This is a genomic window from Microtetraspora malaysiensis (assembly GCF_001528665.1).
Lineage (GTDB): Bacteria > Actinomycetota > Actinomycetes > Streptosporangiales > Streptosporangiaceae > Microtetraspora_A > Microtetraspora_A malaysiensis.
Genome location: NZ_BBYJ01000030.1, coordinates 1 through 53,776, shown reverse-complemented (window position 1 = coordinate 53,776; position 53,776 = coordinate 1). Strand labels below are relative to the sequence as shown.

General features: G+C 70.5%; 62 protein-coding genes, 1 tRNA gene and 1 pseudogene (1 of these 64 cut by a window edge). 33 read left to right on the top strand and 31 right to left on the bottom strand.

Going from position 1 to position 53,776, the window contains the following annotated elements; translation table 11 throughout:
• The 3 genes from AWQ71_RS32905 to AWQ71_RS32895 form a co-directional block, all read left to right on the top strand.
• A protein-coding gene (locus AWQ71_RS32905) for a D-alanyl-D-alanine carboxypeptidase family protein (protein ID WP_067140858.1) crosses the window boundary here: on the top strand, positions 1-366 show its 3' end. 702 nt of this gene lie to the left of the window's left edge; 366 of the gene's 1,068 nt are visible here — the last part of the coding sequence; its start codon lies off the left edge, out of view; the stop codon is at positions 364-366.
• Positions 367-1,131: 765 nt separating this feature from the next.
• Positions 1,132-1,641, top strand: coding sequence for a DUF2243 domain-containing protein (locus AWQ71_RS32900; protein WP_067140855.1), 510 nt, complete (start codon positions 1,132-1,134; stop codon positions 1,639-1,641).
• Complete coding sequence (locus AWQ71_RS32895) at positions 1,638-2,441, top strand: cytochrome c oxidase assembly protein (RefSeq protein ID WP_174550778.1); 804 nt, start codon at positions 1,638-1,640, stop codon at positions 2,439-2,441. Before AWQ71_RS32900 ends, AWQ71_RS32895 begins: the two co-directional genes overlap by 4 nt.
• Positions 2,442-2,607: 166 nt before the next feature.
• On the opposite strand, the gene AWQ71_RS32890 is transcribed toward AWQ71_RS32895, so the two are convergent.
• Together AWQ71_RS32890 and AWQ71_RS32885 are read right to left on the bottom strand one after the other, a co-directional pair.
• Positions 2,608-3,198, bottom strand: a complete 591-nt coding sequence (locus AWQ71_RS32890; protein ID WP_084259547.1) for an SAF domain-containing protein — start codon at positions 3,196-3,198, stop codon at positions 2,608-2,610.
• A 5-nt stretch (positions 3,199-3,203) separates the two neighbouring features.
• Positions 3,204-4,007 (bottom strand): S-methyl-5'-thioadenosine phosphorylase, encoded by an 804-nt coding sequence (locus tag AWQ71_RS32885; RefSeq protein ID WP_067140849.1) that lies wholly within the window; start codon positions 4,005-4,007, stop codon positions 3,204-3,206.
• Positions 4,008-4,207: 200 nt separating this feature from the next.
• On the opposite strand from AWQ71_RS32885, the gene AWQ71_RS44740 reads away from it, so the two are divergent.
• On the top strand, positions 4,208-4,360 hold the full coding sequence (locus AWQ71_RS44740; protein ID WP_369407231.1) for a hypothetical protein: 153 nt from the start codon (positions 4,208-4,210) through the stop codon (positions 4,358-4,360).
• 62 nt (positions 4,361-4,422) lie between these two features.
• Here AWQ71_RS44740 and AWQ71_RS44735 read toward each other — a convergent pair.
• The 3 genes and pseudogenes from AWQ71_RS44735 to AWQ71_RS32870 form a co-directional block, all read right to left on the bottom strand.
• Positions 4,423-4,515 (bottom strand): annotated as a pseudogene (locus tag AWQ71_RS44735) (FmdB family zinc ribbon protein); the annotation flags it as partial.
• Positions 4,516-4,777: 262 nt separating this feature from the next.
• Positions 4,778-6,286 carry a potassium/proton antiporter gene (locus tag AWQ71_RS32875; protein ID WP_067140843.1) on the bottom strand — a complete coding sequence of 503 codons (1,509 nt, stop codon included), beginning with the start codon at positions 6,284-6,286 and terminating at the stop codon, positions 4,778-4,780.
• A gap of 33 nt (positions 6,287-6,319) precedes the next feature.
• Positions 6,320-6,895, bottom strand: coding sequence for a 5-formyltetrahydrofolate cyclo-ligase (locus AWQ71_RS32870; RefSeq protein ID WP_084259562.1), 576 nt, complete (start codon positions 6,893-6,895; stop codon positions 6,320-6,322).
• A 24-nt stretch (positions 6,896-6,919) separates the two neighbouring features.
• On the opposite strand from AWQ71_RS32870, the gene galU reads away from it, so the two are divergent.
• From galU to AWQ71_RS32835, 7 genes are all read left to right on the top strand, one after another.
• Positions 6,920-7,825: a UTP--glucose-1-phosphate uridylyltransferase GalU gene (gene galU / locus AWQ71_RS32865; protein ID WP_067140837.1), complete on the top strand. Its 906-nt coding sequence runs from the start codon at positions 6,920-6,922 to the stop codon at positions 7,823-7,825.
• A gap of 15 nt (positions 7,826-7,840) precedes the next feature.
• Complete coding sequence (gene glp / locus AWQ71_RS32860; protein ID WP_067140832.1) at positions 7,841-9,037, top strand: molybdotransferase-like divisome protein Glp; 1,197 nt, start codon at positions 7,841-7,843, stop codon at positions 9,035-9,037.
• Positions 9,038-9,089: 52 nt separating this feature from the next.
• A complete protein-coding gene (gene moaC / locus AWQ71_RS32855) occupies positions 9,090-9,596 on the top strand; it encodes a cyclic pyranopterin monophosphate synthase MoaC (protein ID WP_067140830.1) in 507 nt (168 codons plus the stop codon).
• Positions 9,593-10,069: a MogA/MoaB family molybdenum cofactor biosynthesis protein gene (locus AWQ71_RS32850; protein WP_084259546.1), complete on the top strand. Its 477-nt coding sequence runs from the start codon at positions 9,593-9,595 to the stop codon at positions 10,067-10,069. Before moaC ends, AWQ71_RS32850 begins: the two co-directional genes overlap by 4 nt.
• 54 nt (positions 10,070-10,123) lie before the next feature.
• Entirely contained in the window at positions 10,124-10,771 is a 648-nt protein-coding gene (locus AWQ71_RS32845; RefSeq protein ID WP_067140826.1) for a GNAT family N-acetyltransferase, read from the top strand.
• 175 nt (positions 10,772-10,946) lie between these two features.
• Positions 10,947-11,738: a divisome protein SepX/GlpR gene (sepX, locus tag AWQ71_RS32840; RefSeq protein WP_067140824.1), complete on the top strand. Its 792-nt coding sequence runs from the start codon at positions 10,947-10,949 to the stop codon at positions 11,736-11,738.
• A gap of 60 nt (positions 11,739-11,798) precedes the next feature.
• Positions 11,799-11,875, top strand: a tRNA-Ala gene (locus AWQ71_RS32835).
• Positions 11,876-12,362: 487 nt separating this feature from the next.
• Here AWQ71_RS32835 and AWQ71_RS32830 read toward each other — a convergent pair.
• Positions 12,363-12,728 carry an SgcJ/EcaC family oxidoreductase gene (locus tag AWQ71_RS32830; RefSeq protein WP_067140821.1) on the bottom strand — a complete coding sequence of 122 codons (366 nt, stop codon included), beginning with the start codon at positions 12,726-12,728 and terminating at the stop codon, positions 12,363-12,365.
• An 89-nt stretch (positions 12,729-12,817) separates the two neighbouring features.
• Between AWQ71_RS32830 and AWQ71_RS32825 the strand changes: the two genes are divergently transcribed.
• Positions 12,818-13,456, top strand: coding sequence for a TetR/AcrR family transcriptional regulator (locus tag AWQ71_RS32825; RefSeq protein ID WP_067140985.1), 639 nt, complete (start codon positions 12,818-12,820; stop codon positions 13,454-13,456).
• A 188-nt stretch (positions 13,457-13,644) separates the two neighbouring features.
• On the opposite strand, the gene AWQ71_RS32820 is transcribed toward AWQ71_RS32825, so the two are convergent.
• Positions 13,645-14,064 carry a hypothetical protein gene (locus tag AWQ71_RS32820; protein WP_067140818.1) on the bottom strand — a complete coding sequence of 140 codons (420 nt, stop codon included), beginning with the start codon at positions 14,062-14,064 and terminating at the stop codon, positions 13,645-13,647.
• Positions 14,065-14,175: 111 nt separating this feature from the next.
• Between AWQ71_RS32820 and AWQ71_RS32815 the strand changes: the two genes are divergently transcribed.
• A complete protein-coding gene (locus AWQ71_RS32815; RefSeq protein WP_067140816.1) occupies positions 14,176-15,225 on the top strand; it encodes an NAD-dependent epimerase/dehydratase family protein in 1,050 nt (349 codons plus the stop codon).
• A gap of 63 nt (positions 15,226-15,288) precedes the next feature.
• Here AWQ71_RS32815 and AWQ71_RS32810 read toward each other — a convergent pair whose 3' ends face one another.
• Entirely contained in the window at positions 15,289-15,651 is a 363-nt protein-coding gene (locus tag AWQ71_RS32810) for an MmcQ/YjbR family DNA-binding protein (protein WP_067140813.1), read from the bottom strand.
• 139 nt (positions 15,652-15,790) lie between these two features.
• On the opposite strand from AWQ71_RS32810, the gene AWQ71_RS32805 reads away from it, so the two are divergent.
• Positions 15,791-16,663 carry an aldo/keto reductase gene (locus AWQ71_RS32805; protein ID WP_067140811.1) on the top strand — a complete coding sequence of 291 codons (873 nt, stop codon included), beginning with the start codon at positions 15,791-15,793 and terminating at the stop codon, positions 16,661-16,663.
• A gap of 78 nt (positions 16,664-16,741) precedes the next feature.
• On the opposite strand, the gene AWQ71_RS32800 is transcribed toward AWQ71_RS32805, so the two are convergent.
• Positions 16,742-17,416: a DsbA family protein gene (locus tag AWQ71_RS32800; protein ID WP_157570720.1), complete on the bottom strand. Its 675-nt coding sequence runs from the start codon at positions 17,414-17,416 to the stop codon at positions 16,742-16,744.
• A 323-nt stretch (positions 17,417-17,739) separates the two neighbouring features.
• Between AWQ71_RS32800 and AWQ71_RS32795 the strand changes: the two genes are divergently transcribed.
• Positions 17,740-19,134 (top strand): MFS transporter, encoded by a 1,395-nt coding sequence (locus tag AWQ71_RS32795; RefSeq protein WP_245658712.1) that lies wholly within the window; start codon positions 17,740-17,742, stop codon positions 19,132-19,134.
• Between the two features lie 11 nt (positions 19,135-19,145).
• On the opposite strand, the gene AWQ71_RS42870 is transcribed toward AWQ71_RS32795, so the two are convergent.
• Positions 19,146-19,595 carry a hypothetical protein gene (locus tag AWQ71_RS42870; RefSeq protein WP_067140808.1) on the bottom strand — a complete coding sequence of 150 codons (450 nt, stop codon included), beginning with the start codon at positions 19,593-19,595 and terminating at the stop codon, positions 19,146-19,148.
• Between the two features lie 95 nt (positions 19,596-19,690).
• Between AWQ71_RS42870 and AWQ71_RS42865 the strand changes: the two genes are divergently transcribed.
• The 4 genes from AWQ71_RS42865 (at position 19,691) to AWQ71_RS32770 (ending at position 21,146) form a co-directional block, all read left to right on the top strand.
• Positions 19,691-19,942, top strand: a complete 252-nt coding sequence (locus AWQ71_RS42865; RefSeq protein WP_067140806.1) for a cell division protein SepF — start codon at positions 19,691-19,693, stop codon at positions 19,940-19,942.
• A 170-nt stretch (positions 19,943-20,112) separates the two neighbouring features.
• A complete protein-coding gene (locus AWQ71_RS32780) occupies positions 20,113-20,349 on the top strand; it encodes a dsRBD fold-containing protein (RefSeq protein WP_067140795.1) in 237 nt (78 codons plus the stop codon).
• A gap of 29 nt (positions 20,350-20,378) precedes the next feature.
• A complete protein-coding gene (locus AWQ71_RS32775) occupies positions 20,379-20,657 on the top strand; it encodes a dsRBD fold-containing protein (protein WP_067140791.1) in 279 nt (92 codons plus the stop codon).
• Positions 20,658-20,861: 204 nt separating this feature from the next.
• Positions 20,862-21,146, top strand: a complete 285-nt coding sequence (locus tag AWQ71_RS32770) for a DUF1540 domain-containing protein (RefSeq protein ID WP_067140788.1) — start codon at positions 20,862-20,864, stop codon at positions 21,144-21,146.
• On the opposite strand, the gene AWQ71_RS32765 is transcribed toward AWQ71_RS32770, so the two are convergent.
• Positions 21,131-23,662 carry a DUF4118 domain-containing protein gene (locus AWQ71_RS32765; protein WP_067140783.1) on the bottom strand — a complete coding sequence of 844 codons (2,532 nt, stop codon included), beginning with the start codon at positions 23,660-23,662 and terminating at the stop codon, positions 21,131-21,133. The genes AWQ71_RS32770 and AWQ71_RS32765 overlap by 16 nt on opposite strands.
• A gap of 109 nt (positions 23,663-23,771) precedes the next feature.
• Positions 23,772-24,035: a hypothetical protein gene (locus AWQ71_RS32760; protein WP_067140781.1), complete on the bottom strand. Its 264-nt coding sequence runs from the start codon at positions 24,033-24,035 to the stop codon at positions 23,772-23,774.
• 351 nt (positions 24,036-24,386) lie between these two features.
• Between AWQ71_RS32760 and AWQ71_RS32755 the strand changes: the two genes are divergently transcribed.
• The gene (locus AWQ71_RS32755; protein ID WP_067140778.1) at positions 24,387-25,190 is read left to right on the top strand and encodes an SDR family NAD(P)-dependent oxidoreductase; all 804 of its coding nucleotides are present in this window, start codon (positions 24,387-24,389) and stop codon (positions 25,188-25,190) included.
• Between the two features lie 107 nt (positions 25,191-25,297).
• Here AWQ71_RS32755 and AWQ71_RS32750 read toward each other — a convergent pair whose 3' ends face one another.
• The 6 genes from AWQ71_RS32750 to AWQ71_RS32730 all read right to left on the bottom strand — a co-directional run bounded on the left by AWQ71_RS32750 (position 25,298) and on the right by AWQ71_RS32730 (position 30,310).
• Positions 25,298-26,242, bottom strand: coding sequence for a ribose-phosphate diphosphokinase (locus AWQ71_RS32750; protein ID WP_067140772.1), 945 nt, complete (start codon positions 26,240-26,242; stop codon positions 25,298-25,300).
• 267 nt (positions 26,243-26,509) lie between these two features.
• Positions 26,510-26,815, bottom strand: a complete 306-nt coding sequence (locus AWQ71_RS42155) for a hypothetical protein (RefSeq protein WP_157570719.1) — start codon at positions 26,813-26,815, stop codon at positions 26,510-26,512.
• Between the two features lie 147 nt (positions 26,816-26,962).
• Positions 26,963-27,571, bottom strand: a complete 609-nt coding sequence (locus tag AWQ71_RS32745; protein ID WP_067140769.1) for a response regulator transcription factor — start codon at positions 27,569-27,571, stop codon at positions 26,963-26,965.
• On the bottom strand, positions 27,568-28,701 hold the full coding sequence (locus tag AWQ71_RS32740; RefSeq protein WP_157570718.1) for a sensor histidine kinase: 1,134 nt from the start codon (positions 28,699-28,701) through the stop codon (positions 27,568-27,570). Before AWQ71_RS32740 ends, AWQ71_RS32745 begins: the two co-directional genes overlap by 4 nt.
• Positions 28,698-29,405 (bottom strand): ABC transporter permease, encoded by a 708-nt coding sequence (locus tag AWQ71_RS32735; RefSeq protein WP_169806688.1) that lies wholly within the window; start codon positions 29,403-29,405, stop codon positions 28,698-28,700. The genes AWQ71_RS32740 and AWQ71_RS32735 overlap by 4 nt, the downstream gene beginning before the upstream one ends.
• An 8-nt stretch (positions 29,406-29,413) precedes the next feature.
• Positions 29,414-30,310, bottom strand: a complete 897-nt coding sequence (locus AWQ71_RS32730; protein WP_067140760.1) for an ABC transporter ATP-binding protein — start codon at positions 30,308-30,310, stop codon at positions 29,414-29,416.
• 200 nt (positions 30,311-30,510) lie between these two features.
• Here AWQ71_RS32730 and AWQ71_RS32725 point away from each other — a divergent pair, with 200 nt between their 5' ends.
• Together AWQ71_RS32725 and AWQ71_RS32720 are read left to right on the top strand one after the other, a co-directional pair.
• On the top strand, positions 30,511-31,029 hold the full coding sequence (locus tag AWQ71_RS32725; RefSeq protein ID WP_067140758.1) for a hypothetical protein: 519 nt from the start codon (positions 30,511-30,513) through the stop codon (positions 31,027-31,029).
• 126 nt (positions 31,030-31,155) lie between these two features.
• Positions 31,156-32,106, top strand: coding sequence for an RNA ligase family protein (locus AWQ71_RS32720; RefSeq protein WP_157570717.1), 951 nt, complete (start codon positions 31,156-31,158; stop codon positions 32,104-32,106).
• Positions 32,107-32,148: 42 nt separating this feature from the next.
• On the opposite strand, the gene AWQ71_RS32715 is transcribed toward AWQ71_RS32720, so the two are convergent.
• Together AWQ71_RS32715 and AWQ71_RS32710 are read right to left on the bottom strand one after the other, a co-directional pair.
• Positions 32,149-32,598, bottom strand: coding sequence for an archease (locus AWQ71_RS32715; protein ID WP_067140753.1), 450 nt, complete (start codon positions 32,596-32,598; stop codon positions 32,149-32,151).
• Positions 32,599-32,602: 4 nt separating this feature from the next.
• Positions 32,603-34,000: an RtcB family protein gene (locus AWQ71_RS32710; protein ID WP_218002056.1), complete on the bottom strand. Its 1,398-nt coding sequence runs from the start codon at positions 33,998-34,000 to the stop codon at positions 32,603-32,605.
• A 345-nt stretch (positions 34,001-34,345) separates the two neighbouring features.
• On the opposite strand from AWQ71_RS32710, the gene AWQ71_RS32705 reads away from it, so the two are divergent.
• Complete coding sequence (locus tag AWQ71_RS32705; RefSeq protein WP_067140747.1) at positions 34,346-35,293, top strand: phosphotransferase family protein; 948 nt, start codon at positions 34,346-34,348, stop codon at positions 35,291-35,293.
• Positions 35,294-35,330: 37 nt separating this feature from the next.
• On the opposite strand, the gene AWQ71_RS32700 is transcribed toward AWQ71_RS32705, so the two are convergent.
• The 5 genes from AWQ71_RS32700 to exaC form a co-directional block, all read right to left on the bottom strand.
• Positions 35,331-35,927, bottom strand: coding sequence for a maltokinase N-terminal cap-like domain-containing protein (locus AWQ71_RS32700; RefSeq protein ID WP_157570716.1), 597 nt, complete (start codon positions 35,925-35,927; stop codon positions 35,331-35,333).
• Positions 35,928-36,089: 162 nt separating this feature from the next.
• On the bottom strand, positions 36,090-37,967 hold the full coding sequence (locus AWQ71_RS32695) for a propionyl-CoA synthetase (protein ID WP_067140740.1): 1,878 nt from the start codon (positions 37,965-37,967) through the stop codon (positions 36,090-36,092).
• Positions 37,960-38,241, bottom strand: a complete 282-nt coding sequence (locus AWQ71_RS32690; protein WP_067140738.1) for a hypothetical protein — start codon at positions 38,239-38,241, stop codon at positions 37,960-37,962. The genes AWQ71_RS32695 and AWQ71_RS32690 overlap by 8 nt, the downstream gene beginning before the upstream one ends.
• Before the next feature lie 2 nt (positions 38,242-38,243).
• Positions 38,244-38,654, bottom strand: a complete 411-nt coding sequence (locus AWQ71_RS32685; protein ID WP_067140736.1) for a DUF779 domain-containing protein — start codon at positions 38,652-38,654, stop codon at positions 38,244-38,246.
• A gap of 86 nt (positions 38,655-38,740) precedes the next feature.
• The gene (exaC, locus tag AWQ71_RS32680; protein ID WP_067140733.1) at positions 38,741-40,264 is read right to left on the bottom strand and encodes an acetaldehyde dehydrogenase ExaC; all 1,524 of its coding nucleotides are present in this window, start codon (positions 40,262-40,264) and stop codon (positions 38,741-38,743) included.
• A 168-nt stretch (positions 40,265-40,432) separates the two neighbouring features.
• On the opposite strand from exaC, the gene AWQ71_RS32675 reads away from it, so the two are divergent.
• Both AWQ71_RS32675 and AWQ71_RS32670 read left to right on the top strand, forming a co-directional pair.
• Positions 40,433-42,028, top strand: a complete 1,596-nt coding sequence (locus AWQ71_RS32675; protein ID WP_218002055.1) for a GAF domain-containing protein — start codon at positions 40,433-40,435, stop codon at positions 42,026-42,028.
• Positions 42,029-42,053: 25 nt separating this feature from the next.
• The gene (locus AWQ71_RS32670) at positions 42,054-42,902 is read left to right on the top strand and encodes a metallophosphoesterase family protein (RefSeq protein WP_067140730.1); all 849 of its coding nucleotides are present in this window, start codon (positions 42,054-42,056) and stop codon (positions 42,900-42,902) included.
• A gap of 80 nt (positions 42,903-42,982) precedes the next feature.
• On the opposite strand, the gene AWQ71_RS32665 is transcribed toward AWQ71_RS32670, so the two are convergent.
• A complete protein-coding gene (locus tag AWQ71_RS32665; RefSeq protein ID WP_067140726.1) occupies positions 42,983-43,444 on the bottom strand; it encodes an Lrp/AsnC family transcriptional regulator in 462 nt (153 codons plus the stop codon).
• 110 nt (positions 43,445-43,554) lie between these two features.
• Between AWQ71_RS32665 and AWQ71_RS32660 the strand changes: the two genes are divergently transcribed.
• Positions 43,555-44,211 (top strand): LysE family translocator, encoded by a 657-nt coding sequence (locus AWQ71_RS32660; protein WP_067140724.1) that lies wholly within the window; start codon positions 43,555-43,557, stop codon positions 44,209-44,211.
• A 67-nt stretch (positions 44,212-44,278) separates the two neighbouring features.
• On the opposite strand, the gene AWQ71_RS32655 is transcribed toward AWQ71_RS32660, so the two are convergent.
• From AWQ71_RS32655 to AWQ71_RS32635, 5 genes are all read right to left on the bottom strand, one after another.
• On the bottom strand, positions 44,279-44,809 hold the full coding sequence (locus AWQ71_RS32655) for a hypothetical protein (protein WP_218002054.1): 531 nt from the start codon (positions 44,807-44,809) through the stop codon (positions 44,279-44,281).
• Positions 44,810-44,887: 78 nt separating this feature from the next.
• Entirely contained in the window at positions 44,888-45,184 is a 297-nt protein-coding gene (locus tag AWQ71_RS32650; RefSeq protein WP_084259560.1) for a response regulator transcription factor, read from the bottom strand.
• Positions 45,184-45,621, bottom strand: coding sequence for a hypothetical protein (locus AWQ71_RS42150; RefSeq protein ID WP_157570715.1), 438 nt, complete (start codon positions 45,619-45,621; stop codon positions 45,184-45,186). Before AWQ71_RS42150 ends, AWQ71_RS32650 begins: the two co-directional genes overlap by 1 nt.
• A 31-nt stretch (positions 45,622-45,652) precedes the next feature.
• The gene (locus tag AWQ71_RS32640; RefSeq protein ID WP_084259543.1) at positions 45,653-46,204 is read right to left on the bottom strand and encodes an MFS transporter; all 552 of its coding nucleotides are present in this window, start codon (positions 46,202-46,204) and stop codon (positions 45,653-45,655) included.
• Between the two features lie 92 nt (positions 46,205-46,296).
• Positions 46,297-46,506, bottom strand: coding sequence for a heavy-metal-associated domain-containing protein (locus AWQ71_RS32635; protein ID WP_067140720.1), 210 nt, complete (start codon positions 46,504-46,506; stop codon positions 46,297-46,299).
• Between the two features lie 156 nt (positions 46,507-46,662).
• Here AWQ71_RS32635 and AWQ71_RS32630 point away from each other — a divergent pair, with 156 nt between their 5' ends.
• From AWQ71_RS32630 to AWQ71_RS32600, 7 genes are all read left to right on the top strand, one after another.
• Positions 46,663-47,871, top strand: coding sequence for an NAD(P)/FAD-dependent oxidoreductase (locus AWQ71_RS32630; RefSeq protein WP_067140719.1), 1,209 nt, complete (start codon positions 46,663-46,665; stop codon positions 47,869-47,871).
• Between the two features lie 89 nt (positions 47,872-47,960).
• Positions 47,961-48,236: a heavy-metal-associated domain-containing protein gene (locus AWQ71_RS32625; RefSeq protein ID WP_067140716.1), complete on the top strand. Its 276-nt coding sequence runs from the start codon at positions 47,961-47,963 to the stop codon at positions 48,234-48,236.
• Between the two features lie 199 nt (positions 48,237-48,435).
• Positions 48,436-49,863, top strand: a complete 1,428-nt coding sequence (locus AWQ71_RS32620; RefSeq protein WP_067140714.1) for an MFS transporter — start codon at positions 48,436-48,438, stop codon at positions 49,861-49,863.
• Between the two features lie 113 nt (positions 49,864-49,976).
• Positions 49,977-50,258: a metal-sensitive transcriptional regulator gene (locus AWQ71_RS32615; RefSeq protein WP_067140977.1), complete on the top strand. Its 282-nt coding sequence runs from the start codon at positions 49,977-49,979 to the stop codon at positions 50,256-50,258.
• Between the two features lie 37 nt (positions 50,259-50,295).
• A complete protein-coding gene (locus AWQ71_RS32610) occupies positions 50,296-50,505 on the top strand; it encodes a heavy-metal-associated domain-containing protein (RefSeq protein ID WP_067140711.1) in 210 nt (69 codons plus the stop codon).
• Entirely contained in the window at positions 50,505-51,482 is a 978-nt protein-coding gene (locus AWQ71_RS32605; RefSeq protein ID WP_067140708.1) for a DUF8832 domain-containing protein, read from the top strand. Before AWQ71_RS32610 ends, AWQ71_RS32605 begins: the two co-directional genes overlap by 1 nt.
• 29 nt (positions 51,483-51,511) lie before the next feature.
• Positions 51,512-53,776, top strand: a complete 2,265-nt coding sequence (locus AWQ71_RS32600; RefSeq protein WP_067140697.1) for a heavy metal translocating P-type ATPase — start codon at positions 51,512-51,514, stop codon at positions 53,774-53,776.

The window sequence follows — 53,776 nt, the reverse complement described above, 5'->3', positions numbered from 1 at the left end:
CCGCTTCCGCAGAAGGGCGAGGAGCTGCGCGCCGACGCGGCGATCGCCTTCGCCGATCTCAACGTGGCCTACCAGAATCGGTTCGGCGCGCCCATCTGCGTCTCCGACAGTTATCGCAGCCTCCCCGAACAGCAGGCCGTTTACTACCAGCGTCCCGGCTTGGCCGCCACGCCCGGCAAGAGCAACCATGGCCTGGGCATGGCCGTCGATCTCTGCGGTGGGGTGCAGATCTTCCGGTCTGTCCAGTTCAACTGGCTTGAGGCAAACTCGAAGCGTTTCGGCTTCATTCACCCCGATTGGTCGTATCGCAGCCCCTTCGAGCCGTGGCACTGGGAGTACGACCCCAAGGTGGGTTCCCTGCTCTGATCCGTTTCGCCCCGGTCGGTACTGCTCGGCCTGGCCGGGGACGTGTCCCCATCGAAGCCGGCCACCAGCGCCGCCACGGCGGTGGCGTCCTCTGCGTCGATCGCGGTGCGGACCTCATCTCAGGCGTTCGTCATGATCGCGACAATAGGGAGGCCCTCCGACAATCCGGCGAGATCGATCGGGCCGCCGCCCGCCCAGGCGGTGAAGCGGCGGCGGGCGGCCGATCAGACACCGTGGCCAACGGCGTTTCCTGCGCTCTGATCTGCGGTTTCCCCGCTTAGCATCGGGTCTGATCGGGTGTCGTCCTGATCCGCTGGTGCGCCGGCCGCCGTCCTCGATCCCTCGGTCCTATGGGGTGAGGGGACGGGAAAGGCGGGTCGGTCCAGGGTGCCAACCCACTGACGTGGCGAACTCTGGGGAAGCCGGATCCGGCCGGCCGCCGAGTGCCGAGGAACTGGACGGGGCCGGGCACCGGTGACCGGCCGAGCGCGGCAGGACCAGGGGGCCGAGCGAGCGGGGCGGGACCGGACGCATCGGATCCGTGTGGGCTCCTCCAGACGGCGTCGGTGTGACGGCAGGAGAGGGTTGATGATGGCGACCAGAGCGACGGGACCGGACGGACCTGATGGACCAGGCAGGCGGCGCGGACCAGGCGGGTCCGACGGGCCGCGTGGGTCCGACGGGCCGGGTGGGCCGACCGGACCTGGCGAGGCGGGGGGAACCGGCGGACCGAGGAGACGCGGCGGAGTCGGCGGGGCGGCCGACGTGACGCCGGACATCGCCCTGCCCGCAGTGATCCTCGGCGTGGGGCTCGGCGGATTCGTGGACGGCATCATGCTCCATCAGGTTCTGCAATGGCATCACATGCTCAGTGGCACCGACAGCGACAACATCGGGGTGCGCTACTACCCGGTGGACACCGTGCCCGGTCTGCGGATGAACACGATGTGGGACGGGTTCTTCCACGTGTTCACCTGGACGGCGGTGCTGGTGGGTCTGGCCATGCTGTACTCGCGAATGTCCCATCGCCGCAGGCGCATCTGGGCGTCGCGGGTGCTGTGGGGCTGGGCGCTGGTCGGCTGGGGCCTGTTCAACCTCGTCGAGGGCATCGTGGACCACCACATCCTCGCCATCCACCACGTACGCAGCGGGCCGTACCAGATGTGGTGGGACATCGGCTTCCTCGTGCTGGGCGCGCTGTTCGTCGCCGGAGGGTGGCTGCTGCAGCGGGGCGCCCGCCGTGTCGGCGCGACCGCAGCGGCCTCCGCCTGGTGACCGGGCACGCGCACGAGGGGCACGCCGGAACGACCGCGTGGCCGCTGATCGCGGTCATCGTGGTCGCCGTCGCCGGGTATCTGCTGCTCGCCCGCGGCCGACGGCGTGAGCCCAGAGGGTGGAGCGGCGGGCGGGTGGCGAGCGCCGTCATTGGTGCGGTGCTGCTCGCCGTCGCGCTGCTCCCGCCGGTCGCGACCTTCGCCGAACACGATTTCCGCGGCCACATGCTGCAACATCTCCTTCTCGGGATGTTGGCGCCGACGGCTCTCGTGCTGGGGGCTCCGCTGACGTTGCTGCTGCGGTCGCTCCCCGCGGTGGGCAGGCGTCGCGTGGCGCGACTGCTGCACAGCCGGCCCGCGCGGGTGCTCGCCGATCCATGGCTCGCGCTGGCGCTCAACCTGGGCGGCATGGCGGCGCTGTACTTCACCCCGCTGTACCGGCTGGTCATGGACGGCCAGGTGCCGCATCACCTCGTGCACCTCCATTTCGTGCTGGCCGGGTACCTGTTCGGGTGGGCCGTCGCGGGGCCGGACCCGGCACCCCGGCGACCATCCGTGCGGACGAGGCTGGTGGTCCTGGGTGTGGCGATCACCGTGCACGCCGCGCTGGCCCAGCTCATGTATGCCGGGCTCCTCGTCGACGTACGGGTGCCCGTGGCGGAACTGCGTGGCGCCGCCGAGATCATGTACTACGGCGGCGACATCGCGGAGTTGTTGCTGGCCATGGCCCTGTTGGTGACCTGGCGCCCGACCCCCCGAAAGGGGAGGCGTCGGACCCAAGCGACGGTCGTCGCCTCGTAGTCGTCCTGGGAGGGCGTCCGAAGACGGCGATCCTGGCTGTCCCGGGAGGGCGTCCGAAGACGGCGATCATGGCGATCCCGTGCTGTGCGCCTGCGCGCTGTCAGGGCGCTCAGCTCCCGTTCCTCGATCGCGCAGGCGCCCGTACTGTTTCTCATGATCTGCGGAGCTATCGCGGGTGGACGGTCACCGAGAGCCGGCTGGCCGACTGTGCCCGGGCGAGGGCGAGCGCCTGCTCGCTCGTGGTGGCGAGCACCAGGAGCGCGCCCTCGATCGTCCCGGTCACCGGCCGGGTCACGACGGCGACCTCCCGGGCGACGGTGACCGCCTGAGCGGTCTCCTGGCCGAAGGCCGCGAGGACGTCGACCACGTCGCCCGGCGAGAGCAGGGCGGCCGCGTCGGCGTCCGCGATCCGCACCGGCGTCGCGACCAGCCCGGAGCCCAGAGCCGCCAGGAAACCGCGCCCCAGCAGCCGGACGTCGGTCAGGAGCTCTCCCCGGCGCACCGGCCCGGACAGGACCCCGCCCACGACCGAGGCACGTTCGTCGAACGCTCCGTCGGGCACCGCCTCGGGCGGCAGTCGTACGACGGTGACGTCGGCCGCGGACAGCCGGCCACCGGGGAGGTCGCGGGCCGCGGTGACGACGGCGACGCCAGGTGGCGGCCGCACCGAGAGCAGCGCGCACGCCACGCAGATGGCGGCGAGCGACGCGGCGATGAGGCGGCGATGCCGGGCGAGCCGACGGCTCAGGGCACGCATCAGGATCAGGGGAGCGCGATCGGGAGCGGGATGCCGTCGAGGACGCTGCCGCAGGGACAGTCGCGCTCCTCCGGCAGCGCCGCTACGGCCCGTTCGATGAGCCCCCGCATCCGCTCGACGTTGGCGGCGAAGACGGCGAGGACCTCCTCGTGGGTGACGCCCTCGCCCGCCATCACCCCGGCGTCATGGTCGGTGACCAGGGAGATCGAGGTGTAGCACAGGGCGAGCTCGCGGGCGAGCACGGCCTCGGGCATCGTCGTCATGCCGATGATCGACCAGCCGGACCCGGCGTACGACTGGGACTCGGCTCTTGTGGAGAAGCGCGGCCCCTCGATCACCACGAGCGCGCCGCCGTCGACGGCGGGCCACCCGCTCTCGCGGGCGGCGCTCACGGCGACGCCGCGTCCGTTGGGGCAGTAGGGATCGGCGAACGACACATGGACGGCGCCGGCGTCGTAGTACGTCCGCTCACGGCTGATCGTCCGGTCCACGATCTGGTCGGGGACCACGAGGGTGCCCGGGCCGTATTCGGCGCGGAGCGAGCCGACGGCGCACGGCGCGAGGACCTGGCGGACGCCGAGCGACCGCAGCGCCCACATGTTGGCGCGGTAAGGGATGCGATGAGGCGGATGCACGTGTCCGCGACCGTGCCGGGGGAGGAACGCCACGGAGCGCCCGCCGATGCGCCCCAGCGTGATCGTGTCGCTGGGCGGCCCGTACGGAGTGGCGACCTGGATCTCTTCGGCGTCGTCGAGCAGGGAGTAGAACCCCGAACCGCCGATGACGCCGATGTCTGCGCGAGTGACCATGGGGCGACCCTAAGCGAAAGGGCGCCGGGGGCGATTCGGGCCTGTGGATAACTTCGCGCGCTGCTCGCCGCCGGCCATGCCGGGCACTCCACGCTGTCCGGTGTGGCGCCGCACCCCGCAGGGGACGCCTGCCGCCCGGCGAGGCCCGGCCGAGCCGGGCCTGGGGCCGTACCGGACTGTCCGGGGGTTAAGCCGCGGACGTGCTGCTCGACGCGGCGGCCGGAGCGGCCGACGAACCGGCGGACTCGGTCTTCGCGGCGGGGGCGGACTCCGTCTTCGACGAGTCGCCGGAGGCCGAGGAGGTCGACGTCGTGGACTTCGACGAGTTGGAGGACCGGTTGTCGGTGCGGTAGAAACCGGATCCCTTGAACACGATGCCGACGGCGGAGAACACCTTGCGCAGCTTGCCGGCGCATTGCGGACAGTCGGTGAGCGGGGCGTCCGAGAACTTCTGGACTGCCTCCAGCTGCTCACCGCAAGCGGTACAGGCGTACTGGTAGGTGGGCACGCGCTCCTCCTGAAACTAGCACTCAACCGGTGCGACTGCTAATGGTACGCAGCCGAGAAGCATAAACGCTACTCAGGGCCTGTTTATTGCCTACCGGCGACCGGGGAGCCCCTTGTGACCTGCCGGAACGCCGGTGCCGTACGCGGAACGGGCGGCGGCCGGGGCGTTCACGCCCGTTCGGGCGCGTTCCGGAGGTCGCACTTCAAGAGATGCCGCCATCACATGCCGGGACACCGGGCGTCCACATGGTGAGATGGCGGCTTCAAGTGGTGCCGCGTTCGCCGTACCAGCCGGCCAGCTTGCCCTTGCGGCTCACGGCGCGCAGGCGTCGCTCGACCTCCTCCCGCTGCGCGGCCGTGGTCACCACGAGGAGCTGGTCCCCAGCCTCCAACTGCGTGGTCGGCGTCGGGACGAAGGAGCGTCCCTCGCGTACGACCATCGTCACCGCCGCGTTCGTCGGAAGCCGCAGCTCGAAGATCTCCACGCCGTGCATCAGCGAGCCGACGGGTATTCGCACCTGCAGCAGGTCGGCCTTCAGTTCCTCCAGTGGCGCGGCCTCGACGTCGATGTCCCGGGCCTCCCCTTCGGCGCTGATGCCGAGCGCCTTGGCCAGGAGGGACAGGGTGGGCCCCTGCAGCAGCGTGAAAACGACCACGATGATGAAGACCTCGTTGAACACCCCCTTGGCCCCGATCATGCCGTCCGCCCAGGGAATCGTGGCCAGGACGATGGGGACCGCGCCGCGCAGCCCGGCCCAGGAGAGGAAGACCTGCTCCCTCCAGGAGATCCGGTCGATCCGGGCGAGACGTACGAGAAGGGCGCTGACGGCGACGGAGATCGGGCGGGCGAGCAGCACGAGGACCAAGCCCGCCAGCAGGCCGGGGACGATCGTCTGAGGCAGCTCGGCCGGGCTGGCGAGCATGCCCAGCATGACGAAGAGCCCGATCTGCGCCAGCCACGCCGAGCCCTCCGCGAAGCCCCTGGTGGCGGCCCGGTGCGGCAGCCGGCTGTTCCCGATGATCAGGGTCGCGAGATATACGGCGAGGAAACCGCTCGCGTGGAGCTGCACGGCCCCCGTGTACGTGAGGAACGCGACGGCCATGACGGCGATCGGATAGAGGCCGGAGGCGGGGAGCGCCACCCGGCGCAGCAGGTACGCCGCCAGGGGCCCGATCGCCAGCCCGAGCGCCGCGCCCGCCGCCAGCTCGTACGCCGCGTTGACCAGGATCTCCCACACGGACGGTAGGGGCTCGGAGGGCAGGCTGAGCATGGTCACGACGATCACGGTCGGCGCGTCGTTGAAACCCGACTCCGCCTCCAGCACGCCCGCGAGCCGCGGCGGCAGCGGAAGCCGCCGCAGCACGGAGAAGACGGCCGCCGCGTCGGTCGAGGCGAGCACCGCGCCGAGCAGCAGCGACATCCGCCAGCTCATGTCGAGCATGTTGTACACGGCCAGCGCGAACACCACGATGCTGACGGCGACGCCGACCGTGGCCAGGACCAGGGCCGAGGGCACCGCGCGGCGCACGCTCTGCCAGTGGGTGGTGAGGCCGCCCTCCGCGAGGATGACGGCGAGCGCGACGAGACCGAGTTGCTGGGAGAGGGCCGCGTTCTCGAAGTGGATGTGCGCGAAGCCCGCCTCACCCAGCAGCAGGCCGAGGCCGAGGTAGATCAGCAGGCTGGGGAGGCCGGTGCGATGGGCGAGGCGGACTGAGACGATTGCCGTGATCACGACGATGGCGGACAGGAGCAGCCATACGTTCAGCCCCACCTGCCCCCCTTTCGCGCTCCGACGGCGCTGGCGTCACATTTGTTGCATCCGAATAATACCGGTCGGTAAAGCCCCAAACATGACTCGCTGATCGTGCGATTCGGCGGGAATCCCCTCGATCAGCTCCCCTTCATGCAGCAGTGCCACGGTCGGGACGTTGGGTCCCACTCTGGCCAGCGCGCGGTCGTAGGACCCGCCGCCACGCCCGAGGCGGACGCCCGTCGCGGGATCCACCGCGAGCGCGGGCACGATGACCAGCGCCGCCGTCCTGATCGCGTCCACGCCGCGTCGCGTGTCCACCGGCTCCATGATCCCGTACGGCCCGGGGGCGAGGGAGTCGGGACCGTCGTACACGGCCCAGTCGAGATCGTTGTCCGGTTGGAGCACCGGCAGCATCACGGTCGTGCCGTGCTTCCACAGGGCGAGGACGAGGCCGTGCGTCGACGGCTCGGACCCGATCGACCAGTAACAGGCGACCAGTCCGGCCATCTGGACCCAGGGTTGCTGGAGCAGGTTCTCTCTGACCGCTGCGGACGAATCGCGCAAGGTTTTCTCATCGAGTCCTGACCGTGTGTTAAGAATCCGTCGCCGCAGGTTCATCTTGTCCATAGCCTGCTCCATTAGTGTTCCACCATGGCTGACTTTGAGAACGTAACGAAAGCTGTCGTGCCGGCGGCGGGTCTCGGCACCCGGTTCCTGCCCGCGACCAAGGCGACGCCCAAGGAGATGTTGCCGATTGTCGACAAGCCGGCCATTCAGTATGTCGTCGAGGAAGCGGTCTCCGCTGGTCTGCTCGATGTTCTGATGGTGACCGGCCGCCACAAGCGGTCGATCGAGGACCACTTCGACGTCGCGTACGAGCTGGAGGACGCGCTGCGGGCGAAGGGCGACGAGGAGCGCCTCTCGCAGGTCCAGGAGCTCGTCGACCTCGCCACCATGCATTACGTCCGCCAGGGAGAGCCCAAGGGCCTCGGCCACGCTGTGCTGTGCGCCAAGCAGCATGTCGGCGACGAGCCGTTCGCCTGCCTCCTCGGTGACGACCTGATCGACCCCCGTGACCCCCTGCTCAAGCGCATGATCGAGGTACGCGGCACCTACGGCGGCAGCGTCATCGCCCTGATGGAGGTGCCGCGCGAGCAGGTCTCCCTGTACGGCTGCGCCGCCATCGAGGCCACCGAGCAGGACGACGTGGTGCGCGTGACCGACCTGGTGGAGAAGCCGCCGGCCGACGAGGCGCCGTCCAACTGGGCGGTCATCGGTCGTTACGTGATCGACCCGGCCGTCTTCGAGGTGCTGGAGAACACCCCGCCCGGCCGCGGCGGCGAGATCCAGCTCACGGACGCCCTGCGCACGCTGGCCTCCCGCGGCTCCGACGAGGGCGGGCCCGTCCACGGCGTGCTGTTCCGCGGCCGCCGTTACGACACCGGCAACAAGCTCGACTATCTGCGGACCGTCGTCCAGTTCGCGGCCGGGCGCGACGACCTCGCGCCGGAGTTCATCCCGTGGCTGCGTGAGTTCCTCGACCAGGCGGGGTCCTAGCGGGATCCTAGAGGCATGAAATCCGTCGATCGGCACCTCGCCGACATCCTCGCGACCGTGCGGCCGCTGGCCCCGCTCGAGATCGATCTCGAACGCGCGCACGGCACCGTGCTCGCCGAGGACGTCGCTTCGCCCGTGGCGCTTCCTCCCTTCGACAACTCGGCCTTGGACGGCTACGCCGTACGCGCCGGCGACGTGGCCGGCACACCGGTCGTGCTCCCGGTGATCGAGGAGGTGGCGGCGGGAGACAGCGAACTGCGCGCGATGGGGCCGGGCATGGCCACGCGCATCATGACCGGCGCGCCCGTGCCCGCGGGTGCCGACGCCATCGTCCCCGTCGAATGGACCGACGGGGGCACGGCCCGCGTCACCGTCAACCGGCCGGTGCCTGAGGGCAACGCCGTCCGGCGCATGGGGGAGGACGTGCGCCCGGGCGACATCGTGCTGAGCGAAGGCACCGTGATCGGACCGGCGCAGCTCGGCATCCTCGCCGGGGTCGGCCGCCGCCGGGTCCTCGTACGGCCCCGCCCCCGCGTCGTGGTGATGTCCACCGGAGCCGAACTGGCCGAGCCGGGGACGCCGCTCGGCCACGGCCAGATCTGGGAGTCCAACAGCTTCATGCTGGCGGCCGCCGTACAGGAGGCCGGGGGAGAGGTCTTCCGCGCCGGGGCGGTCACCGACGACCCGAAGCGGTTCCTCGAATCGCTCGAGGCCCAGCTCGTCCGGGCCGACGCGGTGATCACCAGCGGCGGCGTCTCCATGGGCGCGTACGAGCCGGTCAAGGAGGCCCTGGCCCCGCTGGGCAAGGTCGTCTTCGACAAGGTCGCCATGCAGCCCGGGATGCCGCAGGGCTTCGGCGTGGTCGGCGACGACGAGGTGCCGATCTTCACGCTGCCCGGCAACCCGGTCTCGTCGTTCGTGTCGTTCGTGGTCTTCGTCGAGCCGGCCCTGCGCAAGATGCGCGGCCTGCCCGAGGGGCCTCCCGTGACGGTACGGGCGACCATGACGGCGTCCCTGCGCTCGCCCGCGCGGAAACGCTCCTACCTGCGGGCCGTGCTGACGCGGGACGCCCAGGGCAGCACGGTGGCCCCCGTCGTCGGGCAGGGCTCGCACCAGCTCGCCGCGCTGGCCTCCGCCAACGCCCTCGTCGTCGTGCCGGAGGACGTGACCGAGCTCCCCGAGGGAGCCGAAGTGGACGTGATCCCGCTGTGAGCGGGCACGGCCTGACCCGCGTACGCGCCGCCGTACCGGGCGAGGAGGAGAGATGAGCGACCCGACCCGCGAGTCGGCGGGCGAAACGACGCACGACCTGACGCACATCGACGAAACCGGCGCGGCACGCATGGTGGACGTCTCCGCCAAGGACGTCACGATCCGTACGGCGACCGCCACCGGGCGCGTCCTGCTCGCCGCGCCCGCCGTGGCCGCGCTCCGCGCCGGCGACGTCCCCAAGGGCGACGCGCTCGGCGTGGCCAGGATCGCCGGAATCATGGGCGCCAAGCGCACTCCCGACCTCATCCCGCTCTGCCACCCGATCGCCGTCCAAGGGGTCGAGGTCGTGCTCGACGTCGTCGACAGCGGCGTGGAGATCACCGCCAAGGTCAGGACGGCCGACCGCACCGGCGTCGAGATGGAGGCGCTGACCGCCGTCACCGTCGCGGCGCTCGCCCTGATCGACATGGTCAAGGCGGTCGATCCCGCCGCCGTCATCACCGGTGTGCGCGTCGAGGAGAAGACCGGCGGCAAGGCCGGCGTCTGGACGCGCCCGTGAAAGCACTCGTGATCACCGTCTCGAACCGCGCCTCCGCCGGGATCTACGAGGACACCTCGGGGCCGTTGCTGGCGAGGCTGCTCGCCGAGGCGGGCTGCGCCACCGTCGACGGCCCGGCCGTGGTCCCCGACGGGGAACCGGTCGAGGTGGCGCTCCGGAAAGGCCTCGCCGACGGCTACGACGTCATCGTGACGACCGGCGGCACCGGCCTCACGCCTCTCGATCTCACACCCGAGATGACGCGCCGCGTCCTCGACCGCGAGATCCCCGGCATCGCCGAGGCCGTACGGCAGGCCAACCGCGAGAAGGTGCCCGCCTCGGTCCTGTCCCGCGGTCTCTCCGGACAGGCGGGGTCCACACTGGTCGTCAACCTGCCCGGCTCCTCGGGCGGCGTACGCGACGGGATGGCGGTGCTCGCCCCGATCCTGGCCCACGCCGTGGACCAGATCCGGGGCGGCGACCACCGCCGGTGACCGGTTCCGGTACCAGCGTGGCGCCCTGGCCGTCTTCCGGGAGATGATTGACCCGTGGATCGACTTCGCGGCTGGCCGGCGGCCCTGACCGAGGGGCCCGTCGGGCTCCGCCCCCTGCGGCTGCGTGATGTCCGGGCCTGGCGGGAGACGCGGCTGCGTAATGCCGACTGGCTGCGCCCGTGGGAGCCGAGCAACCCCGAGACGCCGCTCTTCCGGACCGGCCTCGGGCCGTACGTGTCGATGGTGGGCACGCTGCGGCGCGAGGCGCGGCAGGGGCTCGCGCTGCCCTGGGTGGTCACCTACCAGGGGCAGTTCGCCGGGCAGCTCACCGTGGGCGCCGTCGTCTGGGGCTCCGCCCGCTCCGCCCAGGTCGGCTACTGGGTGGACGGCGCGCTCGCCGGGCGCGGCATCATCCCGACCGCGCTGGCCATGGCCGTCGACCACTGCTTCTTCACGACCGGGTTGCACCGCCTCGAAGCCAACATCCGGCCCGAGAACCACGCCAGCCGCAGAGTGGTGGAGAAGCTCGGCTTCCGGGAGGAGGGCGTCCGCAAGCGCCAGCTCCACATCGACGGCGCGTGGCGGGACCACATCTGCTACGCGCTGACGGTCGAGGACGTCCCGCGCGGGCTCCTCGTCCAGTGGCGGCGCGCCCGCGAGGCCGCCGCGTCCAGGCGCACGGAGACGACCCCGGGACAGTGAGCGTTTCCGGTGATCACTCACCGGGATCAAATTACATGAAGAGCTTTGACGATCTCGCGACACACCGCATCGAATGCTCGTCAATCAGTGACACGCAGTCTTACGGTGCGTGACGTGAGCACATCTCCGACGTCCAGAGTCCGCAGGTGTGCTCGGCATCTCCGGAGGTGGTCGCATGGGTAGCGTCCTCCTCTACCTCGCCATCGTCGTCATGTGGCTCGGGGTCCTGCTGCCGATGTGGTTGCGCAGGGACAAGCACGCCATCGACGACCTGTACGAGGACGAGCCCGCCGAGCCCGCGGCTGACGCGGACACGGTCATCGAGAGTCCGCAGCCGGAGTCCGTCCAGGAGGCCGACGCGGATGCGGGCTCCGCTCCGCTCACCGTTCCGCTACCCGCCCCCGTCGTGGAGGCGGCCAGGCAGGGCGCCCTGTCCGCTGATTCGGGGGCCTCGGGTGTCGGTGTCTCCCAGGAGGCGTCCTCTGCGGACGAGGCGGCCGGCGACGCCGGTGACAAGGCGGACCGCTCGGATGCGGCTCCGGCCGCCGACGGCGCGGACCGGCCCCGGGAGGATCGCGCGGCGCGCGCACGCCGGGCCGCTCGGCGGCATCGCGCGCTCATCATCGCCCGCCGCCGCAGGCGGATGCTCTGGAGCATCCTGCTCGTCATCGCCTCCACCGTCACCGCCGCCGTCAGGGTGATGCCGTGGTGGGCCGTGGCACCCTCAGGCGTCCTCCTCGTCGCGTACCTCGCCGTGCTGCGTGTCGCCGTACGCGTGGACGCGGAGCGGCGCGAGCTGGCCGCCAAGGCGCGCGCGGAGCGGCTCGCGAAGCAGCGTGAGCGCCGGCGCGCCATGGAGGCCATGGCCCGCGAGGCGGAAGTGATCATGTTGGAGGCGCGCAAGCGGGTCCCGGTCTTCGACCAGTACTCCGACCAGTACTCCGGCAGGCGTGCGGTCGGCGACTGACGGGGATCGACGGGGTTGGCGCGAACGACTCCGAATGTTTGCTAATCTAGTCGAGGCATTGGGGCTATAGCGCAGTCCGGTAGCGCACTTCGTTCGCATCGAAGGGGTCTGGGGTTCAAATCCCCATAGCTCCACCAGGCCAGAGGCCGGTTCCGATCTTCGGAACCGGCCTCTTTGATTTTCTGGGTGACTCGGCCGCTCCGCCGTGGCCGGCAACGCCACCGCCTGCTCCCGCCAGCCGCGCAAGACGCCTGGAAGATCCCTGCGAACGAGTCCCCGGGCCACCGGCCGAAGACCCAGCAGATGGCTCAGGCAGGGACGAGCTCCTGGTCGGCATCGTCAAAGGGGGGATAGCCCTCGTTGGCCACTCGTTCGGCCGCGTTCCTGAACGCCGGGCATCCCACAACCGTGTGGAATCGCACGGCCTCCAAGGCCAGCTGGTGGCAGAGGGCGCACGGCTGGCGCCAACGGTTGGCGACGCGCTCAAGGCAGGTTCCCTCACGATCATCTCGTCACCGATTACCAGGCCAGGCATGAGCTGCTCGGCGCGAGCGAGAGCGAGCTGGACGGCACGATGTTGATCAACCTGACCTCGGGCGACTCGGCCCAGGCCCGTCGCCACGCTCAGGGCGTCACCACCGGGGTGGTCTGGGCCAGCGCGATCCGCCAGGTGCCGTCGTCCTTCACCAGGACGAACGTCAGCGCGCCGGTGCGGCCGTCGTTGACGTGCTTGATCAGGTTGGCCAGTGCCACGTCTGGGCGAAGGAAGGTGACCTCGAGCAGCTCGTTCTTGGTCAGCACGTCCTTCAGCGGGCTTTCCAGCGCCTTGGTCAGCACCTGCGTGACCTGTTCGCGGCCACGCAGCCGGATGCCGGTGAAGTTGACCAGGGACACGTCGTCGGTCAGCAGCCCGGTGAAGCCGGCCACGTCGCTCTGCAGGTCTTCGGCGTCGCGGACAAGCTGTTCGATCGCCTTGATGTCGGTGTTCATGTCATCTCTCCTCAACTAGCGGAGCGATTCGCTCCGCTTCGAACGTTACATCGGAGCGAATCGCTCCGCAACTGGTAGTATCTGTGGCGATGACCACACGCAAAGCTCTCGCAGAACGCAACGACCATGCGTTGCTCCAGGCCGCCCGCGACGTGCTGGCCGAAGACGGCGCGCACGCGTCCGTGGCCGCCATCGCCGCCCGGGCCGGCGTCGGCATCGGCAGTCTCTACCGCCGTTACAAGACCAAGGAGGAGCTGTTTCAACGGCTCAGCCTGCTTTCCCTCGAGCACTGGAACGACGTCGCCGAGCAGGGCCTGGCCAGCCCCGATCCGTGGGCTGGACTCGCGAGCTTCGTCCAGGGATGCGTCGAGTTCGGGCAGGGCTCGCTGGCGCCCGTGGCCGGCACCATCGAGGTGACGCAGGAGATGAGCGTCAAAGCCCGCCTCGGCGACGAGCTGCTGGAAAGGCTGATACGGCGAGCACACGAAGCGGGTGTCCTTCGCACCGATGTGGCGGCGGTCGACATCTCACTGCTGATCGAACAGCTCGGCCGCTCCCCGATGATCGATCAACTTCGCAAGCAGGGCAGGGACGACCTGCTGCCCGCCGCTACCGAGGCTCGCCGGCGGCTGATCACGATCGTGCTCGACGGGCTGCGGCCGGGACCCGTCCCGCTGCCCGGCTCGCCACCGGGCGAGGAGCTCTTCACCGGCCGCTGGTCACACTGAACGAGGCTTGTGAAGCGGCAGATTCCGAGTTGTTTCAGTGACGCTGTCGCCGGCTCCTCCAGCAGCGGCTCCGGCTCGGTCGTACAGGGGTCCGGGCACGGTGGCGCCGGAATCAATCAGGTGCCCCCGGCTTGTCTCTCAAGGTCACGTCCAGGAGGCCTTCACGCTCAGCCGGGCCGCCGGGGCTTTCAGGGGCGGGCGAGGTGGTTGACCGTGGCCACGAGTACCATTCCGTACACCACATGGCCGGCGGCGAGCACGGCGGTGCGGGAGGAGTCGTCGCGGGTGTCCGGCGGCAGGATGCCGATGCGCGGCACCCAGCCGCGCTGGCTCGCGGCCCAGGCCGCCAGCGCGTACCCGACGCCGAGCGGCAGGCCGGCCCGCCCGCGCGACAGGGCGCAGAGCACGGCTCCGGACGCCACGCCGAACCCGAAATGGGTGAGGGACTCGGTGGGCCGGGCCCGGCGGCGGGGCAGCGGGCCGGGAGTGACGCGTCCGGACGGCCGGTCACGCATGAGCCAGGCCTGATCTCCGGCCAGCGACACCGCGGTCAGCGCCACGGTGGCGAGGGCGCCCCCGGCAGCGCCGCGCACCAGCATCCTCAGCATGAGCACCCTTCTTTCCCAGAGATCGGCTCATGCCCGTACGCGGCGCGCGGGAAACGGGTGAACCCGCAGGCCGGAGGGTTTTGACGGCCTTGCCCGGGGCAGCGGGGGCGCATGCGAGTAGTCGTGGTCGGAGCGACCGGCAACGTAGGGACAAGCCTGGTCTCCGCGCTGGAGGCGGATCCGGAGGTCAGCTCGATCGTGGGCGTCGCCCGGCGGTTTCCCGGGTGGCGGCCCGGCAAGACAGAGTGGCGGACGGCCGACATCGCCACGGCGGACCTGGCCAAGATCTTCACAGGCGCCGACGCCGTGGTCCACCTGGCCTGGCTGTTCCAGCCGACCCATGATCCGGTGACGACCTGGCGGGTCAACGTGATGGGCAGCGAGCGGGTGTTCCGCGCGGTCGGAAAGGCGCACGTGCCCACGCTGGTCTACGCCTCGTCCGTCGGAGCGTACTCGCCGGGGCCGAAGGAGCAGGCCGTCGACGAGACCTGGCCGACCCACGGCTGGCCGGACGCCGCGTACGGACGGGAGAAGGCCTACGTCGAGCGGCTGCTGGACATCTTCGAACGGGACCACCCCGACATCCGGGTCGTCCGGATGCGGCCGGGCTTCATCTTCAAGCGCGAGGCGGCCAGCGAGCAGCGGCGGATCTTCGCCGGCCCGCTCGTGCCGGGGCGGCTGGTCCGTCCGGGGAGGGTCCCCTTCGTGCCGGACATCCCGGGGCTGCGGTTCCAGGCGTTGCACGCCGAGGACGCCGCGGAGGCCTACCGGCTCGCGGTGACCCGGCCCGTCATCGGCGCCTTCAACCTCGCCGCCGACCCGGTCATCACGCCGCAGATTCTGGCGGAGATCTTCAATACGCGGGTGGTGCGGATGCCCGCCCTGGTGGCGAGAACGGCGCTGGCGGCCGGCTGGCACCTGCGCCTGGTGCCCGCCGCGCCCGGCCTGCTGGAGATGGCGCTGAAGATCCCCCTGATGGACGTCTCCCGGGCCCACGACGAGCTCGGCTGGCACCCGCTCAGGAACGGGCGGCAGGCGCTGGAGGAGTTCCTGGAGGGCCTGCAGCGAGGCTGGGGGATGGACACGCCCCCGCTCGCGCCCGAGGAGGGCGTGGTGGGCCGCGTCAAGGAGCTCGCCACCGGCGGCGGACAACGTTCCTGATCTGCCGGCCACCTGGCGGCGTTCCTGCCGACGGCGGGAACGTCGTGGGGTCGCCGAGCCGGCTCACCTTCCGGCTTCGTACTCCTCGACCAGGCGCCGAGGGGCGGTGAGGCACCACGCTTCGGTGACGAGTTCGGCCAGCTCGTCCGGCGGCACCCTGTCCAGCCGGATCTCCACCCAACCGAAGCGGCCCGACGTGTAGGAGCGGGTGAAGACCTCCGGGTCCTGCCCGACGAGCGCCTCCCGCTCTTCCAGCTCCGCCTTCACCAGCGCGACGCCCTTGTCCTCGTTGAGATAGGCGAACCCCTTGCCGCGTACTTTCGCACCGACGTGAGTCCCCGGGGCACCAAGCTCGGCCTCCGGAAGCCCCCGCACGATCCGCAGGAACTCCTCCACACCGGCGGCCTGATCAGTGAGACTTTCCATGCCGCAGGTCTATCAACCGGGACCGACATTCTTCCCGCCGACGGATGCGGGTCGTCTCCGCCGGGGGCTCCATCGCGTCCGTTTCGTGGCACACGGAGACTGGGTGGGACACGTCGTACGACCTTCTTGGGGGTGGCACATGGCAGGACAGGCGGAGCGCCTTCCGGCGCAACGCAGCGGCACCTTCCTTCTCGGTGGGGATCTGCCGGTCGTCCGGCTCGGATACGGCGCGATGCAGCTCACCGGGCCGGGCGTCTGGGGCGAGCCGCGCGATCGGGGCGAGGCGCGCGCGGTGCTGCGCCGGGCCGTGGAGCTCGGGGTCGACTTCATCGACACCGCCGACTCCTACGGTCCCTACGTCAGCGAGGAGATCATCGCCGAGGCGCTGTACCCGTACGGTGAATCGCTGGTGATCGCGACCAAGGCGGGGCTCGTACGCACCGGTCCCGGGGAGTGGCACCCGGTCGGGCGGCCGGAATACCTGCGGCAGGAGGTCGAGATGTCGCTCCGCCGGTTGCGGCTGGAGCGGATCGACCTGCTGCAACTGCACCGAATCGACCCGCAGGTGCCGGTCGCCGACCAGATCGGCGTGCTGGCCGACATGAAGGCCGAGGGCAAGATCCGGCACATCGGGGTGTCCGAGGTCTCGGTCGAGGAGATCGAGCAGGTCAGGTCAATCACCGAGATCGTCTCAGTGCAGAACCTGTACAACCTGGCGAACCGCAAGTCGGAGGCCGTGCTGGAGTACGCGGAGCGGCAGGGGCTGGGCTTCATCCCCTGGTTCCCGATGGCGACCGGTGAGCTGGCCAAGCCGGGCGGCCCGCTGGCGAGCATCGCCCAGGAGCACGGCGCGACTCCCGCCCAGCTCGCGCTGGCCTGGCTGCTGCGCCGTTCGCCGGTGATGCTCCCGATCCCCGGCACGTCAAGCGTCGCGCACCTGGAGGAGAACGTGGCGGCGGCGGAGGTCGAGCTGACCGACGACGAGTTCGAGAGCCTCAGCAGGGCTGTCTGAAGCGCGCGGTCCGCAACCGTTCGCCGGGGTCGAGGGAGCGGTGCGGGGCCGTCCCCGGGGCCGTTCACGGCCCCGGGGTCACGCCTGCTGTACGGGCGCGGCCCACGGCTTGGTCCAGTCGAGGTCGCGCCCGTCCAGGCGGATCGTGGGCGTGCCCTGCACCCCGCGCGTGAACGCGAGCTTCGACAGCGCGTCGGCGCGGGCGGAGGTCTTGTCCGAGTTCAGACAGGCGGCGAACTCCTCCTCGGCGAGGCCGACCCCCTTGGCGTACCGCACCAGTTCCTCGACGGCGAAGCCGCCTTCCCGCGTCTCTTCGGGCTGGTGGGCGTACAGCTCGTCGTGGTAGGCGAGCCATTTGCGCGGATCGGTGACGCACAGAGACGCCATGAGCGCCCGGCGCGAGTTGTCACGGGTCACGCCGGAGTTCTCGCCGAACACCGTGAAGGGGTGGATGACCAACGCGACCTTGCCCTGCGCCGCCCAATCCCTGGCGGTGCCGCCGTTGAGCTGCTCGAAGTCGCGGCAGTACGGGCACTGGTAGTCCTCGTACACCTCAAGGACGGGGGAGGCCACGCCGGGGAGCGCCATCAGGATGGTCCCGTCGGGGCGGAACGAGACGAGATCGGACGGGGCGCTCCCCTCCCGGCGGCCGTCCGGCGCCAGCGTGATGACGCCGAGCACGATGAGGGCCACGGCCGCGGCGGCCAGCTTGACCATGCGCGTACGGATCGCCTGGAGGCGGGAGGTTTCCACGATCAATTGCCCCTAAGAATGGCGCACGGTTGCGCCGCCGATGGTATCGGGGGCCGACTCTCACGCAGGCCGCCGGGTTCCGGGGATCCCGGTGCGGGAGAGGGCCACAGGAGCCGCCGCGCGGGGGCCAGGGCGCGCTGAGTGAGGCCCGCCTGAGTCCTGACATGAGCGATTGTGCATGATGCATATGACATGTACCACCGAGACTGCGGTGTCGGGATATAGGCCGCTCCGCCGGATCCGCAAGCGGAGGCCTTTTGCGCGCGACGTCACTGACCGGTCATGAGGAAGGCGCTGAGACCGGCTCACGACGCGCCAGAGGCGTGATCGCCGTACTGTCCTGCGCGGGCATCCTGGTCGCCCTGATGCAGACCCTCGTGCTTCCGCTGCTCGCCGAGTTACCCGTTCTGCTGCGGACCACCGCTTCCGACGCGTCCTGGGTGATCACGGTGACGCTGCTGGCGGGCGCGGTGGCCACGCCGGTCATCAGCAGGCTCGCCGACATGTACGGCAAGCGGCGGATGCTGCTGCTCTGCCTGGCGCTGCTGGTCGTGGGGTCCGTGGTGTGCGCGCTGAGCGGCTCGCTCGTGCCCATGGTCGCCGGGCGGGCGCTGCAGGGGTTCGGCATCGGGGTGATCCCGCTCGGCATCAGCATCATGCGCGACGAGTTGCCGCCCGCGAGGCTGGGTTCGGCGATGGCGCTGATGAGCTCCTCGATGGGCATCGGCGGGGCGCTCGGTCTGCCGGCCGCCGCCGCGGTGGCACAGTACGTCCACTGGCACGTGCTCTTCTGGGCGTCCGCCGGCCTGGGCGTGGTGGTGCTGGCGCTGGTGGTCGCCCTGGTGCCGGAGTCTCCGCTGCGCAGCGGCGGCCGTTTCGACGTCGTCGGCGCGCTGGGACTCTCCGCCGGGCTGATCTGTCTGCTGCTCGCTGTCTCCAAGGGCGGCGACTGGGGCTGGTCGAGCCCCGTCACGCTCGGCCTCTTCGGCGCGACGCCACTCGTGCTGCTCGTATGGGGCCGGTACGAGCTGCGTGCCCGTGACGCGCTGGTGGACCTGCGGACGAGCGCGCGCCCCCGGGTCCTCATGACCAACCTCGCCTCTGTCGTGGTCGGGTTCGCCATGTACGCGCAGGCGCTGGTCCTCCCGCAGCTCCTGCAACTGCCGGAGGCCACCGGGTACGGCCTGGGCCGGTCCATGGTGGCCGCCGGGTTGTGCCTGCTGCCCGGCGGCATGGTGATGGTGGTGGTCTCGTCGCTGTCCGCGCGCATCTCGGCGGCCCGCGGCCCGCGGACCTCGCTGGTCATCGGCTGCCTGGTGATCCTCAGCGGGTACGCGATGGCGTTGGGGATGACCCGGCAGGTGTGGCAGATCGGCCTGATCTCCGCGGTCATCTCGGCGGGGATCGCGTTCACGTACGCCGCGATGCCCGCGCTGATCATGTCGGCGGTGCCGGCCTCGGAGACGGCGGCCGCGAACGGCCTGAACAGCCTCATGCGCTCGATCGGCACGTCGAGCGCCAGCGCCGTCGTCGGCGTCGTGCTCAGCCACATGGTGGTGCCTCTGGGGCCGGCTTCGGTGCCCTCGATGACCGGGTTCCGTACCAGCTTCGTGATCGGCGGCAGCGCGGCGCTGGTGGCGGCGCTGCTGGCGCTGGCGATCCCGGCCCGTCGGCGGGCCCCGGCGGGCGTGCTCGCGGGCGAGAACGCGGCCGGCTGAACCGGAAGCCCTCAGGGCCGGGCAGGTGGCGGCTCGGCGAGCCACGGCTCCGGCGGCATGAGGGCGATGGCGCGGGCGGCCAGCTCGCGCAGCGTCGCCCAGGTGGGGTGCTGGTACAGGCCCTCCTCGCTCCAGGGCGCCTCGCCCTCACCCGAGAGCTGCGTAAGGCGCCGGTCGATCTCGTCGAGGTGCCGCGACAGCTCCGCGGAGATCCATCCCATCTCCTGCGCGGCCCACGACACCTGGTAGGTGTCGTCGAAGTCGAGGGCCAGCTCGTCCACGCACATGTTCCCGATCCAGCGGATCTGCTCGTGGGCGGGCAGGGCGAGATGACGTAGCGCCTCCAGCAACAGGGACCAGGTGGCCCGGGCGATCGCCTCGACCTCCGCCTCGGCGGGGTCGCTCCGCTCTGCCCGCCGCCGCAGCAGGCGGGCCTCGATGGCGCTCCAGAATCTCCTCATTCCCGCATAATGGCGGCGAGTGCGGAGGTTCCGCCTCGCGTAGGCCCGCAGGGGATGAGCTTGGCGGCTCGCCACCCCGGGGGCAGACTGGAGCGGTGATCAAGACGCTGCGTCCGCGGGACTACAACGAGGCGCTGTACGTGGGGCACTACTTCCGCACTGGCACCCCGGTGGTGATGGATCTGACGGGGTTGCCCGACGGCGAGGCCAAGCAGTTCGTGGACTTCGCCGCCGGACTGGTTTTCGGACGGCGGGGCAGGATGGACCGCCTGGAGAGGAAGGTCTTCCTGTTGCTGCCCGCCGGAATGGCCGGCCCGACGGATCCTGCCGCTGAGTCGGGGGAATGATCGAGCCCACTCGGTGACCGTTCCCGCGTACCAGGGAGGCTCCGCGCGGCCGTACGGCGGGACCTTCGCCTCTGGGGAGCGCGGGTCGTCAGGGCGTGGGATGGAAACGTGAGAGGCGCGCGGCGCCGGCGACGGGCACGTGCCGTCCACACCATGGGACGGGGGCGACCATGGAAGCCAAGCGGTCGAGCATCCGGATCTACGTCGACGAGGACGACGACGCCACCACCGCTCGCGCGGTCCTGTCCACCGGGGACGACACCCACGTGGTGGGGGTCGGCCGTGCGCGCCGCGACCCGACGGACGCTCCCGTCCCCGGCATCGGCGACGAGCTGGCGATCGCCCGGGCACTGGCCGACCTGACGCGAAAGCTGTCCGCCATCGGCCCGGAGGACATCGCCGGCTGAGCGGACGATCTGGGCGAAGGAGTTCGAGGATGACCGACAAACGGTGGAACGTCGTCATCGACATCAGCGAGCACGGCGACGACACCCATGCCCGTGCCGCGTTGGCCGTCGCGGACGGCGTCAGCGTCTCCGGCGCCGGCCACGCCCGCCGGAGTCCGGACGACCGGCTCGTTCCGGAGGTCGGCGACGAACTGGCCGCCGCCCGCGCCCTGGCCAGGCTGAGCCACTGCCTGTACCAGACGGCGCTCAAGGAAATGCTCTCCCGGGGGATGACGATCGAGGAGATGCCCGGCCTGGATCAGCGGTGAAACCGGGGGCTCTCCGCGGCTCTCCCCGCCCGGCGGCTGAGCGACCTTGTCGAAGAGTTGGGCGCGGCATGGGCGTGAAGGGCGTTGCCGAGCGGTACGAGAGGGGCGCCGGGTGCGCGCCCATGTGCCACCTGGCGAATCGGACGGACAGACGAGCGGGGAGGCTCCACGGGGCGGCCCCTGATCCTTGGGAGAGCCGCAGCGATGGAGATGCCCACAGTCAACGAGTGCCAGGTCGAGTCGTGCGCGTACAACCGGGATCGCGCCTGCCACGCGCTCGCGATCACGATCGGGGACGCGCACCTCGCCCAGTGCGACACCTTCTTCGGCGTCTCCTCGAAGGGCGGGGACCCCGCCACCACCGGCCGGGTCGGCGCGTGCAAGGTGTCCGACTGCCGATACAACACGCAGCTCGAATGCCAGGCTCCCGGAATCGTCGTCGGGCAGTCGCGGAGCGAGGCCGACTGCCTGACCTACGCGCCCGCGTAGCCGCCGCCTCCTGAGCGACCCGGACGCGCCACGTCGGGCGCGGCCGGCGCACGGGACGCGGCGGCGGGAAGGCTGAGCACGGCGGTGCAACCGCCGCCCGCGATCTCCTCCCAGCGCAGCACGCCGCCGATCGCCCGGGCGAGGTCGGCGCACACGCGGGGCACGATGCCGACCGGACGCCCGTCGGCGTCCCGCTCCCACATCCGGGGGACGGGGGCCGTGTGATCGACCAGCCGGATCTCCACGCGTCCGTCCACCTGGGCCGCCTCGATGTGGAGACGCGCCGCATCGGCGGAGCTCCGCCGCAGCGCGTCGGCGGCCAGGTAGGTGACCAGCCGGGTCAGCAGTACGGCGTCGGCGATCACATTCGGTAGTTCCTGGGGCAGGCGCAGGACCAGATCGTGCCCTCCGGGCCCCAGATCGTCGACGGCGACGATCAGGACGTCGCCGACGTCGACCGGGCGGAGGAAGACGTCCAGCGCCCCGTTCAGGCGGCTCACGTCCACGAGATCGGCGACCAGGCCGTGGACCCGCTCGACGGCGCCTTCGGCCTGAGCGCACAGCTCGTCCCATTCGTCCTCCGTACGGGGAGCCGTTCGGTCGCGCAGTCCTTCCACGGCGTGCCGTGCGACCGCCAGCTCAGGTTCCAGATCGCCGGCGACCGTCCGCAGCAGATCGGTGCGCCGCCGGTCCGCCAGGTGCTCCTCGGCCCGCCGTTCGCTGCGCCGCTCCTCCAGGCTGGCCGCGACAAGGGCGGCGCACGCGGCGAAAACACGCCGGTCGCCGGCGTCGAGAGAACGGCCGTGCCCGGCCAGCACCAGGGTGCCTCCTATCGCCGCCTCCGTGTCGGCGTCCTCGGGACGTTCCGGCGGCATGGACCCCGAGCTGGCGACGACGAACCAGCGGTGCCCGCCCGCACCGTCGCTCTCCAGGAGGCTGACCGAGTCCAGCCCGAAGGTCACCCGTACCCGCTCCAGCAGGGCGGGGAGATCGTTCCCCCCGCGCAGCGCGCCGATCGCCAGGTCCGAGAGCGTCGCCGCCTCCACAGAGGAGCGTGCGGCGGTGCGCGACCTGCGCGCCGCCCGCTCCACCGCCCCGCTGACGATCGACGCGACCACGACGAACACCGCCAGGACGGCCGCATTGGCGGGCCGTCCGATCGCCAGGGAGCCCATCGGCGGGACGAAGTAGTAGTCCGCCAGCACGCCCGCGCCGACCGCCGCCACCAGCGCCGGATACAGCCCGCCGACCAGCGCGACGGTCACCACGGCCAGCAGGTACAGCAGGAGCACGCCCGCCAGGCCGGGGCCGGGCAGCCAGACCAGCGCCAGCGTCAGGCCCGGCACCAGCAGCGCCGCCAGCGTGACGCCCCACCGGAACCGGGCGCTCCCCAGGCCACGCGTGAGCGACGGCAAGGTCAGGGTGGGCGCGCGCGTCTTCCGCTTGTGCGGCAGGACGTGGACGTCGATGGCGCCCGCCATCCGGGTCGCCTTGTCCACCACCCGGTCGCCGAGCAGGAGCGCGGCGAGCCGCCCGCGCCCGGCGCCGCCGAGGACGAGCTGGGTGGCGTCCTCCGCGCGGGCGAACTGCAGGATCGCGGCCGCCACGTCGGCGCCGACCACCTGGTGATAGAAACCACCGAGCGACTCCACGAGAGCCCGCTGACCGGCCAGGACCGCCGGGTCGGCCCCGGGCGCGTCGTCGGTGCGGATCACGTGCACCGCGAGCAGCTCGCTTCCGGGGGTCCGGTCGGCGATCCGCGCGGCGCGCCGGATCAGCGCCTGCTCGGCGGCGTCGCCGGACAGCGCGACCACGATGCGCTCCTTCGTCTCCCACGGCGTCGCGATGCCGTGTTCGACCCGATAGCGCTGCAGGCCCTCCTCGACCCGGTCGGCGAGCCACAGCAGGGCGAGCTCCCGCAACGCCGTGAGGTTGCCCGGCCGGAAGTAGTGCGTCAGCGCCACGTCGACGCGGTCGGCCGGATAGATGTATCCCTGCACCATGCGGCGGCGCAGCGCTTCCGGCGTCAGGTCCACCAGCTCGATCTGGTCCGCGCGGCGGACCACCTCGTCGGGGATCGTCTCGGACTGCCTGATGCCGGTGATCTGCTCCACGACGTCCTTGAGCGACTCAAGGTGCTGGATGTTCACCGTGGTGACCACGTCGACACCCGCGTCGAGGATCCGTTCGACGTCCTGCCACCGCTTCTCCTTCCCGGCCCCCGGCACGTTGGTGTGCGCCAGCTCGTCCACCAGCGCCACCTGCGGCCGGCGCGCCAGCACCGCCTCGGTGTCCATCTCCGTGAACGGCCGACCCCGATAGATCACGGTGCGGCGGGGGACGACCTCCAGCCCCTCGGCCATCTTCGCCGTCAACCGGCGGCCGTGCGATTCGAGAAGCCCGACGACCACGTCGGCGCCGCCGGCCTTGACGCGCTGCCCCTCCTCGAGCATGGCGTAGGTCTTTCCCACCCCCGGAGCGGCGCCCAGATACACCCGCAAGCGGCCACGTTCCATGTCTCGCCTTTCCACCACTGCCCTCCTGCCCGTAGACGGGCCCGGAGAACGGCACGCTCGGTGCTCCGCGGTGGGCGGCGGCCGGTGCGGCGGTACGGACTACCGGCGATTACTCCGATTCGGCTTTCGGGGGCACCAGGTCGGCGGCGAGCAGCAGTTCGTGGGCGAGCCGGGCGCTGTGCGCGGGGCGTGTCTGGTCGGGTTCTTCCAGCGGGTTCGCCTCCATGCCGCGGGCGAGGGCCAGGTTCGCCTCCGCCAGGGTCCGGACCTGCTGCTCCAGGCGGCTCACCCGGCCCTTGAGAAGGTCCAGTTCGACCGTCAGCCGGTGCGTCTCCTCGGCTGTGCTCCCCGTACCGGACTCGTGAAGTGTCATCGGATCCCACCCCCCAATGGGACATGTCCTGTTCTCCCAGCCTTGTGGGGGTGCCGGCTGTCGGCCCAGGGACTTCGGTCCCTACGGCACGGGACCTTGCGACTTCTCCGGCTCGGAGGCGTTGCGCGGGTCGCCGCTCCGCCGTGGGAGAAGAGCGATGAGGGGTTCCAGAGCCGGAGCCGGCGCCGTCGCGTTCGAGGCGTATGCGCGGAGACGCAGAATTTCGGGTCCGATTTCCGCTGCAATTATTCGTCTGAATCGCGCCGGTCCTCGTCACGCGCCCGCTCATACGGTTTTTATAACGAAACCGTCCGCCTTTTCCGGGCGGAAATCACGACGAGGGAAGTACATATGGATCTCCAGCTTTCCGGCCGGGTCGCCGTCGTCACCGGCGCGTCCAAGGGCATCGGTCTGGCCGTCACGCGCACTCTCCTGGGCGAGGGTGTCCGCGTTGTGGCCGCCTCGCGGAAGAGCACCCCCGAATTGGGCGCGCTCACCGGCGACCTGGTCCACGTTCCGGCCGATCTCACGGACCCGGAGGCTCCCGGGCACATCGTGGAGCGGGCCGTTTCCGAGTTCGGCGGGCTCGACATCCTGGTGAACAACGCCGGCGGGCCGCCGCCCGGCGTGGCCCTGCCGCGCTTCTCGTTCCTGGCCCCGAACGACGAGGACTGGCGGGTCATGTTCGAGTTCAACCTGTTCTCGGTCGTACGGGCCGTCCGGGCGGCCATCACGCCGATGCTGGCCCGCGGCGGAGGCTCGATCGTGAACATCTCCTCGGGCAGCGCCCGCCTGCCCGCTCCCATGAACGTCGACTACAACGCCGCCAAGGCGGGACTCAACAACCTGACCAAGGCCCTCTCCGAGGAGTTCGCTCCCCAGGGCATCCGGGTGAACACCATTTCGCCGGGCCCGGTGCGCACGGCGTGGTGGACCGAGAGCGGCGGCGCGGCCGACATCATCGCGGCCCAGGCCGGAACCGATCGTGACAGCGTCATGGACCAGGTGGCGCCCGAAATGATGAAGCTGTCGACCGGTCGTCTGGTCGACCCCCAGGAGGTCGCCGACGTGGTGGCCCTGCTCGCCTCACCCCGTTCGGCCAGCACGACCGGAGCGGACTTCGCCGTCGACGGCGGGTTCCTCAAGCAGGTCTGAGCCCGGCCGGGGTGTTCCGGGAAATATGAGGCCCAGGTCGAGGGATGCTCCTTGACCTGGGCCCTCGGCTGAATGGCTGGGACCGCGCTATGGCGTGATTTATGCCGTCAAGGTGCGTCGAACAGGGCGCTGACCGATTCGCCGTCATGGATGCGACGCATGGCCTCGGCGAGGGCGGGTGCGATCGACAGGACGCGGAGCTTGGAACCGGGCGCGGCCGCCGGGACCGGCACCGTGTTGGTGCAGACGATTTCCGCCACATCGGACTGGCTGCCGAGGCGGTCGACCGCTCCGCCGGCGAACAGGCCGTGGGTGCAGGCGACGCGTATCGAGCCGACCTTGCGTTCCCGGAGCCGGTCCAGCAGTTCGATCACCGTCGTGCCCTTGGCGATCTCGTCGTCCAGGACGATGACGTCCTTGCCCGTGACATCGCCGATCACCGAGCTGATGGTGACCCGGTCGTCGCTCAGCCGCTGCTTGGCTCCCATCGCGACCTCGACGCCCAGGAGCCGGGCGAAGGCCGCGGCCTCCTTGGCGTTGCCCAGGTCGGGGGAGACGATGACGGTGTTGGAGAGGTCGTACTGGCGGAAATGCGCGGCAAGCTCGCGCAGGGCGTGCAGATGATCGACCGGAACGCTGAAGAATCCGTGGACCTGGGGCGAGTGCAGGGTCATCGTGAGCACGCGGCTCGCCCCCGCGGCGACCAGGAGGTCGGCGACCAGGCGCGCGCCGATGGAGATGCGGGGGGCGTCCTTCTTGTCCGACCGGGCGTAGGCGAAGTGGGGCATCACCACGGTCGTCCTGGCGGCCGAGGCGCCCCGGGCGGCGTCCAGCATCAGGAGCAACTCGACGAGGTGTTCCTGCACCGGAGGGACGAGAGGCTGGATGAGAAACACGTCGCGTTCTCTGCAGTTGGCCTGCAACTGAACTTCCAGGCAGTCGTTGGCGAAACGCTTGATCTGGACCGGATGCAGCGGCGTTCCCAAGTGGGCGCAGATTTCGGCCGCGAGTTCGGGGTGGGCGCTGCCGCTGAATACGGTGATGTCTCGCACGAGGCGCTCCTTTTGTGGAGTGGTGCTCGGTCGATCGGGCCAGCGGCATGCTACAGGTGGCCGCCGTCCGGTCCCCGCCGCGAGTCGGCGGGCCAGATGGCCGGATGCGGCCACCTGGCGGCCACGCTCACCGCCAGGTTGGGCCACGACCGTGCCCCGCGGTCCTGATCACGGTGAGCGGGGCGCTGTGGACGGGCGGGGAGAGAAGAGCGGCACCGCCGAGGGAGAACGCGGCGGTGCCGTCCGGTCGGTAATGTCGGCGAGCGGTCAGGGCTTCGGCTTCCAGTGCCAGGTGTTGCTGGGGTATCTGACGCACTTGTATCGCTTGGCGTGGGCGGCGGCCCGCATGGAGTATCCGTAGGCGTTGCGCTGGGCGGTGGAACAGAAGGCGCCGGGCGAGACGCAGTCCCAGTGTTTCTTGTGCAGGTAGTAGTACCTGCCTGACGGTTGCTTTTTCTGACACCAGCCGGCCGAGGTCGTGTGCGAATGCGTACTGGTGGCCGCGAAGGCGGGGGCGCCGGAGGTGAGCAGCAATGTTGCCGCGGCAAAAGCCGCCATGATCGTTTTCCGCACATTGATCACATTAGTAATGAGTGATCACATTTGGGGGACAAAACCGCGGCTGAGCACTACCCGCGCGCGGCGAGGCCGCACCCGGTGTTCGACGGCCGGATCGCTCGGGCACGTCGTACGGGGATTCCTGAGCGGTGGGTGAGCCGCTCAGAGCCAGCCTTTGCGCTCCGCGATCTCCACGGCCTCGGCCCTGGTCCGCGCGCCGAGCTTCTGGATGGCCGCGGACAGGTGATTGCGCACCGTGCCTGCCGAGAGGTGGAGGCCACGGGCGATGTCCGCGATGGTCCCGTGCCCGCGCGCGGTGGCGAGCACGTCCCTCTCCCGCGGCGTGAGCGGGCTCGCCCCCTCGCTGAGCGCGGCGACGGCCAGCGCCGGGTCGATCGCCTGCCCGCCCTCCGCGACCTTCCTGATCGCGGCCGACAGTTGCTCGATCGGGGTGTCCTTGATGAGAAACCCCTTGGCTCCGGCGGAGAGCGCGGCGTGCAGGTAGCCCGGCCGGCCGAAGGTGGTGACGATGACGACCTTCGTCTCGGGCACCGCCGTACGCAGCCGCCTGGCCGCCTCCAGCCCGTCGATGCCGGGCATCTCGATGTCGAGCAGCGCCACGTCGGGACGGAACGCCTCGCAGGCGCCCACGACCTGGTCGCCACGCGCCACGTCGCCGACCACCTCGAAGCCGGGTTCAAGCGACAGGAGCGCCGCCATCGCGCCCCGGAACATGGTCTGGTCCTCGGCCAGCAGGATGCGGATCGTCATCGTGTCTCCTTCGGCGCCTCGATCCTCAGCAGGAAGCCGCCTCCGTCGCGGCGTCCCACGGTGAGCGACCCGCCGAGGGCGCGGGCCCGCTCGCTCAGCCCGGCGAGCCCGTTGCCCGGACGTCCTCCGTCCGGGGCGCCCGAGCCGTCGTCGGCGACCTCCACCGACACGGAAGGGTCCGCGGACACGGTGATGACGCACGACGACGCGCCGCTGTGCCGCAGGACGTTGGTGATCCCCTCGCGCACCGTCCACGCGAGCAGGCCCTCCACGGGCACCGGCAGATCCCAGGTGTCCGGGGCGCGTACGGTGCACGCGATGCCCGCCGCCTCCGCTGCCTGGACGGCGGACGACAGTTCCGCGGCGAGCGTGGGCTGGCGGTAGCCGGTGACGGCCTGCCGCACCTCGGAGAGGGCCCGGCGCACGGTCGCGTCGATGTCCTTCAGCTCCGCGTCGGTCCGTTCCTTGTCGATGGGGAGCAGGCGGCGGGCAAGTTCCGTCTTCACCGCGACGACCGAGAGGCTGTGCCCGACCAGGTCGTGCAGGTCGCGGGCGATGCGGTTGCGTTCCTCCAGTACGGCGAGCCGGGCCAGCTCCCGACGCGTTTCCCGGAGCTCGTCGATCAGCTCGGCGCTCCTGCGCGCCTGGGCCGAGAACATGCCGATCAGCAGGACGGACGCGGTGAGGATCACGGCCTGTCCGGCGTCCGCGCCGTGCGCGAGGACGAGCAGCCCGGTCACCGCGCCGACGCCGAGGATCAGCGGCTTCCTTCGCTTCCTGCGGCTCCATCCCGCGGCCGAAGTCGCCCAGGCGACATTCACCGCCCACTCAGGGCCACCCCACGCCACCAGCCCGAGAGCGAGCACCACCAGCGCCCCGAACGCGAGGAGCCAGTGACTCTCCCGATCGTCCGGGACGACCCGGGCCACCACGCCGAGGACGGCGGTCAGCGCGGCGAGCCCGAGGGTGAGGGCGACGGCCCACGCGGGGTGGGCACCGTTCACGTACACGATCGAGGCGAAGACCGTCGCCACGATCATCAGGATGAAACGGGACCAGCTCCGCGCCGACCACACCGAGGTGATCCGTTGCGCGGAGCCGTCCGCCGGCCCGTCGGACACGGCGCTCATGCGCCCGAGCTCTGCCGCCACCGCAGGATCACGGCGACACCGGCGACGACGGTCCAGACGGCCAGCACGACGGCCTGCGTGACCGTGGGCGCGTGCCCCGCGATCACCGCGTTGCCGCCCTGGACGAGCCCGTAGGACGGGGTGAGCTGCCGGATCTTCTCCCAGACTCCGGGCAGGGCGCCCGCTCCGATCACCCCGCCGAGCACGGCGAGCGCGAAGAAGACGACGACGATGCCGAGCTGGGCGGTCTTGCCCCGCAGGATGAGACCGAGGAACAGGCCGAGCAGCCCGAACGGCAGCGAGCCGACGAGCAACAGCCCGATCAGCGCGGCCCACCGCCCGGCCGGCAGGTGCACGTGGCCGGCGAGCAGCCCCGCCAGGGACACGCCGGCCACGCCGGGCAGGACCATCAGGACGCCGAGCACGATCCGGCCGGCCAGCCACTGGGCGTCGCTGAGCGGGGTGACCTTCAGCTGCCGGATCCACCCCTGGGCCCGGTCGTCGGCGACTCCGCCCCCGGCCGCCATGAGCGCTCCGCCCGTCGCGGCGTACACGGCCATCGCGACCAGCGCCAGCGCCGAGATCTGCACGCCGTCCTGATCGCCGCTCTGGCGTCCCCAGAGCAGGTAGAACCCGACGGGGACGGCGATCAGGAAGATCAGGTACTTCACGTTGCGCGCTGTACGAGTGATCTCAAAGCGCATGAACGACATCATGACTGGTCCTTCCTCGACGAGAGGGAGATAAGGGCTTCTTCCAGACCCGCACCGGTCACTTCGAGGTCGCGTACGCCGCCGATCGAGGTGTAGAGCATCTCGACGGTCCGGTCCGCGTCATCCGTGCGGAGCAGTACGTCGTTTCCGTGGATCGTCACGTCGACCACGCCCGGCAGGGCGAGCAGGCGCTGCGGGTCCGGCGCGGCGAGCACGCAGCGGACCGTGCGGCCCCCCGCCATCGCCTTGATCGCGGAGGGGGTGGCGTCGGCGACCACCCGGCCGTGGCTCAGCACGACCACCCGGTCGGCGAACTGGTCGGCCTCCTCCAGATAGTGCGTGGCGAAGGCCACGCTGGCGCCGCCCTCGGCCGCGCCCCGGACCACGGCCCAGAACTCGCGGCGCGCCTCCACGTCGAGAGCGACCGTCGGCTCGTCGAGGAACAGCAGGTCGGGACGGCCGGAGACCGCGATGGCGAACCGCACCCGCTGCGCCTGGCCGCCGGACAGCTCGGTCGCCTGGCGGCCGGCCAGTTCCGTCAGCCCCGCCAGCTCCAGGACCTCGCCGACGTGGCGCTTCCCGCCGTACAGGCCGCAGGCCAGCCGTACGATGTCGCGGATCGTCGCCCCGTCGGGCAGGCCGCCGGTCTGCAGCAGCGCGCCGACCCGGCCGCTCGCCACCGCCCGCGACGGGGACGTGCCGAGGATGGTGATGTCGCCCTCGTCCGGGCGGCGGAGCCCGAGCATGAGGTCGACCGCGGTGGACTTGCCCGCGCCGTTGTGTCCCAGCAGGGCGACCGTCTCGCCTCGACCGACCGTGAAGCTCGTGTGGTCGAGGGCCCGCGTCGTGCCGAAACGCTTGCTCACCTCGTGAAAGAGGACTGCCGAGTTCTCCATGACTTCGACAGTAGATTCGCCGCTCTTTGCCGATAAGTGGCGTGAATCGTGACTTCACCCATGACGATCGTCATGGGTGCCGCCGCCGCTTTTCCGGGGGAGTGGCAGTGGTTGGGGCGGAAACGTAACGCCCTACATTTGGATCCTTTTGCGGATAAGGTGCCCCTGGTCTATTTCGGGTGGTGAGGAGTCGGATTCACATGTGGCGGTCACGCGGGTTCCGGCTCTGGACGGTCGCGACCGCGATGGCGCTGTTGCCCCTGGCGCTGCGACTGCTCCCGGAGTCGATGCTGATCAGTAGCTACATGCTGATCAATCCGCCCACCTGTCCGGCCCACATTTTCCACACCGAGGTCTACCCGTCATCGGCTTGGGCGTCGTTCCTGGGATGGAACTTCGTCGTCGTCCCGCTCGCCTTCGCGTTGTGGTTGATCACCCGGGGGAGACGGCCGAGCCGGGTCGTGGCCCGCGTCGTCGCGGTGTACGTGCTGCTCCCGGCCCTTCTCAAGCCGGCGTTCATCGCGTACGACCTGTCCACGGTCGGCGCCCGGTGCTGGGAGGTGTGGGAGCCGGCGGCCGGGTGGAACCTCGGCGTGAACGCCTACCAGATGACCTACGCGGTCCTCATCCTGCTCGCCGTTCGGCCCGCGGGCCCCGCCTCTCCGTTCCGGATCGGGCTGCGCCGTACGGGAGGGGACCACCGCCCTGTTCGTCGGTGAGGGCGGCGGCTACGTCATCGCTGGATCGGGAACGGCGATTCGGAGCCGGAAAATGAATTGATCTCCAGGTGGGCGTCGGCGAAACTGCCCGCCGAAGTGTCCGGGCACGGAACGGAGGTCAGAACCGTGTGGTACCCGAAGATCCCGCAGCGGTTCGGCGACGGGACGTTGCCCGGCGGGAGCTGGGTGGCCGAGGAGAAGGTGCACGGTGCGCATCTCGCGCTGGTCAGCGACGGCCGTACCGCGCGGGCGGCCGGACGGCGCGGGCTGTTGGGCGAGGATCGGCTGGAGACATTCTTCGGGCTGACGCGCCTGTGGCCGGTGCTGGCGACAGCGGCGGCGGCAGCGGCCCGGGCCGCCGGACATAACGTGATCTTGTACGGGGAGCTGGCGGGCGGAGGCTATCCGCACCCGCGGGTATCGCCGGTCGAGGACATTGGCCCGGTGCAGACCGGCGTTTGGTACAGCCCTGACCTGATATGGCTGGCTTTCGACGGCGCCGTCGAGACACCGTCGGGACCACGCTGGATGAGCCGCGCCGAGCTGGCGGAACTGGTGTCCGGCGTGGGCTTGGAGTGCGTGCCGCTGCTGGGGCACGGCCGGCGGCAGAAGCTGGCGGAGCTGACGGTGGACTTCCCGACGCTCGTGCCCGGAATGCTGGGCCTTCCGGAACTCCCCGGCAACCGGGCCGAAGGCTACGTCCTCAAGCCCGCCGGTTCCTGGGACACCGGCGAACGGGGACCGCGGCCGGTACTGAAGGTCAAACATCCCGACTTCGCCGAGGACGCCCGCTACAACGGCGCCCGGCCGTTCGTGCCGCCGCCCGGCGGAGTGACGGGAGTGCCGGCCTGGCTGCTGGCGGCCGCGGTGGAGCGGCTCACCCCGCCGCGGGTCGACGCGGCCCGCAGCAAACTCGGCCCGGCCACCGGCACCGCCGAGTTGGCCGCCGAGGTGGTGGCCGACCTGCTCGCCGACCTCGACGACGACCTCGGCGGGCTGCCCGAGCCCGACCGCCGACGCCTGGCCGCCGCGCTCACGCCCGCGGCCCGCACGCTGGCCACATTTCAGGGTCGTTGAATCGGCCGCCCGACCTGGGCGGATGAGGTCGCACGCGCTCGGTCATACGTCCACGGTCACCGTGCACACCCATCCTTCGGGTGCGCGGTCGAATCGCAGGTCATGGAGGGAGATCCCCTTGGGAACCGCCCCGATCTGGGGGACGGTCGAGACGTCGGTCATGCCCAGGGTCAGATGGAGCCCGTCCTCGTCCTCGCGGACGCCGACGCTGCAGGGAACGCGGGCGCCGACGTCCATCTCATAGATCACTTCATCGAGTACGGCCAGGATCTGGTCCTCCGGGGGCCCGGCCTCGACCTGGAACGACCGAGTGCCGCAGCGAACCGCGTCGGAGAGGTCGGCGAAGCCCTCAACCATCGCGCGGACGGCTTCCGCGACGCACTCGGCACGCGTCGGCGCCCACGCCCTGATGCGTACGTCCGCGGTGTGCGGCAGGGTGGTGTGGCCCCGGGTCGGAGGCGGTCCTGAACCGGGTTCGGGGTGCCGTTCCATGGGGTCAGCCCTTCACCACGCCGAGCGGCACCAGTCTGGCGACGTTGCCGCACAGCCCGGCGCCGACGCCGGCGGCGACCACGGCGTCGACGTCCTTGTAGGCGGTCGGAGTCTCCTCGGACAGGCCGCGCCACGACGACGCGCGTACGGCGATGCCCCGCGCCTCCAGCCGGTCGCGCAGGTCGCGGCCCTGGATGGAGCGCGCGGCCTGGTGGCGGCTCTGGACCCGGCCCGCGCCGTGGCACGTGGAGTGGAAGGCGGGCCCGTCGGCCACCCCGGTGAGGACGTGCGAGGCGGTTCCCATCGTGCCGGGGATGAACACCGGCTGGCCGAAGGGCGCCAGGTCGGCGGGGAGGTCGGGATGGTGCGGCGGGAGCGCCAGGGTGGCGCCCTTGCGGTGGACGCACAGCCGATGGCCGTCGTGCTCTTCGAGCTTGGCCATGTTGTGCGACACGTCGTACACGAGGTCGAGGGCGGCGCCGGTGACACGTTCGAAGACGCGCCGGGCCGCCTCGGACAGCAGTTGGCGATTGGCCCGGCCGTAGTTCGCGGCGGCGGCCATCGCGCCCAGATACGCCCGGCCCTCCGGTGAATCGACGGGGGCGCAGGCCAACTGCCGGTCGGGAACGTGGATGCCGTACCGCGCCATGGCCTTGTCCATGGAACGGACGTGCTCGCTACAGATCTGGTGCCCCAGGCCGCGCGAGCCGCAGTGGATCATCACGCACACCTGCCCGAGCCGGAGGCCGAACGCGGCGGCCACCTCGGCGTCGTAGATCTCGGCGACGGCCTGGACTTCGAGGAAGTGGTTTCCCGAACCGAGGCTGCCGACCTGGACGGCGCCTCTTTCGACGGCCCGGCCGCTGACCTGTGCCGGGTCGGCGCCGGCGACCGCGCCCTGATCCTCACACCGGTCGAGATCGCGGGGAACCCCGTGCCCCTGTTCCACGGCGTAGCGTGCCCCCTCGCGCAACACACGGCCGAGCTGCGCGGACCCGGGCAGCGGCCACACGCCGCCGCGTCCGAGCCCGCGCGGCGTGGCCAGGTCGAGCTCGTCCATCAGCCGGTTCAGCCGAGGAGCGAGCTGCTCGCGCAGCAGGTCGGCGGCGAGGAGGCGAACCCCGCAGGAGATGTCGAATCCGACCCCGCCGGGGGAGACGACTCCCCCCGCCGCCACGTCCGTCGCGGCCACGCCGCCGATCGGGAAGCCGTACCCCCAGTGCAGGTCGGGCATGGCGTACGACGCCCGGACGATGCCCGGCAGAGTCGCCACGTTGGCGACCTGCCGCAGGGCCTCCTCTTCGGGAAGGAGGTCAGGGGTGGTGAACACGACCCCGGGCACCCGCATCGGCCCGTGCCGTTCGATCCGGAATCGGAACGGTGTCTCCTGAACGAGTTTCACGACTGGCCTGGTCCCATCGGTGAGTGATCGCCCCGGCCGGCTGTCTCCGCACCGCCTCTCCATCCACCCTCCGCCGAGCGGGGGCCGCCGTCCGCTGGCCAGAGACCCGGATCGCCGGGACGAAAGTCCCTATATAGCTACGATCCGGCGCATAGTTATCACTGTCTGTGTGAACGTGTGCGGTCGTACGGCCGTACCGGTATCTCCTGACGCCGGGGTTTGTTCAGCTACGGCCGGCCGGGGAGAAGCCGATCGTAAATCGATGGCGCTCCCGGAAGGGCGCCGTTAGCCTGACGCCCGATTCTGATCCCGGCTTCGGGCCTGCCCAACCCATGGGAAACAACGATGATCTGGAACGCCACCCTCCCCGACGACTGGGAATCACGGGTTCGCTCCGTGCTCGCGAGCGTCCGCGACGATCTCGCGCATGGTGCGATGCGCCCGCTGGGCGCGGGGATGGAGAGCGTCGCCCTCCGACTCGACCTCCCGGACGGCGACGGCGGCACGCCGTTCGTCCTGCGCTTCCCGCGCAACGAGGACGGCGCCGAGGGGATCGCCTGCGAGGCCGCCCTTCTGCCCGAACTCGCCGGACATCTCCCGCTTCCGATCCCGCAGTTCGCCTTCACCGCCCCCAACCCGCTCGGCCCCGGCGAGTTCTGCTGCTATCCCGCCGTACCGGGTGAATCGCTGTCGGAGGAGGAGTGGCACCGGCGCGGGCTGCTGGACGAGCCCGCGCCGATCGGCCGCGTTGCCGCGCTGATCGACGCGATTCACGCCTTCCCGACCGGACGCGCACGCGAGCTCGGCGTACCCGAATGGGATCCGCGGGCGGAGTTCGGCGAGTGCCTGGACCTGCTGCGTGCCGAGGTCATCCCGGCGCTTCCGTCGGGAGAGTCCAGGGCGCTGCTCGCCGCCTTCGAGACCTACCTCGGCGACGACTCCTGCTTTGACTACGAGCCGGTGCTGATCCACGCCGACATCAGCCTCGACCACCTCCTCGTGACCGGTGCGGACGTGACCGGTTTGATCGACTTCGGTGACACCGCGATCGGCGACCCGGACTATGACCTGTGTTACCTCTGGTCCGAGACGGGGGCGGGGTTCATCCGGCGCCTTCAGGAGCTTCGGGGCGTGCCGTTCACCGACAGTCTTGAGCGCAAGCTCCGCTTCTGGGAGCTGGCGGACGCGGCTGAGGACGTCCTGCACGGCATCGAGCACGGCCTTTTCGAGTTCCGCGACCAGAGCTTCGGCCTGCTCCGAGACCTCCTGTCGGAGCGGGCGTCGTCCAAATAACCGGTTGAATCCGGCCCGGCCTCGTCGTGGGCGTCGGTCAGCCCGATTGACGAACCACGGCGAGGCAGCCGGTCGCGACGGCGGCGTCAGGGCCGTTCGGATACCAGGTCCCCGTCATCAGGCCCACGATGTCAGGTTCGCCGGCAGGCGGATCTACGGTCGGCGCCCGCCTCAACTCGATGGTCACCAAATCACTGGTCAGCTCACCCGGCATCACGTGTCGGCCCTGCGCGTACGCCTCTCTCGCGCCCTTTTCATGGCCAGGGTCGGAGGTCCCGTTGGTTCGGACCAGGCGGAGGACCTCGCTGATCCAGACGGGGTCCGCCTCGCCGTCGTAGATCCAGCGGGTTCCCAGCACGCTGTGTTCGGCCGTCGTGATGAGCGCTTCTTCCGCCCCGGCGTTCTCGATGGGAGCGCCGCGGTAGGTCATCGGGATTTGATAGATCGCTGAGCCGTCGGTCACCAGATGCGTCTCGATGCCGACCTCGCCGGCGGGGTCGTCGAACCGGATGAAGCCGACCGGAGACAACGACGGGATGCCGGTTCCGAGATACCACGGCTGCCGGGATACCCACAGGGGGAGGAAATCCCGGAAGTGAGGCGTGAGAGTGGCGACCGAACGAATTTTGGCCATGATCGGCAGCGTAGATGCGGTGAACCGCCCGCGCAGCCGCCGAGGCCCACGTACCCGAGCGCTCCGAACATCGCCGGGCGTGCCAGAAATCCATCGCGCACGCCCGGCACGCCGCCGCCTCCGATCTCGCCGCTCAGCCGGCAAGCCGGACGTACGGTCGGGTCACTCCCGGCGCAGGTGGGGGCGGAGCGCCTCCAGCACTCCCGGGTCCTCGATCGTCGAGGGCACGGGTTCGTCGTGGCCGTCGGCGATCGCGCGCATCGACTTGCGCAGGATCTTCCCGGAGCGGGTCTTCGGCAGGCCGTCCACGATCGCCACCTCCTTGAACGCGGCGACCGGGCCGATGTCGCGGCGCACCGCCGCGACGAGTTCCGCCTGGAGGGCGTCCGGCGCGATGTCCACGTCGGCCTTCAGCACGACGAAGCCGCGTGGCACCTGCCCCTTGAGCGAGTCGTGCACGCCGATCACCGCGCATTCGGCCACCGCCGGGTGCGCGGCCAGTACGGCCTCCATGGAGCCGGTGGACAGGCGGTGCCCGGCCACGTTGATCACATCGTCGGTGCGCCCCATGACGAACAGGTAGCCGTCGGAGTCGACGTAGCCGCCGTCACCGGTCAGGTAGTAGTCGGGATACCGGGACAGATACGACGACAGGTACCGCTCGTCGTCGCCCCACAATGTCGGCAGGGTGCCGGGCGGCAGGGGCAGCTTGACGCAGATCGCGCCGTCGTCGCCCGGCGGCACCTCCTGACCCGACGGGTCCAGGATCCGCACGTCGTAGCCGGGCACCGGCACGGTGGGGGAGCCGGGCTTGATCGGCATCGGCTCCAGGCCGCGGAGGTTCGCCGCGATCGCCCATCCGGTCTCGGTCTGCCACCAGTGGTCCACGACCGGCACGCCGAGCTTCTCCGAGGCCCACCGGTAGGTCTCCGGATCGAGCCGCTCGCCGGCCAGGAAGAGGGAACGGAACGCCGACAGGTCGTACTTCGCCGCCTCGCGGCCCTGCGGGTCGACCTTCTTGATCGCCCGCACCGCCGTCGGGGCGGTGAACAGGGCCTTGGCGCCGTACTGGGAGATCACCCGCCAGAATGCACCGGCGTCCGGCGTGCCCACCGGCTTGCCCTCGTAGAGGACCGTGGTCGCGCCGGCCAGCAGCGGTCCGTACACGATGTAGGAGTGGCCGACGACCCAGCCGACGTCCGACGCGGTCCACCAGACGTCGCCGGGCCCGATGTCGTAGATGTTGGACATCGACCAGGTCAGCGCGACCGCGTGGCCGCCGTTGTCGCGCACCACGCCCTTCGGCTTACCGGTGGTGCCCGAGGTGTAGAGGATGTACAGCGGATCGGTCGCCGCCACGTCGACGCAGCCGACCGGCTCGGCCGCCTCCATCAGCTCGTCCCAGTCGACGTCGCGCTCGCCCATCTGGGCCCGCACGCGGTCGCGCTGCAGCACGACGACCTTCTCCGGGGGGTTCGGCGTGGTGGCGATCGCCTCGTCCACGATCGGCTTGTACTCGACGACCCGGCTCGGCTCGATCCCGCAGGACGCGCACACCAGCACCTTCGGCGCGGCGTCGTCGATCCGGGCGGCCAGCTCCTTCGGGGCGAACCCGCCGAACACCACCGAGTGCACCGCGCCCAGCCGCGCGCAGGCGAGCATCGCGATCACCGCCTGGGGCACCATCGGCATGTAGATCACCACGCGGTCGCCCCGTTCGACGCCGAGCCCGCGCAGCGCCCCGGCGAACCGCGCCACCTGGTCGCGCAGCTCGGCGTAGGTGTAGCGCGCGGACGCGCCGGTCACCGGCGAGTCGTAGAGCAGGGCGGGCCGATCCCCGTGCCCCGCGTCCACGTGCCGGTCCAGCGCGTTGTAGCAGGTGTTCAGCTCGCCGTCCGGGAACCAGCGGTAGAACGGCGCGCGGTCGGCGTCCAGCGCGCGCTGTGGGCGGCGCGACCAGGTCACCGCGTCGGCGGCCGCGAGCCAGAAGGCTTCCGGATCTTTCAGGCTCGCCGTGTAGGCGTCCTGGTAGTCACCCATCTTCGATCCCGTCACTTGTTTCGTAGCCGACGCATCGCTCCGTCGGCAGCCGGGGGTAGCGCGGCAGACGGGCGTCCCATGACGCCCGTCCGCACCGCAGGTACGCGGTGCCTCGCCGGGTCTCGTTGACCAGGCGATGCGTGCAGACGCCGCAGAGGCCGGGCGCGGCGCCGAGCTTCGACCACACCTCGTCGGCCGGTCGTACGCGGTCCGGAGGCGGGCCGGGCGTGTCACGCGCGCCTTCTTCGCCGGACGGGGCAAGCGGGCCGGACACGCTCACCTCTCCTCGGCCGGGACGGGCTGCTGCTCGCGGCCGTCCAGTTCGGCGAGCTCCTGGTCGGTGAGCAGCCGTGAACGGATCAGGAAACGCACACCCTCCGGGGCCTCCAGTGAGAAGCCGCTCCCTCGGCCCGGCACCACGTCGATGGTGAGGTGGGTGTGCTTCCAGTATTCGAACTGTGACGCGGACATCCACACCGGGATCGGCTCGCCCACGCCGTCCACCCGGAGATCTCCGAGGCGTACGTCCGCGTTCCCGGTGCGGAACTCCCCGGCCGGGTAGCACATGGGGGAGCTGCCGTCGCAGCATCCTCCTGACTGGTGGAACATCAGCGGGCCGTGCGTGCCGGCGAGGCGGCGCAGCAGGACGGCCGCGTCGGCGGTGACGTCCACCCGGTTGACTGCCATGTGCGAGGCTCCCTGCTTCGGGGATGGCCGGTACGCGAGGGGCGGCTGGGAAACCCCGGGGCGCCCCTCGCGTACGGACCGCTCGATCAGAAGAATCCCTGGGCGTTTTGAGAGTATGACACCAGGATGTTCTTCGTCTGCTGGTAGTGGTCGAGCATCATCTTGTGGTTTTCGCGGCCGATGCCCGACTGCTTGTATCCGCCGAACGCGGCGTGCGCGGGGTAGGCGTGGTAACAGTTCGTCCACACCCGGCCCGCCTGGATGTCCCGGCCGGCCCGGTAGGCGGTGTTGCCGTCCCGCGACCACACCCCGGCGCCCAGGCCGTACAGGGTGTCGTTGGCGATCGTGATGGCGTCGTCGTAGTCGTCGAACCTCGTCACCGAGACCACCGGACCGAAGATCTCCTCCTGGAAGACGCGCATCTTGTTGTCGCCCTCGAACACGGTGGGCTGGACGTAGTAGCCGCCGGACAGGTCGCCGCCGAGGTCGACCCGCTCGCCACCGGTGAGGACCTTCGCGCCTTCCTTCCTGCCGATGTCGATGTAGGAAAGGATCTTCTCCAGCTGGTCGTTGGACGCCTGGGCGCCGATCATGGTGTCGGTGTCCAGCGGGTCGCCCTGCTTGATCTTCTGCACCCGCTCCACCGCGTCGGCCAGGAACGATGAGTAGATGGACGACTGGATCAGCGCGCGGGACGGGCAGGTGCACACCTCGCCCTGGTTCAGCGCGAACATCGCGAAGCCCTCCTGCGCCTTGTCGTAGAAGGCGTCCGGCGCGTCCGCGACATCGGCGAAGAAGATGTTCGGGCTCTTGCCGCCCAGTTCGAGGGTGACCGGGATGATGTTCTCGCTGGCGTACTGCATGATGAGCCGCCCGGTGGTGGTCTCCCCAGTGAACGCCACCTTCCGGATCCCGCTGTGCTGCGCGAGCGGCTTGCCCGCCTCCACGCCGAAACCGTTCACCACGTTGACCACGCCGGCCGGGATCAGGTCGGCGATCAGCTCAAGCAGCACGTGGATCGACGCGGGGGTCTGCTCGGCCGGCTTGAGCACCACGGTGTTGCCGGCGGCCAGCGCCGGGGCCAGCTTCCAGGTGGCCATCAGGATCGGGAAGTTCCACGGGATGATCTGCCCGACCACGCCGAGCGGCTCATGGAAGTGGTACGCGACGGTGTCGGCGTCGAGCTGGGAGATGCCGCCCTCCTGGGCCCGGATCGCTCCGGCGAAGTAGCGGAAGTGGTCGACAGCCAGCGGGATGTCGGCGGCCAGGGTCTCCCGTACCGGTTTGCCGTTCTCCCAGGACTCGGCGACGGCGATGGCCTCCAGGTTCTGCTCGATCCTGTCGGCGATCTTGTTCAGCACCTCGGCGCGCTCCGCCGGCGAGGTGCGGCCCCACGCGACCGCGGCGCCCTCGGCGGCGCGTACGGCCCGATCGACGTCCGCGGCGGTTCCCCGGGCGACCTCGGTAAACGTCGCACCCGTGACCGGAGTGGGGTTCGCAAAATATTCACCACCGGCCGGCGGCACGTACTCCCCGCCGATGAAGTGGTCATAGCGTGGGCGAAATGTAACCACGCTCCCCGAATCCCCTGGTGCCGCATATGTCGCCATGTGTTCGCCCTCCTGGGTCCTGGACCGACGAGATGTGGCAAAAGGTAAAAGCGCCGACGTTGCACCGCCGTTGCAGAGGCCTGAACGGGGGACGTATCGCCCTTGTTCGGGGCGGAACGGCAAGGCATGCTGCTGTGAGCAAGACCAGGTACGGGGGCGCTCGTTCGGGTGGACGCAACCGCCCTCGCCGACGTCGCCGCGGAGTGCACCTTGGACGCTGAGATCGCGAAAGCTGCGACCACCGTGGATGTGGCATCTGATCCGGCCGCGCAGTTCTCCGTGTTGCAGCAGGTCCGCGAGGCCATGTTGAGCGGGGACCGGCCGCGGGCGGCGCCGCGCTCGGTGATCCTGGACTCCTGGCGGCGCTCCCTCGCGGCGCGGGTCGATCCGGAGCATTTCCGCCCACCGGTGGTGTACAAGCCGGAGGACGTACCGGACGTGCGCTCCGCGCATCCGCTGCGTGACGTGCTGCCCCTGCTCCGCGAACTGCTCGTCAGCATCGCCGACCAGTCGTCATACGTCATGATCGTCACCGACGCGGCCGGCACCATCCTGTGGCGGGAGGGGCCCGCCGGGCTGTGCCGGATCGCCGACCCGGTCGGGTTGTGCGAGGGCACGGGCTGGGCGGAGGGGGCCATCGGGACGAACGCGATGGGCACCGCCCTCGCCGTCGACGCGCCGGTGCAGATCTACTCCGCCGAGCATCTGGTGCGTACCTACCACCCGTGGACCTGCGCCGCCGCGCCCGTCCACGACCCCGACAGCGGGCGCACGCTCGGCGTGATCGACATCAGCGGGCTGCTGCACGAGCTGCACCCCGCCGTCGTCACCCTGGTCTCCGCCAGCGCGCGGCTCGCGGAGAGCCACCTGCGCAGGCAGATGGAGATGCGGGACGAGCGGCTGCGGGTGAAGCACCTGCCCCGCCTGATCGGCCTGCGCGGCGAGCCGGGCGCGCTGGTCACCGCGACGGGGCGGGTGATCGCCGCGGAACCGTTCGGCGGGCCGTGGCCCGAGCGGCTGGCGATACGGCCCGGAAGTGACCGGGTGCCGCTCGCGGACGGCCGTGAGGCCCTGGTCGAGCCGCTGCCCGAGGGCTACCTGGTCCGGCTGCCGAGGACGGCCCCGGCGCCGCCGCGTCCCATACTGTCGCTGTCTTTCCTGGGCGACCGGCCGGTGGCGGTGCTGGACGGCCGGGAGCTGCCGCTCACCCTGCGGCACGCCGAGCTGCTCGCGCTGCTCGCGCTGCGCCCCGCCGGGCTGACCGCCGAGCAGCTCGCCCTGCAGCTCTACGGCGACGACGGCAACCCGACGACCGTACGCGCCGAGATCCACCGGCTCCGGGCCCAGCTCGGCGAGGCCGCCATGACGGCCAAGCCGTACCGGCTGCGGGCCGAGGTCGAAGCCGACTTCCTGACCGTGCGCGACGCGCTGCGCTCCGGCGACATCCGCGCCGCGGTGGCGGCGGCGCACGCCCCGCTGCTCGCCCGGTCGGAGGCGCCGGCGATCAGGGCCGAACGCGACCAGCTCGTCACGGCGCTGCGGTCCGCGGTCCTCGACACCCAGGACCACGAGGCGCTGTGGACGTTCGGGCAGAGCGAGCCCGGCAGCGAGGACATCGAAGTGTTCGAGCGCCTCGTCGCGGAGTCGCCCGCCCGCGATCCGCGTCAGGCGGTCGCCGCGGCCAGGCTCGCCTGGCTGCTCAAGGAGGACGACGAAGCGCCCACGATCAGCCGTCACACGGGGGCCCGGAGATCGATCGACTGACCCATTCACGCCTAGGATCTCCACCATGATCTCCACGCCGAGGTTGCTCGCCATCAGCGATCTGCACGTGCGCCACCCGGAGAACCGCGAGATCGTCGAGCGGCTGCAGCCGGAGAACGACGGAGACTGGCTACTGGTCGCCGGTGACGTGGGCGAGTTCATGGCCGACGTCGAGTGGGCGCTGCGCCTGCTCAGCGAGCGCTTCGCCAAGGTGGTGTGGGCGCCCGGCAACCACGAGCTGTGGACGCCGGCGGAGGACCCCGTGCGGCTCCGGGGTGAGGCGCGCTATCGGCACATCGTGGAGCTCTGCCGCTCCCTCGGCGTGGTCACCCCGGAGGACCCCTACCTGGTGTGGCGCGGCGCGGGCGGCCCGGTCACGGTGGCCCCACTGTTCATCGGGTACGACTACACCTTCCGGCCGCAGGGCACCACCACCATGGAGCAGGCGCTGGATCACGCCGACGACGCCGGTGTGGTGTGTACCGACGAATGGCTGCTGCACCCGGACCCGTACCCGAGCAGGGAGGCGTGGTGCGCTGCCCGGATCGCGGAAACCGAACGCCGGCTGGCCGACCGCGACCCGGAGCTCGCCACCGTCCTGGTCAACCACTATCCGCTGGTGCGGGATCCCACCTTCGTGCTCAGGTATCCGGAGTTCGCCCTCTGGTGCGGCACCGAGCGAACCGCCAAGTGGCATCAGCGGTTCAACGCCGCCGTCATGGTCTACGGCCACCTGCACATCCCGCGCAGCACCTGCTATGACGGGGTGCCGTTCGAGGAGGTGTCCCTCGGCTACCCGAGGGAGTGGGGCCGCCGGGAGGGGCCGCCGCCCCGCCCACGCGCCGTCCTGCCCGCAGGGCCGCCCACCGCCTGACCAGGAGTGGACGGGGCACTCCGCGATCACCCCGGAGCTGAGAGCGCGGAGGCGGCGCGGTGTCGTCCGGATTCTCGTGCTTACTTTTCCGGACCGGTCAGGGGGCGGTCGTCGACGATCTGCTTCATGACGAGGGTCGATGTCAGTCGCTGAATGCCGGGGAGCGCGGCGAGCCGGTCGTCTTCCAGGCGCTGGTAGGCGGCGAGATCGGTGGTGAGGACGCGCAGGAGATAGTCGGGGTCGCCGAACAGGCGTTGCGCCTGGACGACCTGGGGGATTTCGGCGACGGCTTCCTCGAAACCGAGAAGGGTGCCGCGGTCTTCTTGCCGCATGGTCACGAAGACGAGCGCTTGAAAGTTCAGCCCGACGGCTTCGGGGGCGACGACCGCCCGATAGCCGCGGATCGTCTTCGTGCGCTCCAGTTCGCGGAGCCGACGGTGGCAGGGCGACACGGTCAACCCGACGTGTGCGGAGAGTTCGGTGATGGTGAGGCGGCCGTCCTCCTGGAGTGCGGCAAGGATTTTCCGGTCGATGGCGTCCATGAGCGGGATTCTTCTATTTGGGCCGCCGTACCAGCAAGAAGTTGGAATCACTTTCCGGCTGTTCGCAGGTAACTTCCCGCATAGAGTCCGTTTGCCACAGGGGAGAAGCCATGCCCGTCAGCTCCGTTTTCGCTTTCTGGGGTGTCGCCCTGCTGCTCATCATGGTGCCGGGCGCGGATTGGGCGTTCACCCTCGGCGCGGGATTACGCGGGCGGTCGGTGGTCCCCGCCGTGGGCGGGCTCGTGCTCGGCTACGCGGCGATCACGCTCGTCGTCGCCGCCGGTCTCGGCGCCTTCGTCGCGGAAAACCCCAAGGCGCTCACCGTGCTGACCGTGCTCGGCGGTGGATATCTGATCTGGCACGGTGTGCGGACATTCGCCGCGCCTTCCGTGCCGGACGTTGCGGCTTCCGACGTGATTGTGGACGGCGTGGTGGAAGCGCGGGGCAAAACAGGGTGGGCGACGCTCGCGCAAGGTATCGGAGTCAGCGGACTCAACCCGAAGGGCCTGCTGATCTTCATCGCTCTGCTTCCCCAGTTCACCCGCCCGGACCGGAGCTGGCCGTTGGCCGTACAGATGACCGCCCTCGGCCTGGTCTTCACGGTCACCTGCGCCGCGTTCTACCTCGCCCTCGGCTCGGTGGCACGCACCTTCCTGCTCTCCCGGCCCGCGGCCGCGCGTGTCCTCAGCCGCGTGTCCGGTGTCGGCATGGTGATCGTCGGTATTTCCTTGATCAGCGACCGGCTGAGCGGCGGCGCGGTGCTGTGAACGCGCATTCGGCAGGACACCCAGGAGAGCTGAGCCTGTCACGCGGCCGGAAGGACGCACATGCTGCTCAGGCCGTTCGAGCTGTCACCGCACGCCAGCCAAGGGCGACGCTGCCGGTCAGAAGCACTACTCCGGACAGCACCCCGCTGACGAACGGCACCCAGGCGACGGCGGCCGTCGAGGCCAGGACAAGGCCGGTGGCGCCCAGTACGGTGAGGACCACACCGGGTACGGCGATGCTCCAGTCTTTCCAGATCGGCGCAAGCGCGATGAAGTGAACGCCGACCACCAACGCCACCCAGGCCACATTGCCTTCTACCGGACGCCCCCATATCGCGAGGACCCGGAGTCCGCCGAAGAGCAGGATCACCTCGGCGGCGACGACGACCAGGTAGCCACGGCTGAACATGTTCCGCTGCGCTCCCTCGGCGGAACCACGCTCCCCCCGAGCGGAGACGAACCACATGGCCAGAACACCTACGGCTGCCAGACAGGCAGCCACTTTCAGCAGAATCGCGGCCACGGGATTCAGCGGGCTCTGGGCGTTGACGACCACAAACACCGCGCCGAAGACCGCGCCGACCAGCAATCCAGTCATTCGTTGCATGTCATTCATTGAAACGACGCCGGATCGTCTGTACAAGGGGGCCAAGACGAGGACGAGGTAGACCTGGCACTACCTCGCGGTGCCGCGCAGATAGGCGAGCACGGCCAGCACCCGCCGGTTGACGTCCTCGGTCGCCGGTAGCTCAAGCTTGGCGAACACGCCGGCCACATGCTTCCCGACAGCCGCCTCGGTGATCGACAGCGCGCGGGCAACGGCGCTGTTGGAGCGCCCTTCGGCGATCAGCCCGAGCACCTGGCGCTCACGCGCGGTCAGCCGCAGCACCGGCTCGGTGACCTCCCGGGCCCTGTTCCAGGTGTGCTCGAACAGATCGATGAGAGTGGTGATCAGGCTCGGCTGCCTGATCATCAGTGCGCCCGGCGAGTACGGGACGGGAGTCGTCCGGACGAACGCCACGGCGCGGTCGAAGATGAGCAGTTGCTGAATCGGCTCGTCGACGACGCGGTGGAGGTCACCCGAGGAGTGCAGTTCCCTGATTCGGGCCGCTTGCGCGGATCGTCCAGCACGCTCGCGTGGACGATGGTGCGCATCGCCATGCCATGCTGCAAGGCGTCGAGCACACTTCTCCTGCTTTTCTGCTCCTCGCGCCCCTTCTCCGATGAGCCCACCGGATGCATCGCGCGCAGCTCGTGGGCCGAACGTACCGCCTCGGCGATCCGCTGCTGGACGAGTTCGCCGTCGTCCAGCAGCTCGACGCCGACGGGGACGCCGCGCAGCTTGTCCACCGCCTCTTCCAGCCGATGGGCCAACTGCTCCAATCGGGCCGGCGACGTGCTCTCGCCCACGCGCCTCCTTCGTACCGGTAACCGACACAACCTATTTGCCGGCGGGCGCCAACGCGTCGTCGGGGACGGTGCGTGCGGTCTTCTGGCGGGTGCCGAGCGTGAGGAGCAGCGCGGCCGCGGTCAGTGCCAGGCCGAACCAGACGACACTTGTGACGCCCAGATGGTCGGCGAACAGTCCGCCGAAGAGCGCGCCGAGGGCGATGGACGTGTTGTAGGCCATGGTGTTGAGGGACATCGCGGCTTCGAAGGTGTCGGGTGCGGCGGCCTGCGTCATGTTGAGCTGGCACAGCTGCACGACGCCGAAGGAAACTCCCCAGAGGGTCAGCGAGATGATCGAACCGGCCGGCCCGTGACCGACCGTGAGCAGCAACAGCAAGGACACCACGAGTCCCGCGAGGCCGGCGATGAAGCTGCCCCGCAAACTCTTGTTCACCGTGTATCCGGCGATGAAGTTCCCGGCCGCGCCTCCTGCGCCGTAAAGCACCAGAAGCACGGTGACGTCCGCCGGCGCCGCGCCGCCGCGCGCACGCCACCGCTCTGGGCGGCGGCGGGTCCCCTGCCTCGTCAGCTGAGCAGGTAGCACGCCAGGTGGCGGCTGAGGTTGTTACGAGCTACGGCCGAGCCAAGGAGAGATTCCCGCCTCGGCTCGGCCGTCGGTTGCCCGGTATGGCTCGCTCAGCCGGCCACGAGCTCGTAGCCCGCCTCTTCGACGGCGTCCCGCACGAGGGTCTCGTTCAGCGGGCTGTCGCTGGTCACGGTCACCTTGCCGGTCGCCAGCTCGACCTCGACGCCGGTGACCCCGGTGACCTTGCCGATTTCGGACGTCACCGTGCCCACGCAGTGGCCGCAGGTCATGCCGGTGACGGTGTACGTGCTGACGCTCATGTCGCTCCTTCGCAAATACCCCGGGTGGGTAACGTCCAGGGAAAGATAGTCATGCGGGCGGCGACACCGCAAGACATACCCCCCATAGGTACTGTGAGATCCACATCACATCGCCAGCCCTACCCTACCCCGGTATGGTTCAGCGACATGGCAGACATGAGCAGAATCGCGGTCGTCGGCGCGTCCCTTGCCGGATTGCGCGCCGTGCAGACCCTGCGTAGCGAGGGATTCGCCGGTGACATCACCCTGATCGGCGCGGAGACGCACCGGCCGTACAACCGTCCGCCACTCTCGAAGAGCGTGCTACGCGGTGACGACGACGTGACCCTTCCCGGTGCCGAGGAACTCGGCGGGGAGTGGCTCGGGAACCGGCGGGCCGTAAGGCTGCGCGTCGACAGAAGCCCGGGTGCCGCCACCGCGAGCACCGGGGGTGGCTCCATAACCCTGGACGACGGCACGGAGATCCCGTTCGACGGCCTGGTCATCGCGACCGGAGCCAGGCCGCGGCGGCTCGCCGAACGGCCCGGGGGAGTCCACGAACTGCGCACGATCGACGACGCGCTGGCGCTGCGCGCCGAGCTCGATGCCGGGCACCGGAACCTGGTCATCGTCGGTGGAGGATTCATCGGCGGGGAGATCGCCTCGACGGCCAGGGCGCTCGGCCTGACCGTGACGCTCGTCGACGCCGGGCCCTACCCGATGCACCGCGTCCTCGGGGTGGACACGGCGCGGTGGCTGGCCGCCCACCACCAGAAGAACGGTGTCGAGTTGATCTCCGGCATCCGGGTGGCCGGTTTCGAGAGCAGGGACGGCCGGGTGACCGGCGTGCGACTCGAAGACGGGCGGTCGATCCCGGCCGACCTCGTCGTCGCGGGCATGGGCATCGTGCCCAACGTCGAGTGGCTGGAAGGCAGCGGTCTCACGCTCGACGACGGAGTGGTCTGCACGCCGTCGCTGTTCGCCGAGGGGACGTCGACCATCGTCGCGGCCGGCGACGTCGCGCGCTGGCGGCACGAGTTGTACGGGGGCGCGCTCGTGCGGGTGGAGCACTGGGCCAACGCCAATGCCCAGGGGGCGGTGGCCGCGCGCAACCTTCTCGCCGGCCCCGAGAGCGCCGTGCCGTACGCGGACGTGCCCGCGTTCGGGACGCACACGCATGGGGCGCGGATCCAGACCGCCGGCCTGCCCCACCTCGCCGACGAGGCGCGAACGGTGCACGGTGCGCCGGAAGAGGGCAGCTTCGTCGTGGCCTTCCTCAGGGGTGGTGTCCTCGTGGGCGCCGTCGGGGTGAACGCGCCGAAGGAACTGAACCGGCTGAAGCGCGGAATCGCCGCCGGGGATGTCCTCGAAGCCGCAACTTCCTGATCCCCACCGCTTGAGAAACCCCTAGGGGGTATGTTACGTTTCTCGCCGATGGATACCCCCCATGGGTATCTGGCCAAGGAGGGAAGCTCATGTCCACGGCATGTTCCTGCTGTAGCGGAGAGGCCGCTGCCACGACCGTGGCGATCGGTGACGGCGCCACGCGGGTCTATTCGGTCAGCGGCATGACCTGCGGTCACTGCGTCTCGTCGGTCTCCGGTGAGATCGGCAAGGTCGCCGGGGTGACCGGCGTGGCCGTCGATCTGGCGGCCGGAGCCGTCACTGTCAGCGGAGCGGGCTTCTCCGACGAGGAGATCCGCGCCGCGGTGGAGGAGGCCGGCTACGAGCTGGCCGGGACGCCGGCCTAGCAAAGGTCACGCGGAAAGCCCTCAAGGGGCCGCGCGGCAGGGCCGCGAAGTAGTGGCCCCCGCCGGGAGCCGGGAGAACGTCCCGGGACATAAGGGGTGGGCGTGCATTGCCGTGCACGCCCACCTGGGGCCGGTCGGACTCGTCATCACACCCAATCCCCGTTTCGCATCCTATGGTGCGAAGAACCAGGAGACAGGCATGAATGCCGTCAATCCGCGCAGGTGGCAGGCGCTGATCGTGCTCGCCGCCGCGCAGTTCATGGTCATCATGGACACCTCGATCATTGGAGTCGCCTTACCGGACATGCAACGCGAGCTGGGCTTCTCCCAGGGCGACCTGCAGTGGGTCTTCAACGCGTACGTCGTCGCCTTCGGCGGGCTGCTGCTGCTCGGCGGACGGCTCTCCGACCTGCTCGGCGCGCGCAAGGTGTTCACCGCCGGCTGGGTCGTACTGATCGCCGGATCCGTCGTCGCGGCGGCGGCGAGCAACCCGGCGCTGGAGATCATCGGCCGGGCGGTCCAGGGCGTGGGTGGCGCACTGATCGCGCCCGCCGCGATGACCCTGCTCATGATGCTCTTCGGGCACGACCAGCGCGAACTCGGCAAGGCCATGGCCCTGTACGGCGCGGCCGCCCCGGCGGGTGGCACCGCGGGCGTGTTCCTCGGCGGCGTCATCACCGAATACCTGAGCTGGCCGTGGGTGTTCATCGTCTACGTCCCGATCGGCCTGGCCACGCTGGCCGCCGTCCCCGCGCTGCTTCCGGCCGTCCAGGGCAGGCGCGGATCGGTCGACCTGCTGGGCGCGGTCGCGGTCACCGCCGGCATCGCCCTCGCCGTGTTCACGATCGTCCGGGCGCCCGAGCAGAGCGCCGGCGCCACCATCGTCCAGGGCGTCGGAGCCGTGGTGCTGCTGGTGCTGTTCCTCGTCATCCAGCGGTCGGTCCGCGAGCCGCTCATGCCGCTCCGGATCTGGCGCACCCCCGGGCTGGCCACGGCCAACCTGGCGATGGCGCTGCTCGGCGCCGCGTGGATCCCGATGTGGTACTTCCTCAACCTCTACCTGCAGCAGGTTCTGGGATACGGCGCGTTCCCGAGCGGTGCGGCGCTGCTTCCGATGACCATCGCGATCATGATCTTCATGATCGGCATCACCGCCCGGCTGCTCGGCCGGTTCGGGGCCAAGCCGCTCATCGTGATCGGCCTGCTCGTCCTGGCCGCGGGCGTCGGGGGACTCTCCCTGGTCCACCCTGACGGCTCCTTCGCCGCCGATGTGCTGCCCGCGTCGCTGGTGGCGGCGGTCGGCATGTCGCTGGCCTACATTCCGGCCATGATGTCGGCCATGTCCGGCGCCCGGCCGGAGGAGAGCGGCCTCGCCTCGGGCATCGTCAACACCACCTACCAGGTGGGCTCGGCGCTCGGCCTGGCCGTTATGACCGCGATCGCCACGTCGCAGGGGGCGGCCGAGCTGGGGAACCTGCCCAGGCTGACCCACGGCTTCCAGGCCGCCTTCGTCGGCGCGGGCGCGGTGGCCGTGCTCGGCGCCCTGCTCACCCTCCTGCTGATGCGCGGCCGGAAGGCCGCCGCCGTACAGAGCGGGGAGCGGGAGGCGTCGTCGGTCGGAGCCTGACGCGGGGACGGGGCGCGCTCCATCCGGAGCGCGCCCGGGTACCCCGAACTCGGCGAAATACCATAGGGGGGTATGGTGTTAACATGAGCAGCCTGAGCGAGAGGAGCGGGGAGATGGCCGGATACAGCGACACCGGGCAGGAGCACCTCCGGCGGCTGCGCCGGATCGAGGGGCAGGTCCGGGGTCTGCAGCGGATGGTCGAAGAAGACAAATACTGCATCGACATCCTCACCCAGGTCTCTGCGGCCAGTCGCGCTCTCCAGTCCTTCGCCCTCGCTCTCCTCGACGAGCACATGGCCCACTGCGTCGCGGATGCTACGGCGAAGGGCGGTGCGGAAGCCGAGGCGAAGATCAAGGAAGCCTCCGACGCCATCGCCCGCCTCGTCCGTTCCTGAACTTCACCGACATTCACGAATCACAGGAGTGATCGATATGACCACCGCCACCTACACCGTCAAGGGCATGACCTGCGGCCACTGCGTCAGCTCGGTCAAGGAAGAGGTCGGAGAGGTCGCCGGCGTCACGCGCGTCGAGGTGGACCTCGCCACCGGCCTGGTGACAGTTGAAAGCGAAGGTCCCGTGGACGCGGCCGCGGTCACCGCCGCCGTCGAAGAGGCCGGATACGAAGTGGTGGATCGCTGATGAACACCCCCGCCAAGCTCGGAGCGTACGTTCTCGGCCTCGCCGTGGTCTTCGGCGCGACCTTCGGAGTCGGCACCGCCGTGGGAGGTGTCGGCACCCCGCCGGCCGCCGAGGAGCACAGCGTCCACGGCGACCACGGCGGTGCCCCCACCGCCGCCGGCCAGGCGACCCCCGCCGGCACGGCGGCCATTCCAGGAGGGCTCGAGGTGTCCCAGAACGGCTACACGCTCACCACGCTGACCACGACGGTCGAGCCGGGCAAGAACACGGACTTCCGGTTCACGGTCACCGGGCCCGACGGCAAGCCGGTCACCGGCTACCAGGTGCAGCACGAAAAGAAGCTGCACTTCATCGTGGTCTCCCGGGACCTCTCCCACTTCCAGCACCTGCACCCGGCCGAGGCCGGCGACGGTGTGTGGTCGGTGCCGCTGACCCTTCCCGAGGCGGGCGCGTACCGGATGTTCGCCGACTTCGCCCCCGAAGGCGGCAGCGGCATGACCCTCGGCGCCGACCTGTACGCCGCGGGCGACTACGCGCCGAAGGCCCTGCCGGGCGTGAGCCGTACGGCGACGGTGGACGGATACACCGTCACCCTCGACGGCGACCTGGCCCCCGGCCGGACGAGCCGGATCACCCTCAAGGTCAGCAAGGACGGCAAGCCGGTCACCGACCTGCAGCCCTACCTCGGCGCGTACGGCCACCTGGTGGCGTTGCGCGGCGGCGATTTGGCCTACCTGCACGTGCACCCCGATGGCGAGCCGGGCGACGGCAAGACCCAGCCGGGTCCGGAGATCGTCTTCTACGCCGAGGCGCCCAGCCGCGGTGACTACCGGCTCTTCCTGGACTTCCAGCACGACGGCAAGGTCCGCACCGCGGACTTCACCCTCCACGCGGACGGTGCCCCGGCGTCCGGGGAGCAGGGCGGCCATGACGAGTCCCCGTCCGGTTCCGCCGGGCACGGCGAGCACACGCACTGACGCGGGTGTGACGTGAGAGAGGAGAGACGATGACTTCCGTCACCGAGTCTGCCACCGTCGAGGAGCAGTCCCTGGGCTCGCTCGAGCTCTCGATCGGCGGCATGACCTGCGCGTCCTGCGCCAACCGGATCGAGCGCCGACTCAACAAGCTGGACGGCGTGACCGCGACGGTCAACTACGCCACCGAGAAGGCCAAGGTCACCTTCCCCGACGGCATCGCCCCGCACGACCTGATCGCCGAAGTGGAGAAGGCCGGCTACACCGCGCAACTGCCCGCCCCGCCCCGCCAGCAGAACGAGAACGGCGGCGGGCCGGAAGAGCCGGAAGACGAGCTCGGCCCGCTACGCGCCCGGCTGATCACCGCGCTGGTCCTGGCGGTCCCGGTGGTCGCGATGGCGATGATCCCCCCGCTGCAGTTCACCAACTGGCAGTGGCTGTCGCTGACGCTGGCCGCCCCGGTCGTGGTGTACGCGGGCTGGCCGTTCCACAAGGCGGCCTGGACCAACCTGCGCCACGGCGCCGCCACCATGGACACGCTGGTGTCGCTCGGCACGATCGCCGCGCTCGGCTGGTCACTGTGGGCGCTGTTCTTCGGCACCGCCGGCACCCCCGGCATGACCCACCCGTTCGACTTCACGATCCAGCGCAGCGACGGCTCCGGCAACATCTACCTGGAGGCCGCCGCCGGGGTGACGGCGTTCATCCTGGCCGGACGCTACTTCGAAGCGCGTTCCAAGCGCCGCGCGGGCGCCGCGCTGCGGGCGCTGCTGGAGCTGGGCGCCAAGGATGTCGCGGTGCTGCGGGACGGGGTTGAGGTCCGGATCCCGAGCGATCAGCTCGCGGTGGGGGACCGGTTCGTGGTCCGCCCCGGCGAGAAGATCGCCACCGACGGCGTGATCGAGGAGGGCGCCTCCGCGGTCGACGCCTCGATGCTGACCGGGGAGTCCGTCCCGGTCGAGGTGCGGCCGGGTGATGCGGTGACCGGCGCGACCGTTAACGCCGGCGGCCGCCTGGTGGTCCGCGCCACCCGGGTCGGCTCCGACACCCAGCTGGCCCAGATGGCCCGGCTGGTGGAGGAGGCGCAGACCGGCAAGGCGCAGGTCCAGCGGCTGGCCGACCGGATCTCCGGCATCTTCGTCCCGGTCGTGATCGCGCTGGCGTTGGGCACGCTCGGTTTCTGGCTGGGCACCGGGGACGGGGTGGGGGCGGCGTTCACCGCGGCGGTCGCCGTGCTGATCATCGCCTGCCCGTGCGCGCTCGGCCTGGCGACCCCGACCGCGCTGCTGGTCGGGACCGGCCGGGGAGCCCAGCTCGGCATCCTGATCAAGGGCCCGGAGGTGCTGGAGTCCACCCGGAAGATCGACACGGTCGTGCTGGACAAGACCGGCACGGTCACCGAGGGCAAGATGACCCTGGTCGAGGTGCACACCGCCGACGGCCAGGACCAGGATGAGGTGCTGCGCCTGGCCGGAGCGCTGGAGCACGCCTCCGAGCACCCGATCGCCCAGGCCGTCGCGCGTGGCGCGGCCGAGCGGGTCGGCACGCTGCCCACGCCCGAGGACTTCGCCAACATCGAAGGACTCGGCGTCCAGGGGATCGTGGACGGGCACGCGGTGCTGGTCGGACGGCCGAAGCTGCTGGCCGAGTGGTCCCAGCACCTGCCGGTCGAGCTGGAGCGGGCGTTTGCGGCGGCTCAGGCGGCGGGGCGTACCGCGGTGGCGGTGGGCTGGGACGGCGCGGCGCGCGCCGTGCTCGTCGTGGCGGACACGGTCAAGGCCACCTCGGCCGAGGCCATCGGTCAGTTGCGCGCGCTGGGGTTGACTCCGGTGCTGCTCACCGGCGACAACGAGGCGGTGGCCCGGACGGTCGCGGCCGAGGTCGGCATCGATGAGGTCATCGCCGAGGTGCTGCCCGCCGACAAGGTGGACGTGGTCAAGCGCCTGCAGGGTCAGGGCCGTACGGTCGCGATGGTGGGGGACGGCGTCAACGACGCGGCGGCGCTGGCGCAGGCCGATCTCGGTTTGGCGATGGGGACGGGTACGGACGCGGCGATCGAGGCGTCGGACCTGACGCTGGTTCGGGGTGATCTGCGGGTGGCGGCGGACGCGATCCGGTTGTCGCGGCGGACGTTGCGGACGATCAAGGGGAATCTGTTCTGGGCGTTCGCGTACAACGTGGCGGCGTTGCCGTTGGCCGCGGCGGGGTTGCTGAACCCGATGATCGCGGGTGCCGCGATGGCGTTCTCGTCGGTGTTCGTGGTCAGCAACAGTCTCCGCCTGCGCGGTTTCAAGTAG

Coding starts and splice junctions, on each gene's coding strand:
- AWQ71_RS32890 (WP_084259547.1), bottom strand. CDS start 3,198: ATGCGTGCCCTGAGCCGTCGGCTCGCCCGGCATCGCCGCCTCATCGCC.
- AWQ71_RS32885 (WP_067140849.1), bottom strand. CDS start 4,007: ATGGTCACTCGCGCAGACATCGGCGTCATCGGCGGTTCGGGGTTCTAC.
- AWQ71_RS32870 (WP_084259562.1), bottom strand. CDS start 6,895: ATGGACAAGATGAACCTGCGGCGACGGATTCTTAACACACGGTCAGGA.
- galU (WP_067140837.1), top strand. CDS start 6,920: ATGGCTGACTTTGAGAACGTAACGAAAGCTGTCGTGCCGGCGGCGGGT.
- glp (WP_067140832.1), top strand. CDS start 7,841: ATGAAATCCGTCGATCGGCACCTCGCCGACATCCTCGCGACCGTGCGG.
- moaC (WP_067140830.1), top strand. CDS start 9,090: ATGAGCGACCCGACCCGCGAGTCGGCGGGCGAAACGACGCACGACCTG.
- sepX (WP_067140824.1), top strand. CDS start 10,947: ATGGGTAGCGTCCTCCTCTACCTCGCCATCGTCGTCATGTGGCTCGGG.
- AWQ71_RS32830 (WP_067140821.1), bottom strand. CDS start 12,728: ATGAACACCGACATCAAGGCGATCGAACAGCTTGTCCGCGACGCCGAA.
- AWQ71_RS32825 (WP_067140985.1), top strand. CDS start 12,818: ATGACCACACGCAAAGCTCTCGCAGAACGCAACGACCATGCGTTGCTC.
- AWQ71_RS32820 (WP_067140818.1), bottom strand. CDS start 14,064: ATGCTGAGGATGCTGGTGCGCGGCGCTGCCGGGGGCGCCCTCGCCACC.
- AWQ71_RS32815 (WP_067140816.1), top strand. CDS start 14,176: ATGCGAGTAGTCGTGGTCGGAGCGACCGGCAACGTAGGGACAAGCCTG.
- AWQ71_RS32810 (WP_067140813.1), bottom strand. CDS start 15,651: ATGGAAAGTCTCACTGATCAGGCCGCCGGTGTGGAGGAGTTCCTGCGG.
- AWQ71_RS32805 (WP_067140811.1), top strand. CDS start 15,791: ATGGCAGGACAGGCGGAGCGCCTTCCGGCGCAACGCAGCGGCACCTTC.
- AWQ71_RS42870 (WP_067140808.1), bottom strand. CDS start 19,595: ATGAGGAGATTCTGGAGCGCCATCGAGGCCCGCCTGCTGCGGCGGCGG.
- AWQ71_RS32780 (WP_067140795.1), top strand. CDS start 20,113: ATGGAAGCCAAGCGGTCGAGCATCCGGATCTACGTCGACGAGGACGAC.
- AWQ71_RS32775 (WP_067140791.1), top strand. CDS start 20,379: ATGACCGACAAACGGTGGAACGTCGTCATCGACATCAGCGAGCACGGC.
- AWQ71_RS32770 (WP_067140788.1), top strand. CDS start 20,862: ATGGAGATGCCCACAGTCAACGAGTGCCAGGTCGAGTCGTGCGCGTAC.
- AWQ71_RS32765 (WP_067140783.1), bottom strand. CDS start 23,662: ATGGAACGTGGCCGCTTGCGGGTGTATCTGGGCGCCGCTCCGGGGGTG.
- AWQ71_RS32760 (WP_067140781.1), bottom strand. CDS start 24,035: ATGACACTTCACGAGTCCGGTACGGGGAGCACAGCCGAGGAGACGCAC.
- AWQ71_RS32755 (WP_067140778.1), top strand. CDS start 24,387: ATGGATCTCCAGCTTTCCGGCCGGGTCGCCGTCGTCACCGGCGCGTCC.
- AWQ71_RS32745 (WP_067140769.1), bottom strand. CDS start 27,571: ATGACGATCCGCATCCTGCTGGCCGAGGACCAGACCATGTTCCGGGGC.
- AWQ71_RS32740 (WP_157570718.1), bottom strand. CDS start 28,701: ATGAGCGCCGTGTCCGACGGGCCGGCGGACGGCTCCGCGCAACGGATC.
- AWQ71_RS32735 (WP_169806688.1), bottom strand. CDS start 29,405: ATGCGCTTTGAGATCACTCGTACAGCGCGCAACGTGAAGTACCTGATC.
- AWQ71_RS32730 (WP_067140760.1), bottom strand. CDS start 30,310: ATGGAGAACTCGGCAGTCCTCTTTCACGAGGTGAGCAAGCGTTTCGGC.
- AWQ71_RS32725 (WP_067140758.1), top strand. CDS start 30,511: ATGTGGCGGTCACGCGGGTTCCGGCTCTGGACGGTCGCGACCGCGATG.
- AWQ71_RS32715 (WP_067140753.1), bottom strand. CDS start 32,598: ATGGAACGGCACCCCGAACCCGGTTCAGGACCGCCTCCGACCCGGGGC.
- AWQ71_RS32705 (WP_067140747.1), top strand. CDS start 34,346: ATGATCTGGAACGCCACCCTCCCCGACGACTGGGAATCACGGGTTCGC.
- AWQ71_RS32700 (WP_157570716.1), bottom strand. CDS start 35,927: ATGGCCAAAATTCGTTCGGTCGCCACTCTCACGCCTCACTTCCGGGAT.
- AWQ71_RS32695 (WP_067140740.1), bottom strand. CDS start 37,967: ATGGGTGACTACCAGGACGCCTACACGGCGAGCCTGAAAGATCCGGAA.
- AWQ71_RS32685 (WP_067140736.1), bottom strand. CDS start 38,654: ATGGCAGTCAACCGGGTGGACGTCACCGCCGACGCGGCCGTCCTGCTG.
- exaC (WP_067140733.1), bottom strand. CDS start 40,264: ATGGCGACATATGCGGCACCAGGGGATTCGGGGAGCGTGGTTACATTT.
- AWQ71_RS32670 (WP_067140730.1), top strand. CDS start 42,054: ATGATCTCCACGCCGAGGTTGCTCGCCATCAGCGATCTGCACGTGCGC.
- AWQ71_RS32665 (WP_067140726.1), bottom strand. CDS start 43,444: ATGGACGCCATCGACCGGAAAATCCTTGCCGCACTCCAGGAGGACGGC.
- AWQ71_RS32660 (WP_067140724.1), top strand. CDS start 43,555: ATGCCCGTCAGCTCCGTTTTCGCTTTCTGGGGTGTCGCCCTGCTGCTC.
- AWQ71_RS32655 (WP_218002054.1), bottom strand. CDS start 44,809: ATGACTGGATTGCTGGTCGGCGCGGTCTTCGGCGCGGTGTTTGTGGTC.
- AWQ71_RS32650 (WP_084259560.1), bottom strand. CDS start 45,184: ATGATCAGGCAGCCGAGCCTGATCACCACTCTCATCGATCTGTTCGAG.
- AWQ71_RS32635 (WP_067140720.1), bottom strand. CDS start 46,506: ATGAGCGTCAGCACGTACACCGTCACCGGCATGACCTGCGGCCACTGC.
- AWQ71_RS32630 (WP_067140719.1), top strand. CDS start 46,663: ATGAGCAGAATCGCGGTCGTCGGCGCGTCCCTTGCCGGATTGCGCGCC.
- AWQ71_RS32625 (WP_067140716.1), top strand. CDS start 47,961: ATGTCCACGGCATGTTCCTGCTGTAGCGGAGAGGCCGCTGCCACGACC.
- AWQ71_RS32620 (WP_067140714.1), top strand. CDS start 48,436: ATGAATGCCGTCAATCCGCGCAGGTGGCAGGCGCTGATCGTGCTCGCC.
- AWQ71_RS32615 (WP_067140977.1), top strand. CDS start 49,977: ATGGCCGGATACAGCGACACCGGGCAGGAGCACCTCCGGCGGCTGCGC.
- AWQ71_RS32610 (WP_067140711.1), top strand. CDS start 50,296: ATGACCACCGCCACCTACACCGTCAAGGGCATGACCTGCGGCCACTGC.
- AWQ71_RS32605 (WP_067140708.1), top strand. CDS start 50,505: ATGAACACCCCCGCCAAGCTCGGAGCGTACGTTCTCGGCCTCGCCGTG.
- AWQ71_RS32600 (WP_067140697.1), top strand. CDS start 51,512: ATGACTTCCGTCACCGAGTCTGCCACCGTCGAGGAGCAGTCCCTGGGC.